This window comes from Psychroflexus montanilacus, from assembly GCF_020164535.1.
Classification (GTDB): domain Bacteria; phylum Bacteroidota; class Bacteroidia; order Flavobacteriales; family Flavobacteriaceae; genus Psychroflexus; species Psychroflexus montanilacus.
Genome location: NZ_JAIQZC010000005.1, coordinates 173,015 through 230,685 on the forward strand (window position 1 = coordinate 173,015; position 57,671 = coordinate 230,685).

Annotated in this window: 38 protein-coding genes (2 of these 38 running past the window's edge); 23 read left to right on the forward strand and 15 right to left on the reverse strand. The window is 37.7% G+C overall.

From position 1 onward, the window contains the following. On the forward strand, window positions 1-547 hold the 3' portion of the coding sequence (locus LB454_RS13500) for a PspC domain-containing protein (protein WP_224465207.1). Its footprint begins 1,016 nt before the window's first position; only the last 547 of its 1,563 coding nucleotides appear in the window; its start codon lies off the left edge, out of view; the stop codon is at window positions 545-547. Window positions 548-559: 12 nt separating this feature from the next. Then, window positions 560-1,414, forward strand: a complete 855-nt coding sequence (locus tag LB454_RS13505; protein ID WP_224465208.1) for a GIN domain-containing protein — start codon at window positions 560-562, stop codon at window positions 1,412-1,414. An 80-nt stretch (window positions 1,415-1,494) separates the two neighbouring features. Here the strand turns inward: LB454_RS13505 and LB454_RS13510 are convergent, their stop codons facing one another. From LB454_RS13510 to purL, 9 genes are all read right to left on the reverse strand, one after another. Beyond that, entirely contained in the window at window positions 1,495-2,685 is a 1,191-nt protein-coding gene (locus LB454_RS13510; protein WP_224465209.1) for an LETM1-related biofilm-associated protein, read from the reverse strand. Between the two features lie 83 nt (window positions 2,686-2,768). Next, complete coding sequence (locus LB454_RS13515; RefSeq protein ID WP_224465210.1) at window positions 2,769-4,544, reverse strand: AMP-dependent synthetase/ligase; 1,776 nt, start codon at window positions 4,542-4,544, stop codon at window positions 2,769-2,771. A gap of 144 nt (window positions 4,545-4,688) precedes the next feature. Beyond that, a complete protein-coding gene (gene ggt / locus LB454_RS13520) occupies window positions 4,689-6,398 on the reverse strand; it encodes a gamma-glutamyltransferase (protein WP_224465211.1) in 1,710 nt (569 codons plus the stop codon). A gap of 9 nt (window positions 6,399-6,407) precedes the next feature. Next, the gene (locus LB454_RS13525; RefSeq protein WP_224465212.1) at window positions 6,408-7,280 is read right to left on the reverse strand and encodes a universal stress protein; all 873 of its coding nucleotides are present in this window, start codon (window positions 7,278-7,280) and stop codon (window positions 6,408-6,410) included. A gap of 5 nt (window positions 7,281-7,285) precedes the next feature. After that, window positions 7,286-8,893 (reverse strand): BCCT family transporter, encoded by a 1,608-nt coding sequence (locus tag LB454_RS13530; protein ID WP_224465213.1) that lies wholly within the window; start codon window positions 8,891-8,893, stop codon window positions 7,286-7,288. A gap of 22 nt (window positions 8,894-8,915) precedes the next feature. Continuing rightward, window positions 8,916-10,049, reverse strand: a complete 1,134-nt coding sequence (locus LB454_RS13535) for a hypothetical protein (RefSeq protein WP_224465214.1) — start codon at window positions 10,047-10,049, stop codon at window positions 8,916-8,918. A gap of 132 nt (window positions 10,050-10,181) precedes the next feature. Beyond that, window positions 10,182-10,349, reverse strand: a complete 168-nt coding sequence (locus tag LB454_RS13540) for a hypothetical protein (protein ID WP_224465215.1) — start codon at window positions 10,347-10,349, stop codon at window positions 10,182-10,184. Between the two features lie 10 nt (window positions 10,350-10,359). Continuing rightward, window positions 10,360-10,860: a cupin domain-containing protein gene (locus LB454_RS13545; protein ID WP_224465216.1), complete on the reverse strand. Its 501-nt coding sequence runs from the start codon at window positions 10,858-10,860 to the stop codon at window positions 10,360-10,362. A 3-nt stretch (window positions 10,861-10,863) separates the two neighbouring features. Next, entirely contained in the window at window positions 10,864-14,520 is a 3,657-nt protein-coding gene (gene purL, locus LB454_RS13550; RefSeq protein WP_224465217.1) for a phosphoribosylformylglycinamidine synthase, read from the reverse strand. Between the two features lie 139 nt (window positions 14,521-14,659). Between purL and LB454_RS13555 the strand changes: the two genes are divergently transcribed. The 5 genes from LB454_RS13555 (at window position 14,660) to LB454_RS13575 (ending at window position 23,670) form a co-directional block, all read left to right on the forward strand. Next, on the forward strand, window positions 14,660-15,763 hold the full coding sequence (locus LB454_RS13555) for a DUF3810 domain-containing protein (RefSeq protein ID WP_224465218.1): 1,104 nt from the start codon (window positions 14,660-14,662) through the stop codon (window positions 15,761-15,763). A gap of 11 nt (window positions 15,764-15,774) precedes the next feature. After that, the gene (locus tag LB454_RS13560; protein WP_224465219.1) at window positions 15,775-18,765 is read left to right on the forward strand and encodes an amidohydrolase family protein; all 2,991 of its coding nucleotides are present in this window, start codon (window positions 15,775-15,777) and stop codon (window positions 18,763-18,765) included. A 1-nt stretch (window position 18,766) separates the two neighbouring features. Next, complete coding sequence (locus tag LB454_RS13565) at window positions 18,767-20,059, forward strand: amidohydrolase family protein (protein WP_224465220.1); 1,293 nt, start codon at window positions 18,767-18,769, stop codon at window positions 20,057-20,059. A gap of 414 nt (window positions 20,060-20,473) precedes the next feature. Further along, window positions 20,474-22,576: an ATP-dependent DNA helicase RecG gene (gene recG, locus LB454_RS13570; protein WP_224465221.1), complete on the forward strand. Its 2,103-nt coding sequence runs from the start codon at window positions 20,474-20,476 to the stop codon at window positions 22,574-22,576. 422 nt (window positions 22,577-22,998) lie between these two features. Continuing rightward, window positions 22,999-23,670, forward strand: coding sequence for an autotransporter outer membrane beta-barrel domain-containing protein (locus LB454_RS13575; RefSeq protein WP_224465222.1), 672 nt, complete (start codon window positions 22,999-23,001; stop codon window positions 23,668-23,670). 129 nt (window positions 23,671-23,799) lie between these two features. Here LB454_RS13575 and LB454_RS13580 read toward each other — a convergent pair whose 3' ends face one another. Beyond that, window positions 23,800-24,981, reverse strand: a complete 1,182-nt coding sequence (locus LB454_RS13580) for an MFS transporter (protein ID WP_224465223.1) — start codon at window positions 24,979-24,981, stop codon at window positions 23,800-23,802. 386 nt (window positions 24,982-25,367) lie between these two features. On the opposite strand from LB454_RS13580, the gene LB454_RS13585 reads away from it, so the two are divergent. Further along, window positions 25,368-27,200 carry a CocE/NonD family hydrolase gene (locus tag LB454_RS13585; RefSeq protein ID WP_224465224.1) on the forward strand — a complete coding sequence of 611 codons (1,833 nt, stop codon included), beginning with the start codon at window positions 25,368-25,370 and terminating at the stop codon, window positions 27,198-27,200. A 550-nt stretch (window positions 27,201-27,750) separates the two neighbouring features. Here LB454_RS13585 and LB454_RS13590 read toward each other — a convergent pair. The 4 genes from LB454_RS13590 to LB454_RS13605 are packed head-to-tail and all read right to left on the reverse strand — an operon-like array spanning window position 27,751 to window position 36,248. Continuing rightward, a complete protein-coding gene (locus LB454_RS13590; protein ID WP_224465225.1) occupies window positions 27,751-30,567 on the reverse strand; it encodes an alpha-amylase family glycosyl hydrolase in 2,817 nt (938 codons plus the stop codon). Between the two features lie 54 nt (window positions 30,568-30,621). Then, complete coding sequence (locus LB454_RS13595) at window positions 30,622-31,710, reverse strand: SusE domain-containing protein (protein WP_224465226.1); 1,089 nt, start codon at window positions 31,708-31,710, stop codon at window positions 30,622-30,624. 18 nt (window positions 31,711-31,728) lie between these two features. After that, window positions 31,729-33,324: a RagB/SusD family nutrient uptake outer membrane protein gene (locus LB454_RS13600; RefSeq protein WP_224465227.1), complete on the reverse strand. Its 1,596-nt coding sequence runs from the start codon at window positions 33,322-33,324 to the stop codon at window positions 31,729-31,731. Window positions 33,325-33,335: 11 nt separating this feature from the next. Next, on the reverse strand, window positions 33,336-36,248 hold the full coding sequence (locus tag LB454_RS13605) for a SusC/RagA family TonB-linked outer membrane protein (protein ID WP_224465228.1): 2,913 nt from the start codon (window positions 36,246-36,248) through the stop codon (window positions 33,336-33,338). A 195-nt stretch (window positions 36,249-36,443) separates the two neighbouring features. Here LB454_RS13605 and LB454_RS13610 point away from each other — a divergent pair, with 195 nt between their 5' ends. The 12 genes from LB454_RS13610 to LB454_RS13665 all read left to right on the forward strand — a co-directional run bounded on the left by LB454_RS13610 (window position 36,444) and on the right by LB454_RS13665 (window position 53,997). Continuing rightward, window positions 36,444-37,487 carry a LacI family DNA-binding transcriptional regulator gene (locus tag LB454_RS13610; protein WP_224465229.1) on the forward strand — a complete coding sequence of 348 codons (1,044 nt, stop codon included), beginning with the start codon at window positions 36,444-36,446 and terminating at the stop codon, window positions 37,485-37,487. Window positions 37,488-37,595: 108 nt separating this feature from the next. Then, on the forward strand, window positions 37,596-39,119 hold the full coding sequence (locus tag LB454_RS13615) for an MFS transporter (protein ID WP_224465230.1): 1,524 nt from the start codon (window positions 37,596-37,598) through the stop codon (window positions 39,117-39,119). Beyond that, on the forward strand, window positions 39,112-39,780 hold the full coding sequence (gene pgmB / locus LB454_RS13620) for a beta-phosphoglucomutase (protein WP_224465231.1): 669 nt from the start codon (window positions 39,112-39,114) through the stop codon (window positions 39,778-39,780). Before LB454_RS13615 ends, pgmB begins: the two co-directional genes overlap by 8 nt. Before the next feature lie 13 nt (window positions 39,781-39,793). Further along, window positions 39,794-42,079 (forward strand): glycoside hydrolase family 65 protein, encoded by a 2,286-nt coding sequence (locus tag LB454_RS13625; protein WP_224465232.1) that lies wholly within the window; start codon window positions 39,794-39,796, stop codon window positions 42,077-42,079. 10 nt (window positions 42,080-42,089) lie between these two features. Then, entirely contained in the window at window positions 42,090-44,198 is a 2,109-nt protein-coding gene (locus LB454_RS13630; RefSeq protein ID WP_224465233.1) for a glycoside hydrolase family 97 protein, read from the forward strand. Between the two features lie 9 nt (window positions 44,199-44,207). Then, on the forward strand, window positions 44,208-46,103 hold the full coding sequence (locus tag LB454_RS13635; RefSeq protein ID WP_224465234.1) for a glycoside hydrolase family 13 protein: 1,896 nt from the start codon (window positions 44,208-44,210) through the stop codon (window positions 46,101-46,103). Window positions 46,104-46,184: 81 nt separating this feature from the next. Then, complete coding sequence (locus tag LB454_RS13640; RefSeq protein ID WP_224465235.1) at window positions 46,185-47,624, forward strand: alpha-amylase family glycosyl hydrolase; 1,440 nt, start codon at window positions 46,185-46,187, stop codon at window positions 47,622-47,624. A gap of 106 nt (window positions 47,625-47,730) precedes the next feature. After that, window positions 47,731-48,717 carry a 6-phosphofructokinase gene (gene pfkA, locus LB454_RS13645; RefSeq protein ID WP_224465236.1) on the forward strand — a complete coding sequence of 329 codons (987 nt, stop codon included), beginning with the start codon at window positions 47,731-47,733 and terminating at the stop codon, window positions 48,715-48,717. Window positions 48,718-48,746: 29 nt separating this feature from the next. Next, window positions 48,747-49,742, forward strand: a complete 996-nt coding sequence (gene gap / locus LB454_RS13650) for a type I glyceraldehyde-3-phosphate dehydrogenase (protein ID WP_224465237.1) — start codon at window positions 48,747-48,749, stop codon at window positions 49,740-49,742. Window positions 49,743-49,816: 74 nt separating this feature from the next. Continuing rightward, window positions 49,817-50,677 carry a BadF/BadG/BcrA/BcrD ATPase family protein gene (locus LB454_RS13655; RefSeq protein WP_224465238.1) on the forward strand — a complete coding sequence of 287 codons (861 nt, stop codon included), beginning with the start codon at window positions 49,817-49,819 and terminating at the stop codon, window positions 50,675-50,677. Next, window positions 50,678-52,312: a glucose-6-phosphate isomerase gene (gene pgi / locus LB454_RS13660; protein ID WP_224465239.1), complete on the forward strand. Its 1,635-nt coding sequence runs from the start codon at window positions 50,678-50,680 to the stop codon at window positions 52,310-52,312. Window positions 52,313-52,458: 146 nt separating this feature from the next. Beyond that, window positions 52,459-53,997 carry a YifB family Mg chelatase-like AAA ATPase gene (locus tag LB454_RS13665; RefSeq protein ID WP_224465240.1) on the forward strand — a complete coding sequence of 513 codons (1,539 nt, stop codon included), beginning with the start codon at window positions 52,459-52,461 and terminating at the stop codon, window positions 53,995-53,997. A gap of 1 nt (window position 53,998) precedes the next feature. Here the strand turns inward: LB454_RS13665 and LB454_RS13670 are convergent, their stop codons facing one another. Continuing rightward, a complete protein-coding gene (locus tag LB454_RS13670; protein ID WP_224465241.1) occupies window positions 53,999-55,846 on the reverse strand; it encodes a mucoidy inhibitor MuiA family protein in 1,848 nt (615 codons plus the stop codon). A gap of 77 nt (window positions 55,847-55,923) precedes the next feature. Between LB454_RS13670 and pxpA the strand changes: the two genes are divergently transcribed. The 3 genes in view from pxpA to LB454_RS13685 are tightly spaced (at most 4 nt apart) and all read left to right on the forward strand, a layout consistent with a single transcriptional unit that may run on beyond the window. Continuing rightward, window positions 55,924-56,658 carry a 5-oxoprolinase subunit PxpA gene (gene pxpA, locus LB454_RS13675; RefSeq protein WP_224465242.1) on the forward strand — a complete coding sequence of 245 codons (735 nt, stop codon included), beginning with the start codon at window positions 55,924-55,926 and terminating at the stop codon, window positions 56,656-56,658. Next, window positions 56,659-57,357 carry a 5-oxoprolinase subunit PxpB gene (gene pxpB, locus LB454_RS13680; RefSeq protein ID WP_224465243.1) on the forward strand — a complete coding sequence of 233 codons (699 nt, stop codon included), beginning with the start codon at window positions 56,659-56,661 and terminating at the stop codon, window positions 57,355-57,357. 4 nt (window positions 57,358-57,361) lie between these two features. Next, on the forward strand, window positions 57,362-57,671 hold the beginning of the coding sequence (locus LB454_RS13685; protein WP_224465244.1) for a 5-oxoprolinase subunit C family protein. It continues 542 nt past the right edge of the window; only the first 310 of its 852 coding nucleotides appear in the window; the start codon lies at window positions 57,362-57,364; its stop codon lies off the right edge, out of view.

Sequence of the window (57,671 nt, forward strand, 5' to 3'; positions counted from 1 at the left end):
ACTGGAAGTTAGTTATGATGGCGAAGTTGTAGAGGTAAGTGCTCTGAATATAGCAACTACTGATACTTTGAGAGTCAAAATGAATCCTAATTTGATGTTTGATGAAAACATAAATCAAAGAAGGCAACAGAAAATTGTGAAAGACGATACAAACTCTTCAAAATTGTATAGTTCAAATGTTTACGTAAACTTTAGAACTTCCAATGATGATGAATTGAAAGTGAGAGTCACCAAAAAAGGCTTCGGTTCAAGCGAAAATCTAGCACGAGAAAGAGCTTCTTTAATAGAATACGATTACAAATTGGAAAATTCAGTTTTGAAACTGGACAACTATTTTCTTACTACTCCAGAGTTTGCAAAGCAAAAGGTAAAAGTTGAAATTACAGTTTATATTCCTGAGCAGCAGATTATTTATTTAGATAAGAATCTTATGGATTTTAGTAGAATAAGAAATTTTAAGAGATCAGACTATAACACTTATTTGGGTTATGAGGAGAATATTTGGAAACCATTAGACAGTATTTATAAAAACAAATCTATCAACTAAAAACTAAACCACATGAAAACAATTACTATTTCCGTAGCCTTAAGCTTATGCCTGCTTTTACTTGGATGTTCGTATTCTATCAGTTCTTTGACCAGCAATGATAAAATAAATGGAACCGGCGACGTGATTACAGAGCAAATTGTTCTGGATGACTTTACAGAACTTGTCCTTCAACGTGGCTGGGAGGTTTCTTTGGAGCCAGCTACATCCAATTATATGGTTGTGGAAGCAAATGAAAACTTACTAGAAGTTTTTGAATACGAAAATCAATCTGGTAGATTGATAATTGGTTCACAAAAGCAGATTTCTAGTGCAGATGCTAAACAAATTACATTATACTTTACTGAAAAACTTGAGCTTTTAAAAGTTTCAAGTGGTACGGAAGTTACTTCTCCAGAGCGTTTAAGTTTTAATAACCTCACATTAGATCTATCGAGCGGATCTGAAGTCACTTTAGACTTAGAATTAAAGTCGTTAGACCTGGAAACTTCAAGCGGATCTGATGTTGATTTAGTATTAAGTTTGGATGAATTGCTTGTTGATTCCTCTAGTGGTTCATCAGCCAATTTAGAAGTTAATGCTATTTCAACCAGGGTTGAGTCTTCCTCAGGATCTGATGTAATTTTGAAAGGAAGTACATCCAGTTTGGAAGTGAGAACCTCCAGTGGCTCTAGTGTCAATTCAAAAGGGTTTGAATCCGACAAAGTCACTGCAAAAGCATCATCTGGATCATCGATTTCGGTTTATCCTATTAAAGATTTAACGGCTACAGTGAGTAGTGGAGGAGATATCTATTATTTTAATAAGCCAAAAGGAAGATTAGATTTGAACAAATCGAAGTCTGGAGGATCAATCAAACTAAAATAATTACACTATTTAAATCTTTAGCTCATGATCACTTTAATCAAAATCTTAATCATTTTCACGATTCACTATTTAGAATGCTGTTAATCTTTCTCATTATTTTCATTGAAAGCTGAAGGCAATAGCTGTGGGATAAACTTGATGATGATAGGCAGCAATACACTACCACCAGGCAACACAAAAATAGCTAGAGAAGGAATGCTCTTGAAAATATCATAAAGTTGAGTTTTTGCTTTAGATTTTTCTTCAGCATTCAGCTCTCTCTGAGTGGATTGCGATAAAAGATAAACGAGTTCTTTACTCTCTACAATCTCCTTATATAGCCGGTTTTTATTTCTAGTCAACAAAAGTTTGACAGCTTTTTGATTTTTTTTGTAAAAGTGATTTAAGGGATTGCTGAAATGAAAATAAGCAATATTTTTTCTGTGTTGCGACACAAATTTAAAGAGAAACTCAACGCTAGTATTGATTTGTGATGATTTCAAGTTTAAATCTGAACCAAGCTCGTTCATGAATTTTAATTCGTTGATTTCAATTTCTTCATCGCTATAAACCGCCATGCAGGCCAGGTCAAAGACATATAGGTTTCCAAGGTTATCCAAAATACTTTTGAAGTCGATAGATTCAGTATTTATAACATCTCTGGAAACCGGGAAGTTATAACGAAGAGAACTTTTTAGCAACTTCAGGATAAGTGTATCATAGGCAGCCTTAGATGTTTTTTGATCCAGAGCTAGAAATACTGTTTGCATAATTAAGCCTTCCAAAGTTTTGGCGTATTCGCTTGGTTTGATAGAAGTTGATAATGTTTTACTGTACGTCAATGCATCAGTAAATAATAAAGCATTGGTAACCAAATGACTAAAATTCTTTTGTATTAAGCCTTCATTGGTTTGAATTCTTTTATGAATTAATTGTTCAAGCTTTTGTTCTGGTTTAGATTTAAATTTGAAGATCGGATTCAAATATTCTTTTTGACCATGAAGCGATTCATAAAACTTAACTAGTCTTTCAATAATTTCATTCGAAGGCTGGTCTTCACAAAACTTATGATCTATATAAACCAAAGCAACAAGTAGATTGATCTTGGCAAGTTCTTGCTGTGTGTATTTTAAATTTGGAGTCAATGGAACTAATGCAGTCTGACTTGATCCATAAATGAATCCAGTAGATCTCAAAGCAGAGTAGAATCCTTGATCGTCTAATGAGAGAATATCTGTTTCACCAATGCGATGTAAACATTTTAAAAGCCAACCTGAAGCTGATGGATTCATAGGTAAAGTAACTTTAATTTTAGGAGTGTGTAAAAATAAAAAAGGAGCCTAAAATTAGACTCCTTTTGCACAGTGTTTATTTTCTAGTTGGAATAAATCTTATTGTACAGATCTATGTATTTTTCCTTTATAACTCTTCTTTTTAGTTTCATAGTAGGAGTGAGGTGTTCTTCCTCAATGCTCCATACATCTGGAGTCAGCTCAAATTTTTTGATTTTTTCCCATTTACCAAATTTCTGATTGTGGAAATCAATCTCTTCCTGAATTCGATCAATTAGTTCCTGATTTTTTACCATTTCAGAAAGTGTTTCACCTAGATTGAGGCCTTTACGCTCTCCCCATTCTTTTACAAATTCTTCATTCAGCTGGATGAGTGCTGCTGGCATCTTTTGTCCTTCACCTACAACCATAATTTGTTCAATAAAACGGGATTGCTTCATCACGTTTTCAATGATTTGCGGAGCAACGTACTTTCCTCCGGAAGTTTTGAACATTTCTTTTTTACGGTCTGTGATTTTTAGGAAACCATCTTTGCATACTTCACCTATATCTCCCGTATGGAAGTAATTATTGATGAGAACTTCATCCGTTTTTTGCTTGTCTTTATAATAGCCCATCATCACCTGAGGACCTTTTACAAGGATTTCACCATCTTCGGCGATTTTCACTTCTGTTTCTGGAATAGGTTTACCTACAGTTCCAATCTTGAAGCCACCATCTCGCATATCATTCACCGAGACTACAGGAGAAGTTTCAGTCAGTCCATATCCTTCCATCACTCGTATGTCTGCGGCATTAAAGACTCTGGCGAGTCTTGGTTGTAAAGCAGCACTTCCAGAGGCAATTACCTTTAAGTTGCCACCAAGCGCTTCTTGCCATTTTACGAAAATCAATTTCCTAGCCAGTTTCAATTGTGTTTCGTACCACCATCCATTTTGTTCATATGGCTCATATTTCAAGCCCAATTCTACAGCCCAAAAAAATAATTTCTTCTTGACGCCAGTGAGGTCAGCACCCTTGGCAATTATTTTATCGTAAACCTTTTCAAGAAGTCTTGGTACAGCAGACATAACTTCAGGCTTAACCTCTTTTAGATTGTCACTTATAGTTTCTATAGATTCTGCAAAATAGACACTTACTCCACCAAACTGATACATGTATTGCAACATACGTTCGTAAACATGACAAACAGGAAGAAAACTTAATGCCTTGGCATTTCCTTTGTCCAGCGGCAACCTTGTTGAACTGTTGATAGCATTGCTAGCAATATTTTTGTGGGATAACATCACACCTTTGGGTCTTCCGGTTGTTCCAGACGTATAGATTAAGGTGGCTAAATCGTTTTCGGTTACACTATCCATCAACGCCTGGACTTCACTTTGATTGCTTTCATCTGAACCAAGGTCTAAGACTTCAGTCCAGTTTTTCGCATTCTCTATCTGGTCAAACGTATATACATCTCTCAAAGATGCTACTTCCCCTTTAATAGCCATCACTTTATCGTAGACTTCCTTATCCGATACAAAGCAAAGTACAGATTCACTATGGTTGAGAACATAGGCATAATCTTCTTCAGAGATAGTAGGATATATTGGCACATCCTGAGCGCCTAGCTGCATAATTCCAATGTCCATGATATTCCACTCAGTTCTGTTGTTGGTCGAAATCAATGCAACTTTGTCATTTGGTTTTACACCAAGCCTTAATAGACCTCGACTTATTTTATTGACTTGATTCACATATTCTTGAGAAGATGTGGATTTCCAAACCCCATCGTATTTTGTTACAAGTGCGTCTTTAAGATTATAGTTCTCCAATTGATAATATGGAAAATCAAACAAGCGTTTTAGTGATGACATGTGTATTTGAATTTTGATTATGGCAAAATAGAAAATATTTCGCTTAAATTCTATAAAAAATAATTTAAAAGCGACTAAATATTATCAAAATCTTAAAAAAAGGGCTTAGTTATTTAGAGTTCAATTAGTTGTGATATTTTTTTATTAAAACCCTGCAGCAGTATCATCTCCACGCCAATCTGCACCTGCTTCCAATTTACCATCGGGTAAGACTAAAATAGCATCGACCTTGCCCAAAATTTTGGATTCCTTTTGTATAACTCTATAATTTTTGCGTTTCAAAGAGTCTAATAATTGAGACTCGAAGCCGATGGTTTCAAACGTAATCTCATCTGGTAGCCATTGATGGTGAAATCTTGGAGCGTTAACTGCCTCCTGCATCGACATGTCAAACTCATATACGTTCAAAATAGTTTGAAGCACAGAAGTAATAATCGTGGAGCCGCCCGGAGTTCCCAGACTCATCCATAATTTATCATCCTTTTCTAGGATTGTCGGTGTCATAGAGCTCAACATACGTTTGCCTGGTGCAATAGAATTCGCTTCGGCACCAACCAGACCAAACATATTAGGATAGCCTGGCTTTGCACTAAAATCATCCATCTCGTTGTTCAGAAAAATTCCAAGTTCGCTGCAAAATAGCTTAGAACCATAAGCACCATTCAGGGTGGTAGTGGCAGCAATGGCATTACCAAATTGATCTACAATGGAGTAGTGGGTGGTCTCATCACTTTCAGCTACCGAAAATTTTCCGTGTTCAATTTCTTCTGAAGTTGTTGCTGCCTCAAAACTAAAATCTTGCATACGTAGTTTGGAATAATGTTCACTCAGTAAGCTGTCTACAGGAATATCTATAAAATCCGGATCTCCTAAATAGAAACTTCTATCGGCATAGGCTCTGCGCTCTGCCTCCGCCAGGGTTTGTACATATTTAGTGCTGTTGTGTCCCAAAGCTTTGAGGTCAAAATCCTCAATCATTTTTAGGATTTGACCCAAAACAATTCCTCCACTTGACGGTGGTGGCATGGAAATAACATTTAAATTTTTATACGAAATTTCAATGTGCTCTCTCCAAACGGCTTCGTAATTTTTCAAATCCTTCACGTTTAATATCCCTCCACGGCTTGAGATAAAATCAACTAAGGTTTGTCCAGTTTTTCCATCATAGAATTCTGATAGACCATTTAAGGCAATTTTCTCCAGAGTATTAGCCAAAGCTAAATTCTTAATGCTGTCCCCTTTTCTAAATTGTCCTGAGAATAGAATGGAATCCTTGTTCACTTCCATAAATAAGGATTGCATTTGGTCTAGCATTTTAGCCTGTTTAGAAGTCACTGCAAAACCAGATTTGGCCAATTCAATACTTGGTTGAAGTAAATCTGACATAGGAATGCTGCCAAACTTTTCATGAACTTTAAACATTCCAGCCACAGTACCTGGTACACCAATAGCCAGGCTTCCAATTCTGCTAAGCTGAGAATTGGGTTTTCCAGTATCATCGAGGTACATAGTTTTGGTAGCAGAAAGTGGTGCTTTCTCTCGATAGTCTAAAGCGCCTGTTTCTCCTTCACTAGTTCTATACACCATAAAACCACCCCCGCCCAAATTTCCTGCAAAAGGAAAACATACTGCTAGAGCCATTTCTGTTGCTATCATGGCATCAAAGGCATTTCCTCCCTTTTTTAAAATGGAAAGACCAATTTCGGAAGCTTCTTGACGTGCAGAAACCACCATCGCAGAATCTGCGATTATGGTTTTATTTATTTGTCGTGTTGATTGTGCATCTCCTTTTTGGCAGCTCCAGGCAAAGGAAAAAATGTAGAGTATAGAAAATAGTTTAAAGATCAACTTCATGTTTTGGGTTTAGTCACCAATATAATCTTTCGCCACGAGTAATGGAATTTTTAATTCTCGATTGAATAAATCTTCAGTGACACTTCCAAGGGTAAGATTTGAAAAAGTATTGGACCCCTTGTCTGCCACTATCAATAAATCAACATTATTTTTATAGGCCTCTTTTTTTAGCTTGCTAGCTACATTAGCTTCACGCCCTAAAATCTTAAATTTCTGAACTTTTCCTGTGTAGTCTACTTTTTTTAAAAAATTGTCAAGTTTTTTATCAATGTAGGAATTCATTTTAGGTTCTATCTTAGAATTATTCACATAAGGTGAAAAGTGGATAGGTAAACTATAGACATGAACAGCCTCTATCTGAATTGATTTTTTGGTTTCAAGATAAGACGAGAATGAAAAACATTTTTTTGAAGCACTTGAAAAATCAGTACCAATCCAAATTTTATCCATTTTGATGTTAGAGCGTGAAGGCACCCACAAGAACTGGCACCTTATGGTTCTTAGTAATTTAAAACCAAGAATTCCGGATCCACTTTCATTGTTTTTATTACCTAGCACTAGTAAATCGATACTATATTTATTCACAATGTAACTGATGAGTGATTCAGTGTAAGGATCATCAGAGATTAAAACTTGCCATTCTACATCTGCTGTAAAATTTTTGTCTATGGTTTCTTTAAGTTCTTCTGTAATCAATTCTTCCAGGTCAATGTCTTCAAGTTCTTTTTCAAGAATTTCAGAAATTTCATAACGCTTTATATTATGCACAAAATACACTTTCTCAACCTCAGCTAATTCCGAAAAGAAAGAACTATACTTGATGAGTTGTTCATCTATAGATGACAAATCAAGACCAACTAAAACATTTTTGATTGACTTCATAAGAGTTACTTTTTACTTCGTTTTTTAATAATATTACTCACTATATCCTCATAATCCTCTTTCTGCTCATTTTCTTTTCTCTTTTCATATTTTTTATTTTCGTCTTTGAGTCCCTTGTAAAGGGAATAGCACATGAAAAGTAAAATCAGCGCAAATGGCAGACCTGTGGTTATTGCTGCGGTTTGAAGGGCTCCGAGGCCGCCTCCAATCAATAGAACTGCAGCAACAGCTCCTTCAGTAACTGCCCAGAAAATACGTTGACCAACAGGGGCTTCAATTTTCCCTCCAGAGGTTAAGCTATCAATAACAAGAGATCCAGAATCTGAAGATGTGATGAAAAACCCCATAATAAGGAGAATGGCTACCACATTTAGAACTATTGTGAATGGGAAATCTTCAAAAAAGACAAATAGAGCAGTGGCTACATCATTATCTACCGCTGTGGCTATTGCATCGTTACCATTCATAATAGCGTCTAAAGCAGAGTTTCCGAAAACTGTAATCCAGAAAAAAGTAATCAAACTTGGAACAATCAATACACCTAGTATAAATTCTTTTATGGTTCTGCCTTTAGATACCCTAGCAATAAAGGTTCCCACAAATGGAGACCAGGATATCCACCATCCCCAGTAAAACAGAGTCCAGTCATTTTGCCAATCTCCACCAGTAAAACTTTCATTCCATAAAGATAGTTCAACTACACTGCTGAAATAATTACCCATGTTCTCCAGGTAACTCTCAAAAACAAAAAGAGTTGGCCCAAGGATCAAAACCAAAATCAATAAAAGGACAGCTATTCTAATGTTCCATTCGCTAAGAATTTTCACCCCTTTATCTACTCCAAGCACGACCGATATGGTGGCCACAGCTGTAATTCCAGCTATTAGTAAAACCTGGGTATTAGTTCCACTACTAATACCAAAAACTTGCTCCAGTCCTGCGGCGACTTGTTGCACACCAAACCCAAGTGAGGTGGCTAGTCCAAATAAAGTTGCTAATACTGCGAAAATATCTATAATGTCTCCAATTGGTCCATAAATTTTATCTCCCAAAAAAGGATAAAAAACACTTCTGAAGGTAAGAGGTAAACCTCTGGAATAGGTAAAAAAGGCCAGTGCCAACCCAACTAAAGCGTAGATTGCCCAGGGATGGAATCCCCAATGCAAGAAGCTTATATTCATTGCTTCTTTTGCAGCTTCTACGGTATTGGCATCAGCGTTGGGTGGAGCTCCATAATGAGTCACAGGCTCTGCTACACTCCAGAAAAGCAAACCGATTCCCATACCAGCACTGAAAAGCATAGAAAACCAGGATACGGTTTTAAATTCAGGTTCAGCGTCTTTACCACCAAGGCGTATTTTACCAAATTTGCTAAACGCTAGATAAAGTACAAACACCAGAAAAACATTGATAGCCAGTACGTATAGCCAGCCCCCATATTCTGCTACATTAGTTTGAACTTTTTCAAAAAACTCTTCAGCCGATTCATCAAAAATTAGAACTAAAGTAATTCCTATAATTATGAGTATTGTAGATGTAAAAAATACAGGGCCGTTAACTTCCAGACCAAAAATCGATTTTTTCTCATCACTTCTAGTAACTTTTTCAGACATAAAATTTAAGTTTTTTAAAGATTTATCTTGACTTATTATCTGTTAAGAAATAATAGCCAAAATTGACATTAAATCTTGATTCCCAACCTAAGTTAGGTTTCCCTTCTCCAAATTCGTTGGTAAAATCCCCTCCAAACCAGGAATGGTTGTATCCTGCAGCATAATCTACGTAAATATACATATCCCCAGCTGTAACAAGAATTCCAGTAACATTTTGCGCCGTATTTTTAAAACCAGATGCTCTTTTATCCATGTACCCAAAGTCATTATAAAATTCTAAATTACTTATGGGGCCAAGCTCCACAGGTAAGGAGTAAGATATGGCTGCTGTATACATTTCAAAATCTGAGGCTACATCATAAGGAAAACCATAGGCACCCATCCTCACGATATCTCTGCTTTCTCCTTCTGCATTCATGGGATTATGACGAGCTGTAAGAACGGTAGTTTTTAAATTCCAACGCTTAAAATCTACCTCATGATGAAGAGACAGTGCATGATGATCCCCCATTTCTTGTGTTTCAATATTATATAATCCTCCATATTGAGCAGATAACCCAAACCTGTGCTTGAAATCTTCACCAGTCTTGTAAATCAATTTCCCATTAAATTGATTGACCTCTTTGTTATTTCCTACAATATCATAGGCATAACGTTGGGGGTCAACTTCTCTGGCTCCTCCCAAGTCAAATAACTCTGAACCTTTAAAAAAAGCAAGTTGGTATTCAAATTTATCTCCTATGTTCATGTATTTAACTCCCAGGTCATGGTCATCTTCCAGACCAACATAATAGGTCAGGTTAAAAAACCAGTTATGTGAATTGTAAGTTTGAATACCAAACGGAACTTGGGTAAGTCCAATATGAATATCTTCCTGCTCGTTGAAAGAATAACCCATCCAGCCTTGCTTTAAAAAGCCTCCACCAAAATCAGGGGAATATTCGCGGTATTCTACGTTCAAATAAACATCTTTATATGAAGCTTCTGCATTTATTCGAAAAAAGTCGTAAACAAAATCTCCACCAATATCTTTTTGATCAGAATCCCAAGAACTGATAAGGTAATTATAGCGCAAAGCACCACCAATATTGACTATGGGTTTTTCTTGGCCATAATTTAAAAGCGGTATAAATAAAAAAAAGAAAAGTTTTTTCATTAACTGGTTTTTTAAAAATTTCAAATTAATCAATTATTAAAAGACTGAAAAAAAACTAATGAAGAACTTTTTATAAATTCAAAAGTTTATTGAAATGGACCAAAACGGGCTTTAAGACCAGCAAGAAAAAAACTAATGTCTTTTCCCTTTCCAGGTTCCGCCATATTTATAGTTAGCATCATTTTGATGCTTTTCGACACAAGATTTGCAAGCAAAAATCCAGGTCTTTCCCTTTTGAATTTGAATGCGGTACAGTACGTCAAATTCTTCTTCACAAATAGAACAGACTTTAGTTTTCAAAGTTGAAAAATTAGCGAGTGAGTTTTTTGATAAGCTCAGAATGTTTTGGGAATTTCTTTTGAAGTTGCTTGCGTTCAGCTAATTCAAAGTCTTTAAAATCGAAGCCTGGAGCAACTGTACAGCCTACAAGTGCAAAACTGTTTTCGTTGTTTACTTCAGCAGCAAACCAGTGCTGAGCAGGAACTACAAATTGAGGGGTTTCACCTGAAGAAAAATCACTTCCGATATTGACTTTAGAATACTCACCCTCTGGCGAAATCATGTGAAGTAAAATACGCTCACCCATATAAAAATGCCAGGCTTCATCCTGATTCACCTTGTGAAAGGCTGAAAATTCATCCGAGGTCAACATAAAGTAAATGCAGGTGCTTGCACTTCTAGCAGAGTCAAATTCTGAAGGCAAACTAGATCCGGAAAGTGAAATTTCACTTCTATAGGTTTCTTTAAAGTATCCGCCTTCAGGGTGTTTTTGTAAGTCTAATTTTTCAATTAGCTGTTCTTTGGAATACATAAGTTATGCGTTTTCAAGCCAGTTTTTAGCATTTTGAAAGGCTTCAATCCATGGCGAAACTTCGTCTGCTTTTCTATCTTTAGGGTAATGTGCCCAGTTCCAGGCAAAGGTTGAACGTTCCAAGTGTGGCATCATGACGAGATGCCTGCCTGTTTCATCGCACAACATTGCAGCGTTGTAATCTGAGCCATTTGGATTGACTGGAAATTCCTTTTTGAAATATTTTGCAGGTATTGAGTACTGGTTCTCTTCTAGTGGAAGATGAAACTTTCCTTCACCATGAGCTGCCCAGATGCCTAAAGTAGATCCTTCGAGGCTTTTTAGCATAATGCTGTTGCTTTCAGCAATCGTTACTGCGGTGAATCGACATTCAAATTTACCAGAATCGTTATGCAGCATTTTTGGTTTTTCGTCATGATGCGGTGTGATGAGACCTAACTCTACAAACAGCTGACATCCATTACACACCCCAATCGACAAGGTATCTTCTCTGTTGAAGAAATTGCGTAAAGCTAAATTTGCGTTTTCATTGTATTTGAAAGCTCCAGCCCAGCCTTTGGCGCTGCCCAAAACATCAGAATTGGAAAACCCTCCAACGGCAGCGATAAACTGTACGTCTTCCAGATTTTCTGCACCAGACATCAAGTCGGTCATGTGGATATCTTTCACATCAAATCCAGCCAAATGCATGGCTCTAGCCATTTCACGTTCAGAATTAGATCCTTTTTCTCTGATGATGGCACCTTTGACGCGTTTGCCCTCTACGGATTTTAATTTGCCATCAAAGTGAGCTGGAAACTTAAAGTTTAAGCCATTATGCTTGAAGTTATCGTGACGTTCTTTAGCTTTTTGTTCTCCGCTTTGATGCTTATCAAATTCGTAAGAGGTTTGTAACCAGAAATTTCTATAGGTATCGACATCAAAGTTCAACGATTTCTCGTTGTGAGCAATCGTTAATTGACCTGTAGAATTAACTTTCCCAAGATAAATGGGCTCGATGCCAAGTTCTTTAAAATCTGATGTCAAATCGCCATGGGCTTGGAAAACTAGTCCAGAATTTTCAGCAAATAAGAGTTTGACGATGTCTTTTTCTTTGAATGCCTTGAAGTCTAATTCTGCACCCAAATCATTTTCTGCAAAGCATAATTCTAACAAAGTCGTGATCAATCCACCAGAAGAAATATCGTGACCACTGGCGATTTTATGTCCTTTGATTAAGTGTTGAATGGCGTTGAACTTCGTTTTGAATTCTGCATCATTAGTTATAGAAGGTGCTTTATTCCCAACTTTATTCAATAATTGATAAAAAGCAGAGCCACCAAGTTCTAAATTATCTTTAGAAAAGTCTAAATAGTAAATGGAGCCTGCGTCTTTTTGAAACATCGGCTCGACCACATTTGTGATGTCATTGCAATGTCCTGCAGCCGAAATGATGACGGTACCAGGTGAAAGCACTTCTTGGTCTTTGTAGCGTTGCTTCATCGACAAGGAATCTTTCCCTGTGGGCACGTTAATTCCCAGATTAATAGCAAATTCTGAAACCGCTTTTACTGCATCATACAATCTGGCATCTTCACCTTCATTATTACATGGCCACATCCAGTTTGCTGAAAGAGATACTGACGTCAAATCATTTTCTAGCGGTGCCCAGATGATGTTGGTCAAGGCTTCAGCGATTGAATTTTTTGCCCCAGCTACAGGATCGATCAAGCCTGAAATAGGCGAGTGGCCAATGGAATTGGCAACGCCTTCTTTGCCGTTGTAATCTAAAGCAACTACACCGCAATTGTTAAGAGGCACTTGCAATGGTCCAAGAGTTTGTTGAACAGCCACTCGTCCAGATACACAGCGGTCGACTTTATTTACGAGCCAGTCTTTGCAGGCAATAGACTCCAGTTGAAGCAGCTGCTCGACATAAGCGTATATGTTTTTGGAATCCAATTCAGGATTGGAATAGGTTCGTTCAACTCTTTGGTCGGTCATGATGGTTTTTGGAGAACTTCCAAACATGTCTTCCATCTTTAGATCCAATGGTTTTTCCTGAGTTTTAGAATTTTTGAAGATGAACTGGTGATCATCGGTCACCGTCCCTACGCGATACATCGGTGAACGCTCACGTATAGCGACTTTTTCTAGAAACTCTGAGTCTTTTTTGCCAATCACAAGCCCCATACGTTCTTGAGATTCGTTGCCAATGATTTCTTTGGCAGAAAGTGTAGAATCTCCAACGGGTAGTTTGTCGATGTCAATATGACCGCCAGTGTCTTCAACGAGCTCACTCAAGCAATTGAGATGACCTCCGGCGCCATGATCATGGATGGAACGTATAGGATTTTCTTCGAGCTCTACCATAGCGCGGATGGCGTTGGCAGCGCGTTTTTGCATTTCGGGATTGGATCTTTGGACGGCGTTGAGTTCGATTCCGCTTTCAAATGCTCCAGTATCTGCAGAAGAAACCGCAGCACCTCCCATACCAATTCTGTAGTTATCACCACCAAGAATAACGATGTCATCGTCTTTTTTTGGAACGTCTTTCAGCGCCTGATTCGCTTTTCCGTAGCCAACGCCACCTGCTAGCATGATGACTTTGTCGTAAGCCATCAGTCGGTCATGCTCTTCGTGTTCAAACGTGAACAGAGAGCCATTGATAAGTGGCTGACCAAATTTATTTCCAAAATCGGAAGCGCCGTTGGAAGCTTTGATTAAAATATCCAAAGGGCTCTGGTACAGCCATTCCCGTTTAGGAATCGCTTTCTCCCAGGATTTATCGTCTCTAAGTCTAGGATAAGACGTCAAATAAACGGCAGATCCAGCTAAAGGCAAAGAACCTTTACCACCGGCCAGTCTGTCTCGTATTTCACCACCACTTCCTGTGGCTGCTCCATTGAAGGGTTCCACAGTGGTTGGAAAATTATGGGTTTCTGCTTTTAAGGAAATCACAGAATCGAAAGCTGAATTTTTATATTCTGAAGCGATGTCAGGACGGGTAGGGGCAAATTGCTCTACCTGCGGTCCTTTTACAAAGGCTACGTTGTCTTTGTAGGCCGAAACGATGGTGTTGGGATGCGTTTCAGATGTTTTTCTGATGAGTTTAAAAAGCGATTCTGGTTGCTCTTCGCCATTGATGACAAAGGTCCCATTAAAGATTTTGTGTCGGCAGTGCTCCGAGTTGACCTGTGAAAAGCCAAAGACCTCCGCATCGGTTAATTTTCGACCTAATTTTTTGGAGAGCGACTCCAGATAACTCACTTCTTCCTCGCTCAAAGCCAAACCTTCTTTTTGATTGTAGTCCGAAATACTTTCAATATCAAGAACGGGATCTGGCTGTATGTTGATGGTGAAAATATCCTGTTTTAACCCATCGTAACTTTGAGAAAGCATTTTATCATAATCCTTCTGTTCTGACGTGACTTCATAAAATTCTTCAATCCGTTGAACACCATCTATACCCATGTTTTGAGTAATCTCCACCGCATTGGTACTCCAGGGTGTAATCATAACTTGTCGTGGGCCAACAAACTGACCTTCAATATGAGTTTCATCGATGAATTGCGCATTGCCAAACACCCATTTGAATTTTTTGATGGTTTCGTAATCTGGACGTTTATCGATGGAAACTGCAAAATAGCGCGTCGATTCAGCTTTAAAGAAAATGATCATTTCTTGATGGATTTGAGTTGTATTTTAAAGCCTTCAAAATTACGATAAATATGTGAGTATTTTTAAAATTTAGTTAAGTTTGAGTTTTTAGGTATATCCTATAGTATCAATACTATTCAGCCACAAATATAATTTTCACTTGAAAAAAATCACTTTAAAATTTCTTGCTTTATTTTTCCCCATTCAGTTGCTTCTGATTTATGTTTTAAAGCAAAATCCCTTTTGGGTAGAGGAGATTTACAGTCGTAAGGTTTTCGTATTCGTTTCTCAAATTCAGCATTATTTGACCTCATGGATTCCATTTTCGATTGGAGACCTGTTTTATTCAGCTTTGGTGATCATCATTTTGTTTTGGGTCATTAACTTATTTAAAAGAAAACCCACCAGAAATTTCAGGACGGGCAGATTTAGAAAACTAAAGTCGCGACTTTTGGAAGCAGTGGCTTTTTTATCCTTGATTTATTTTCTTTTTCATCTGTTTTGGGGATTCAATTATTATCGATTGCCGCTGCATGAGTCGTTAGGGATTTCAACAGACTATACCAAAGAGGAATTACACGAATTTGCTTGTGATTTGATTCAAAAAACCAACACCTTACATTCAGAATTGACTGAAAATGATAGTTTAAAGGTTGAGTATGAATTTACTCAAAATCAACTTCAGCAATCGGTTTTTGAAGCTTACAAGCGTTCCAAAAATGAAGATTTACAAATTCCATATCGGGTGGAGAATGTTAAAAAATCGCTGTTTTCTTTACCATTATCTTATGCTGGTTTTAGTGGTTATGTCAATCCATTTACGAATGAAGCTCAGTACAATTATAAAATTCCAAAATACAAGCTGCCTACTACAATGGCTCATGAAATTGGGCATCAGCTGGGTTTTTCTAAAGAAAATGAAGCCAATTTTATCGCTGCAATTATCACGATGGAAGATGAAAATCAATTTTTGCGCTATTCGGGTTTAACTTTTTCTTTAAAGTATAGTCTCAATGACATGTACAAAAAAGATCCTCTTTTATCTGAAGCTCTTATTGAAGAACTCAATCCTGGAGTCATGAAAAATTATAAAGAAGTTCAAGAATTTTGGCAAGCCTACAGCGGTCCCGTGGAGTTGGTTATGGAAACTGTTTACGGCAATTACCTCAAAGTCAATAATCAGCCACAAGGCATCGAAAGTTACAATTATGTTGTGGCTTTGCTTGTTAATTACTATCAACAAAAACAAACTATTAATCACTAAATCAAATTTCAATGAAACAAAACGTCTTTCTTTTATTTTGCTTATTGAGTTTTGGCCTTTTTGCGCAGGACTATTTTCCTGATAATACAGGGGTTAAAACCAAATCCAGCAATTACATCGCAGTAGAATCTGCCATAATTCATATTTCTCCATCCAAAACCCTTGAAAATGCAACGTTGTTGTTTAAGGACGGGAAAATTGTGGATGTTGGTAAAAATGTGAAACTTCCAGAAAACACCTTAAAAGTTGATGCTAAAGGCAAACACGTGTATCCTTCTTTTGTTGAGGTTTACTCAGATTTTGGCATAAAAGATATTGAAAGTGCGCCAAGATCCTCACAACCCCAATACGATCCCAACAGAAAAGGCTACTATTGGAATGATCACGTGAGACCAGAGCAGTCGGCAACCTCGCATTTCAAATTTGATGAGAAAACTGCAGAAACTATGCGTAAAGCTGGTTTTGGTGCAGTGAACACGCACATCAACGATGGCTTTGTAAGAGGAAGTGGGGCTTTATTTGCCCTGGCTGAAAGTGAAAATTTCAATAGAAATCTATTGAGAGAAGAGTCTGGGATGTATTATGCTTTTAGTAAAAGCAAGCAATCTCGCCAGGCTTACCCAAGTTCGATCATGGGCTTTACGGCACTTTTGAGACAATTTTATCATGATGCCAAAGCTTATGAAAACGGCATTATAGAAGAAAAGGACCTGGCTATAGAAGCTTATTTGGCCAAAAAGAACTTGCCCCAATTATTTTCTGTAGACGATTACCTCAATGCCTTTAGAGCAGATAAAGTTGGTGATCAGTTTGGTGTTCAGTACACCATTATAGGTTCTGGAGACGAGTACAAAAGAATTGAAGATTTGAAAAAAATCAACGCTCATTTTGTATTGCCTTTGAAATTTCCTGATGCTTATGATGTCGAAGACCCATTTTTGAGAGAATACCTTTCCCTGGGAGACATGAAGCACTGGCAGTATGCGCCAGCGAATGCTAAAATACTTGCAGAAAACGGTGTTGATATTTCTTTTACATCCAAAGGACTAAAGTCCCCAGACGAATTGCTGAAGAATTTGAAAAAAGCAGTAGAACACGGTCTGGATAAAAGCACAGCGCTCGCGGGATTAACCACTCAGCCAGCCAAAGCTATTGGAGCTTCCGAGCTTTTGGGAACTTTAGAAAAAGGCAAGTTGGCTAACTTTATCATTACTTCCGATGAACTTTTTGAAGATGATTTTAAAATTTATGAAAACTGGGTTCAGGGCCAAAAACACAGTTTGGAGCCACTAAATGTTGTGGACATTTCAGGAGATTATGATTTAGTATTCAATGGAAAAACATACGACTTAAGCATCAAAAACAAGTCAGATAAATTTTCTGCTGAAGTCAAACTAGATACCTTAAAGCTAGGCAGTAAGTTAACCTACGAAGACGACTGGATGACTTTAATCTTAAGTGATGAGGATAAGTCTAAAGAAGAATACGCGATTTTATCTTCAAAGATTGAAGCTTTTCAAGAGAGTTTTAGCGGTAAAGCTATTTTAGCCAACGGCGACGCAACTACCTTTAAAGCCACCAAGAAAAAATCTGAGTCTTCAGAAAAAGACGAAGACGATACGGAAGAAGAGGAGGGCGATGATAAGGAAATGCTATCTATGTCTTATCCAAATCTTGCTTATGGCAGAGATGCTGCAAGTTCACAGCCAGAGCGACTTTTGATTAAAAATGCTACCGTTATCACAGGTGAGTCTGAAGGAACTTTGGAAAATACAGATGTTTTACTTAAAGACGGTAAAATTGAAAAAATTGGAAAAGACCTGAGTGATCGTAGAGCTGAAGTTATTGATGGGACTGGCAAGTTTTTGACTGCTGGAATTATAGATGAGCACTCACACATTGCTGGTTCTTCAATCAATGAAGGGGGGCACAATTCTTCTGCTGAAGTGACTATGGAAGATGCTGTAGATCCAGATGATATCAGTATTTACAGATCTTTGGCTGGCGGTGTAACGAGCATTCAGCTTTTGCACGGTTCTGCCAACCCGATAGGAGGAAGATCTGCCATTTTGAAGCTAAAGTGGGGAGAAAATGCTGAGGATTTAATTTACGACAACTCGCCAAAATCAATCAAGTTTGCATTGGGAGAAAACGTAAAGCAATCCAACTGGGGAGGAAACTCGAGATTCCCTCAATCCAGGATGGGTGTTGAGCAAGTCTTCAGAGATTATTTCTCCAGAGCCAAAGCTTATGGTGAGAAAAAAGCTTCTGGAAAGCCTTACCGTTACGACGATGAGATGGAAACTTTACTAGAAATCTTAAACGGAGAGCGACACATCAGTTGTCACTCCTACGTGCAAAGTGAAATCAATATGTTGATGAAAGTAGCAGAAGAGTTTGACTTTACTGTGAACACGTTTACCCACATTTTGGAAGGTTATAAAGTCGCAGATATTATGAAGGAACACGGAGCGGGTGCTTCAACCTTCAGTGACTGGTGGGCCTATAAATATGAAGTAAAAGATGCTATTCCTTTTAATGCGGCGATTATGCACAATCAAGGGGTTACTGTAGCTATCAACAGTGATGATGGCGAAATGATAAGACGACTTAACCAGGAAGCTGCAAAAACAATGAAGTACGGAGGCGTTTCTGCGGAAGAGGCCTGGAAATTTGTGACGCTCAACCCAGCGAAATTACTTCATATGGACGATCGCGTAGGAAGTATCAAAGTAGGAAAAGATGCAGATGTTGTCCTTTGGAATTCAGATCCGCTTTCCATTTATGCTAAACCAGAGAAAACTATTATTGACGGTGTGGTGTATTTTGATATCGAAAAAGATAAAGCGATGCGCGATCAAATTCAGAAAGAAAGACAATTCTTGATCAATAAAATGATGAAAGCCAAAAATAAAGGCCTAAAAACACAACCGATCAAGAAAAAAGAAAAAGAATTTCTACACTGCGACAGTCTAGATGACATTAACCATATACACGAATAAGATGAATTACAAACATATATTGACGAGCTGTATTGTTGCACTGGCCTTGGTTTTTTCTGCTCAGGCGCAACAAACCCCAGCTCCAAAACAAACGGAAGCCATTTCAATAGTAGGAGCGACTGCCCACATTGGAAATACAGAAGTTATTGAGAACTCTGTGGTCGTTTTTGAAGATGGCAAAATCACTTACGTTGGAACGGATGTGTCCAAAGCGAAGGGTAACCAAATCAAGGCTGAAGGTAAGCACGTTTATCCAGGCTTTATAGCGCCTAATGCTACTTTAGGTCTGGTTGAAATCGATGCTGTAGCTGCGACAGATGATGAAGATGAATTGGGTAAAATGTTACCTCACGTCAGAAGCTTGATCGCTTACAATGCAGAGAGTCAGGTGGTGGAAAGCATGCGTCCCAATGGCGTTTTGATGGGTCAAATCACTCCTCAGGGCGGTCGTATTTCTGGAACATCTTCGGTGGTACAATTTGATGCCTGGAACTGGGAAGATGCTGTGATCAAGAAGGACGATGCCATCCATTTGAACTGGCCAAGCGGATTTAGCCTAAGTGGAAGCTGGTCGGATTCCAATCGAGTTTGGGAAAAAAATAAAGAGTACACCAAAGAGATTGATGAAGTGGTTGCTTATTTCCAAAATGCTAAAACTTATGTTCCAGGTTCAAAGGAAAGAGACCTAGAATTTGAAGCCATGGCAGGCTTATTTGATGGATCCAAAGCCTTGTTCGTTCATGCTGATGGTGAAAAAGAAATCAAAGATGCCATTAGCTTTAAGCGAAAAATGAATTTAGAAAGAGTGACGATTGTTGGAGGATATCACGCCTACAAAGTGGCAGAGGATCTGGCGGCTAATGATGTTTCGGTGTTGGTACAACGTACTCATTTAAATCCAAGTTTTGAAGATGATGATTACGACTTGCCTTATAAATTGCCAAAGTTATTGAGCGATGCTGGCGTACTGGTAGCGCTGGAAGGCAGTGGACGTATGGAACGGATGAATTCCAGAAACTTGCCTTTCTATGCTGGAACCGCTGCCGCTTTTGGAGTTGAAAAAGAATTGGCTGTACAAATGATTACTTTGAATACTGCAAAAATTCTTGGAATGGAAGATCAAATTGGATCTCTGGAAGCAGGTAAGGATGCAACCTTGTTTATAAGTGAAGGCGATGCGCTGGATATGCAGGGAAACATCATGGACAAAGTTTACATCCAGGGTAGAGACGTGAGTCTGGAGACACATCAAACTGAATTGAGCGACCGGTATTCTAAAAAGTATCAAGAGTAGTTGTAATGCTCTCGAGTGAATATTTCGATTAATAAAAAAGCTGCTCAAAATGAGCAGCTTTTTTTATGTTAATCCAAGCCTAAGGCAGGCATTATGATAATGCAGAGTGTCATTCCGAGGGAAGTGAAACGACGAGGAATCTTTTTATGTTGAATTTCTTAATGCTTTTCGACAGTTGAGATTCATCAGTCGACTGAAGTCTCCTTCAGAATGACAGTGATGTTTGTCATTCCGACAGAGAAGTTTTTTCTGCTTCGAGGAAACTGCCTGCGTTTCCTTGACAAAGGCAGGGAATCTTTTTATCATGGAATTCGTTAGCGTTTTCGTCTATTGAGATTCATCAGTCGACTTTGGTCTCCTTCTGAATGACATCAAAAAAAACTGAGTTTACACGAAATATAGTATTTTCGTTTTATGGATGTGAAAACCTTACAAACTCCTATAGAATACCTTAAGGGCGTCGGTCCGGGCCGGGCTGATTTGCTTAAAACGGAGTTGAATATCCATAGGTTTCAGGACCTGCTTCAATTTTTCCCTTTTCGGTATATCGACAAGTCCAGATTCTATAAAATAGCTGAACTTCAGGACACTTCAGCTGAGGTTCAAATCCTTGGTAAAATTACTAATGTGCGAACGGTTCCTATGAAAAGGGGAAAGCGGTTGGTGGCCGAATTTGAAGATGAGACAGGCGCTATGGAATTGGTCTGGTTTCGAGGTCATAAATGGATTCTGGAAAACTTGAAAATTAATACGCCTTATGTGATTTTTGGAAAACTGAATTATTTCAACGGGAGTTTTTCCATGCCACACCCTGAGATTGAGGAGTTGGAAAAGGCCAAAACCAAAGCTCAAATTAAACTTCAGCCTGTATATCCTTCTACTGAAAAGTTAAGCAAGCGAGGCATATCCAATCGGGTGATCAGCACTTTAGTGTTTGGGTTGCTGGAACAATCCAAAACCTTTCAGGAAACGCTGCCTAATAACGTGATGTCCGATTTGAAACTGCTTTCCAAAACGGAAGCCATGCGCAATGTACATTTTCCACAGTCGGCGGAATTGTTGTCCAAAGCTCAGTTTAGATTAAAATTTGAGGAGTTTTATTATATTCAATTGCAACTCCTTAGGAAAAATGCGATTCACAAAGTCAAAATTAAAGGTTTTACTTTTGAGCAAGTTGGAGACTATTTCAATTCGTTCTACAAAAATGTTTTGCCTTTTCAACTGACCAATGCCCAAAAGCGAGTGCTAAAAGAAATCCGAAAAGATTTAGGTAGCAATGCTCAAATGAACCGATTGTTGCAAGGGGATGTAGGCTCTGGGAAAACCATTGTAGCGCTAATGACGATGTTGATGGCGATCGATAACGGGTTTCAGGCCTGTTTGATGGCACCAACTGAAATTCTAGCGACTCAGCACTATGAAGGCCTATCTGAACTTTGTGAACCTATAGGTGTAGAAGTTGAATTGCTCACAGGTTCTACTAAAAAGAAAGACCGTAAGGTTCTTCATGAGCGACTTCAGAGTGGCGAATTGCATATTTTGATAGGAACGCATGCGTTGATAGAAGACACAGTTCAGTTTAAAAATTTGGGTCTGGCAGTGATTGATGAGCAGCATCGTTTTGGAGTAGCACAACGGGCCAAGTTATGGAAGAAAAATTCGCTTCCGCCACATGTTCTGGTGATGACGGCTACGCCTATCCCCAGAACGTTGGCCATGAGTCTCTACGGCGATTTGGATGTGTCGGTGATCGACGAATTGCCACCTGGAAGAAAGTCAATTAAAACGGTTCATCGCTATGATAACAACCGATTAAAGGTTTTTAAATTCATCAAAGATGAAATTGATAAAGGGCGTCAGGTGTATATTGTCTATCCGTTGATAGAAGAGTCGGCCAATTTTGATTATAAAGATCTGATGGACGGTTATGCCAGTATTGAGCGAGAGTTTCCTAAACCCAAATATCAGGTATCTATAGTTCACGGTAAGATGAAACCTCAAGACAAAGCCTATGAGATGGAGCGTTTTGTAAAAGGTAAAACTCAAATCATGGTGGCGACAACGGTTATAGAAGTTGGCGTGAATGTGCCTAATGCAAGTTTGATGATCATCGAAAGTGCCGAGCGATTTGGCTTATCTCAGCTTCACCAGTTAAGAGGTCGAGTCGGGCGAGGGGCGGAGCAAAGCTATTGCGTGCTGATCACGGGCAAGAAATTAAGCTCCGATGGTAAAACGCGCATGGAAACCATGACGGCTACCAATGATGGCTTTCAGATTGCTGAGGTGGATTTGAAATTACGTGGTCCCGGCAACCTGATGGGGACACAGCAAAGTGGTATTTTAGATTTAAAAATCGCTGATTTGGTGAAAGACAACCAGATTTTAAAAACCGCCAGGAGCTATGCACACCATGTCATCAAGACCGATCCCAACTTTCAGATGGAAGAGCACAAAATGATTAATGTGACTTACAGAGCAATGTTTAAGGACCAAACGATTTGGAATTATATTAGTTAGGTTATGAGATTCAAAAGACCCCACAGTCCCCAATGCATTTGGTACTGTGGGGTCTAAGTGAGGTCTGAGCATTTAAGAGCATATTAATCTGTATTTTCATTTTTTGGATTCTGATGGGGTATGTAATTAGTAGTGAATTTTATGCTAAATTTGACTCTGTTTTAATAACAGCTTTTCCACAATTCGTCTATTGATTTCAGTAGATTTTTCAGTCGCCGAAAGTACTCCTTCATAATGACCAAAAAAAGAGGTAGCTCTGATCTTAATTATTGACATACTATCTACCGACGCATAATCTTTTTAGTTTTTTAGTAATGAAATTTGTTTATTTCGTAGACTACTTTTAATTCATTTCTTTCTACAAATCGTACATTTAAATCAACTTAGTACTATAAATAGAGACTTAACTTAACACCTAAAATTTGGAACTAAATCAATCTTCTAAGCAATTTTTAACCCCACGCTTATTTATTTGGGCTTTCCTTGTTTTGTTGATGAGTATCACCACATCACAAGCACAACGACAAGGGGTAGTGGAGTCTAATCAATGGTTGCTAGAAGCCCAAACCGGTTTGTCCTATTCTTGGGCAGATTTGGCGATAGTAGATAATTCATTGACTTTGGAGCAAGAAGCTACGTTTGAAAATGCCATAAAAGCACAGTTACTTTTGGGGGTTAACTACAGTCTTACCCCCAACCTTTTTGCCGGGGTTTCAGCAGGGTTTGGATATTTAAGTTTTGATAACCAGGCTACTGGAACAACCAATAGATTCACTCATTTTGAAATTGGGCCTTATTTGAGGCATTATTTACACATAACATCCATTTTTTCTGTGTTTAGTGAGATAGGAATAAATCAAAATTTTATCGATTCCAATCAAAATGCCTCCAATTCTTACGTTCATGCTTATACAGATTTGGGTTTAAATCTAAAAGTAAAACCAAATATGTGGTTGTATTTACGTTTACCTAACCTTATGTATTACTATTCAGACGATTTCAACTTTGAAAATAGAAATGGATTTGGAGTGAGCAATCCGTTAAGGAACTTTATAGATTTTCCTGTATTTGGCATCATGTATCAACTAGATTAATGAATTTTAGGATTGAATTTTTACAGCCAAGTTCTAGCCAACTAGGTTACCCTAGCCTAGTTGAGCCATAGACTTATAAATATACTTCACATAATCGATTTTGCTACAACAACCTTTGCTAGTTCTTGATTATGCCAATTTATTTTTTTTAGTGGATCTACTTGATTCTACATCACCAACTCTGTAAATAATAAAGGCTAATAGAAAGCCAACCAATGCCAACACCGACCCCATGAGTGCTGGATATCTGTAGCCAAAACCGAAAAACAACACCAGTCCACCTAAATAAGCCCCTAATGAATTCCCAGTATTGAAAGAGGCTTGGGTAACTCCAGAGCCTATCATTTCTGATTTGCCTGCTGTTCTCATCATGAGTAATTGCACTGGAGATGCCAATGCAAGGAAACTTGCACCATTCAAAAAGCATAGCAATAAGGCAACCGAGGGGATGTGCGCTAAAAATGAAAATAATACCAGATTAATAGCTATGAGCAAGAATAACAATATACACGACTTTACTGGTGATATCTTATCTGCCAAAATTCCACCTAGCAAATTACCTACTACCATTCCTACACCCACCAAAATCATGATATAGGTGACACTGCTTTCTTGAAAGCCAGCAACTTCCGTCATTGTGGGAGCGATATAACTAAGCCAAGCGAAACAACCACCTGTTCCAAGAGCGGTCATAAGCGTGATTAACCAGGCTTCTTTGGTCTTGAAAAAAGAGATTTCTTCTCTGATGTTTATTTTGTTTTTGATAGGTAAGTCTGGTAACCAGTAGTAAATAGAAATCAAGGTTAGAAAGCCTATAGAAGTGACTAATCCCATAGTCAATTGCCAAGAAAAAGCCTGTCCAAAATAGGTGCCCAGAGGAACCATAACCACATTGGCGATGGTGAGTCCGAGAAACATAAGAGAGATATTTTTAGCTTCCTTTCCTTCTTCTGCAAGACGCCTTGCTACAATAGAACCCACTCCAAAAAAAGCACCATGAGGAAGACCGGAGAGAAATCTAGATACACTTAAAAGTTCTACACTAGGACTCAGGATACTCAATCCATTGAATACTGTAAACATAAGCATTAACAGCAATAAGATTTTCTTTGGTGCCAATCTTCCCGACACAAATATAATGAGTGGTGCACCAACGACTACACCCAGTGCATAAAGCGATATGAACTGCCCAGCAGATGAAATGGAGATATCGAAATACTCTGCGATGTTTGGCAAAATACCCATGATAACAAATTCTGTTGTGCCAATGGATAAACCGCCAAGCGTTAAAGGAAGTATCTCCTTTTTCATAATTAAGTTTTGGGCAAATGTAAAAGGTTTATTTTTCTGAAAGCATGAATTAATTGATAAGAATAGGTGTTATTTTAACCTAGAGAAGTTACTTAAGATTCTGATGAGGTTAATTTGAACGATATAAAGAATTGGTACTTGGATCTTATTTCGTTGGTATTTTGGTTGTAGTTTAAATTGATTTTTTATAGCAATGCCTTAAACCCTTCAGTGTATCATCTTATAAAACTGGATGTCTAAGCTATTATAGTGCATCAATCAATGTATTGTAAAGCTTTTAAACCAACGAAAACAGATTCAGCATAAAAAAGTCAGTTCCAGAATGTCCTTGGGGTTTTAAACTTTAGCTGTATTTTTAGGTCTAAAACTAAAATTAAAATAACTATATGAGACATTTAAAGTTTGGTTTGCTCTTATTTATGCTGTGCGCAGTTTCTTCTGTGATGGCTCAGTATGACGTTAAAGCCAATTATGACAAAAAGGAAGTAAATATCAAAATGAGGGATGGAGTGAAGTTACACACCACAATCTATTCGCCTAAAGATACATCAAAAACTTACCCCATCATTATGCAACGGACGCCTTATAGTTCCAGACCTTACGGCGAAGACAAATTTCGCGGGCAGATTGGTCCCAACAAATTTTTGATGGAGCAGGGGAACATTATCGTGTACCAAGATGTACGCGGGCGCTGGATGAGTGAAGGGACTTATGATAATATGCGTGGATTTATTCCAAAAAAGAAACGCAAACAAACCGATGAGGCGACTGATACATACGATACAGTGGACTGGTTGGTCAAGAATGTGAAAAACAACAACGGCAATGTAGGGACCTGGGGAATTTCTTATCCTGGTCACTATGCGGCTATGTCTGTTTTATCGGGGCACCCTGCTTTGAAAGCGGCTTCGCCACAGGCTCCAATTGGTGATTTTTACTTTGATGACTTTCATCACAATGGCGCATACTTGTTGAGCTACTGGATTGCAACCGCAGTCTTTGGTTACGATAAAGAAGGCCCTACTACCGAGGCTTGGTATCAAGTGCCAGATATTGGTACGCAAGACGCGTATCAGTTCTTTCTGGATATTGGTCCGTTGAAAAATTTGGATAAGTATTACGGTGAAGACAATGTGTTTTGGCAACAGCTAAAAGAACATCCAGATTACGACGAATTCTGGCAGGAACGCGGACTGGTACAACACATGAAAGACGTGAAGCCTGCTGTGTTAACTGTTGGTGGATTGTTTGATGCAGAAGACCTTTATGGGCCGTTTGAAATTTATAAAAGTCTCGAAAATAATAGCGATAACTTTAACGCTATGGTGTTTGGTCCTTGGAGTCACGGTGACTGGGCGAGGCTGAAAGAAAGACAGGCAGTAGGCAATGTGTATTTTGGAGATGATTTGTCTGAAAACTTTCAGGTGAATTATGAAACTAAATTCTTTAATCACTTTTTAAAAGGTGAAGGTGAATTTGATGCTGCTGAAGCTACTGTTTACGATACTGGTGCTATGGAATGGGATGAGTATGAGATGTGGCCGCCAGAAAATGCAACAGCAACTGACTTTTTCCTAGGTGACAACCAAAGTTTAAGCATGGAAGCGGATGCGAGTTTCGAAAACAAATTTGTAAGCGACATCACCAAGCCCGTTCCTTTTACCGAGGACATCAAAGTGACCTTTACGCCAAGAAAATTCATGACCGACGATCAGCGTTTTGCAGCTCGACGACCTGATGTCATGGTGTATGAAACCGAAGTTTTGGAAGATGACCTAAAGTTATCTGGAGAAGTTTTGGCGGCTTTGAAAGTGGCGACTACAGGTACCGCTGCCGACTGGATTGTCAAAATCATTGATGTGTATCCTGCAGATGCTGAAGATTCTGAAGAAATGCAGGATCATTTGAAAATGAGCAACTACCATATGATGGTGAGGAGTGAAGTCTTCAGAGGACGTTACCGAGAAAGTTTTTCTGATCCAAAGCCTTTTGTTCCCAATGAAAAGACCAGCGTTGAATTTGCATTACAAGATGTAAATCACACCTTTAAGAAAGGTCACAAGTTGCAGATCCAGGTGCAAAGCACCATGTTTCCTTATATCGACAGGAATCCACAGAAGTACGTAGACAACATCTTTGAAGCAACAGAAGAGGATTTTGAAACCCATACCCACACGATTTATGGCGACTCCAAACTAGTGCTTCCTGTAGTGAAGTAAATTTTGACTTCGATACAATTTTCGGTCAAGGAAAGTTTACCGATGATTGAGTGATTCTTCAAAGAAGAATCGTATCGAAATCAGGTGAACGGTTTGAAACTACCGAAAATCACTCAGTCACCAATATTAGTGCTTCCTGTGGTGAAGTAAGCGTAAAATGATGACTATAATAGAAAACCCCGGGCTTTGGCTTGGGGTTTTTTGGTTGATTTAAAAAGGACGATTAGAATTAAAACCCAAGACTATTTGACTATAAAAAACACCCCTATTATCCCCTCAAGGGGATGGGTTTGGGAAGTATTTAATACTTTCGATTATTGTGTAATTTAAGGACAGTTTGAGACAAAACTATTTGACTCACGACTATTGGACTATAAAAAAACACCTATCATCCCCTCAAGGAGATAGTGGCTATAGTTTCCTCCCTAGAGGTAGCCTGCCTGCATTTCTTGGCAAAGGCAGGATTAAGAAGGGTGTTCTTATTATGTAATTAAAATAAAAGACCTCGAGTTTTTGCTCGAGGTCTTTTGCTTAACTAATTCAAATAAATCTACTTGATCATCAACTTTTGGGTTTGAGATTGGTTTTGATTGGTATATCTTACAAAATATAAACCTGAGTTGAGGTTATCTGTCTCAAAACGATGATTAGCGTCAAATCCTCCATGATATTCTTTGAGTAACCTTCCATTCACGTCAAATAACTGAACGGCATCCACTTCATTGGAAATAGAGAAGTAAGATTGTGCAGGATTTGGATAGATGCTATAATTTAATGTGGAAACTTCTTCTGTGTTTAAAGAGGGTTGATTATCAAAATACATTTTGAATTCTCCTGGAGCTAAAGTCACGTTCATGTTGGTATCTGTAACTTCTAGTGTTGTCTCTGTGACCACATCATACCAGGTTCCTGTTTCCTGAAAAAATGGCTGAGTAGTTGTTGGCATTCCTCCAAAGTTTCCGACGATGATAAGGTATTGAGGATCACTTCCTGTAGCATTATCATCTACCAGGTAAATTTTCTTTACAGCACCTTCAAAATCTTCATAATTTGCTGTGTTATCATCCAGTTCTAAGGTGTAGTTATCCGTTTTAAAAATGGGTTCGTTTAACTTTAATGCAATCAATTTGGACCAGAAGTCATATACATCTGTTCGGTTGGTATCGTTAAGGTAATCCCAGCGAATTGGCTTAGGTCCTGTTCTACAATCATCATCAATGGAGCCATCTTCACAGTAATTGATACTGAACTCATAGCCCAATTCTCCAAACTGCCAGATCATTTTTGGACCTGGAATCGTAAAGTAAAACGCACCGGCTAATTCTAATCGATCTAAGCCAGTCTCGAGTTCCCTTACATCGTAAGAACTATTACGGTTACCAAACTCATTATTTTTATACATCAAGCGTTCTTCATCGTGGCTCTCCATATAGCCGACAACAGACTCTGTACTCCAGCCTCTGGATTGAGCAGAAACCCTATTGAAATTTGATTCTTCGTAACCCATTGTTGCTTCATTGTAGTTGTAATTCACGTTTCCCCAGACTAACATGCCAGGTTCATTTGCATTTCCTGTAGCTCTGTGGTTGATCAGTACTTCCTCCTCAGAATCAGGGGCAAAGTGCTCAAGAATAACGTAAGCATCTTCATCATAACTTCTGATCTCATCGTACATTCGGTTTAAAATATCAATCCTAGATTGGTCATAACCACTACCATCTCCTACTGTATTGGTGAACCCTTTGGTAAAGTCAAATCTATACCCATCAATTTTATATTCTTCAATCCAAAACCTATTGATTTGATCCATATACTCTTTTGTAGCCTGGGATTCGTGATTGATGTCATTGAAAAACTGAAACTCTGTGTTTGCATCATTGACATTAAACAAAGGATTATTTGCAGTGGCTTGTCCTTCATAGCATCCTCCACAATCATTGTACATTCTGTAATAAGGGTGCTGACCTGTAGCATGATTGAACACCACATCTAAAATTACAGCAATCCCTCTTTGGTGACAGGCATCTACAAAAGCTTTAAAATCATCTGGTGAACCGTAGTATTTATCTAAAGCCATATGTAGGGCTGGGTTGTACCCCCAGCTGATGTTACCGTCAAATTCATTGACGGGCATCAATTCTATAGCATTGATGCCTAAGTCTTCCAGATAATCCAGCCTATCAATTACCGCCTGGAAGCTATGATTTTCATCAAAATCTCTGATAAGAAGCTCATAAATCACTAAATCATCCTGGGCCGGTCTGTTAAAGTTTTCGACCTGCCAGTCATATTCAGCTTCATTGGTTTTTACCCAGGAGACCAATTCAGTAGTTTGCCCTTGTGGGTAATTTGGAATGTTGGCAAAGGTATTTTCGTCGATAAATTGATCATTTGAAGGATCTAAAACCACTTCTGAATAGGGGTCAGCTACGACAATATCAGCTTCAATACTGTATTGAAATAGAAAATTATTATCTAGTACACTGAAATTATTCAGAGTGATCCAATGCTGATTGGTAGTATCGTCAAAATTCATCAAATAGGTATTGTCTATGGTCCAGTTATTAGCATTGAAGTTACCAATAAGATGAACGAATTCTTTTTCAGGTGCAAATAGAACTAGGGTGATTTCATTTGGATTACTACTATCGTAATTGATGCCATTTTTAGCACCAGCAGGAACTGGAGCGATAGTCACATCTGGAGTTAACACTGCATTAAATTGAAATTCGAAGATTTCACCAGAATTTGGTTCTGTAGCTGTAAGTACAAAATTAGAATCTTCTGTAATTGTTAGATCATTTGAGTACGAAGTGATACCATTCTGCGTATCGACTACACTGCCATTTTGAGATAACTCGAAGTCGGCATTAAGGCTTGCTGTAGCTTGTATAGGCAATACATCGCCAGAATCGAGTAGGGTTGTTATATTCGCTGGACTGTCTAATGTAACTTGAAAACTTCCTACAGGAATTCGATTATCCTGTGTTTTTTTATCGCCTGTACCGTCTTTGGCCTTTGCCAACATACCTAATTCAACAATATCGGTTGAATTGTAAAGTTCGGTAGGAGTAAAGGTGAAGGAAAAAGTACCATCGCCGTTGTCTGTCATTTTTTGTGTTTCATTGGAGTTAGTCCATTCACCGTTGGTAGGTGAATCAAACTCTTGACCAGATGTGTTTTGATACCAGGCCCAGAAATAGACATCATCAACTCCCCATAAATCTGTATCTATGCCAGAGACGGTGATGGTTATTTCCTCATCCTGATCAAATGTTGGCGGAGAAACTGTAAAAACTCCGTTTTGTTGTTGTGCAACTGATGCTATGGACACCAAAAAAATTGCAATAAGTAAAATTTTTTTCATGATAATAAGGTATAAAAAAGGCTATCCCTTAGAGATAGCCTTATGTTTTATAAATTAAATTTCTGTCAGTGTGTAAGAATACATTCGAGGATTACTCAAATCTAATTCAACAAGATAAGTTCCTCCATTTTCATTAATAAGGTCATCTCCGCCAAAGTTTAAGTTATTAGGATCACCTCCTAAATTTATGTCCCAGGAATCATTTGCTCTAAATTTGAAGGCATCAGCTGTAAGTGTGATTTCGATTTCAAATTTTTTGGTTTCAGCATTATATGTCATAGGAGTACTTTCATCCCAGCCATTAGGTGTAGCAGCGCCAATAATTCCCCAGTTTGTTTCAGTAAGATTATAAGTCAAAGCGTCAGTATTAGCTCGAACTAAATAATAACCAGCTTCAGCAACAATATCAGGACCACTTACTTCAAGTGTGCCTTCTTCTTCACCCATACCGTAGTCTGTGTTATCGTAACTAAACACTCCATCCGCATCAGGTTCTACAAATTTGAAATTACCTTCTAAATACATGAACCCTTCATAATCTACGTTTCCAACATCTGAAGCCGCAACTAACGGAGCAGAAGGGGGGTCATATTGATTGTCTTGATGTTCACCAGGAACAGACATTAATGGTATAACAGGCTCTTCTCCACCAGCAGCAATAAGTGTAACTGTCAATGTTGTTATTTCTGAAATGGTCTCAGGTGAATTTTCAGCATTTTCAGAACCAATAAGAGCTCTTACTCTAAAGAATAAATCTCCTGAGTCTGGATTTTCAGTTTCTTCATCATTGTCCAAACCGGCTGCTTCTGCTAGGTTTAATAGTTGACCAACAGATACAGAAGCCTGCTGATTTGAGGTTTCAGCTAAACCTACAGGTTCAGTGAATTCAAAATCAATAGATCCTTCAAGTTGATAAGTGATAGGGGTTGGAACTCCAAAATCTGGAGATTCCCATGTAAATCGCTCTGCATTGTTTTGTGCTATCTGACTACTCAATAAATATTCGCTCAAAAAATCGTTGGTAAACGAAATTTGATCCGGGGGTGTTTGTGCAGTGAATTCTATTTCATCATCATCACTACAAGCATTGAATGCAAAAATTGCAAAAAACACCATCATTAGTTTTAAAATGTTCTTGTTCATAATTTATAGTATTTAATATTAATAACCTGAGTTTTGAGTTAAATTTTGATTTGTTGCTAAACTAGCAGCAGGAATGGGATATAGAGCTCTAAAGCCATCAATAGAAGTACCTGCTCTCGGTCCACCTTTGAAAGACCATATATACTGGTTTCCGGTATATAAACCAAACCTGATTAAGTCTTGTCTTCTATGATTTTCCCAGTACAATTCTCGTGCTCGTTCGTCTATAATAAAATTGAGGTCTAGTTGTCCTGATGAAATATTACCAGAATTATCTCCAAATGCTCTCTCTCTTAATGCGTTAACATACCCTAAAGCTGTTCCAGCATCTCCACCGCCACCTCTAAGATGGGCTTCCGCATACATTAGGTAAGCATCTGCCAATCTAAACATTGGGAAGTCTGTATCCGTAAAGGTTCTGTCTGATCCAAATCCACCAGTAGAAGTTCTATTGGAATATTTGGTAATGACATATCCTGTATTTGGATCTGTAATATCCAATTCTGAAGGTCTATTTTCGGTAATCAAAGTATTTCGAGAGTCATCCTCAAATAATGAATTTGATAAAAACTTATCCGAAAATTCAGGTCTTAACCTAAATAAACCTCCGAATCCACCTGGATTTACACCTAGACTTTCTCCGTTTTCCTCTTGAGCTCCAACTTGTCCTTGAATTAAAATAGTAGTGCCTCCAAAATTTTGAGTGGTTTGCCCATCATTTGAAATTGGAAAGATGATTTCATTTTGAGCACCATTGGTATCATTATCCGCAAGAAAATTGAATTGATATTCATCAACCAAACTATAGCCGGCATTGATCACATCTTCACATTTTGAAAGAGCTTCTGCATATCTGGGAGTTCCAGTATAGACTTCTGCATTTAGATAAATTTTGGCCAGGATCATATCTACAACACCCTGATTAACTCTTGCATATTCTCCAGTATTTCCTGCAGGCAGGTCTTCTCTTGCTTCTATGAGTAAGCTTTCAACTAAATCAAATAACTCCTCTCTGGATAGTTCTTCACCCTGGGTAAAACCAGGCTCCATTGTTTCGTCGTAAAAAGGGGCTTTACCAAACATATCCATTAAGTGATAATATGATAAGGCTTTTAAAGCTTTGGCCTCAGCTCTAAAAGTTGTTATCTCATTACTGGTTATACCTCTGGTCTGAAGAATTTCTTCGGTAGATTGTCTTAAAAACTCATTAGACAAAGCCACAGAAAACATAGCTCTAGAGTAAACACCTCTTAACAATACGTTTTCAGGAGAGGCTGAGTTTCGTTGAACACCTCTTATGCCTGGATCGTTTTCAAAAGTGAAAATCGCTTCATCTGTAGAGAGGGTCTGTAAATTGAACATTCCTCTTATATATTGACCAGTCCCTGCATCAAGTCCGCCAATATTAGTACCACCTGGATCTGTAAGAGAAGAAAGTGATAAATTGGCGTAGATTCCTGCTAAAGCTTGCTTATAAGCATCTTCAGAAACAAAAATTTCATCTGCTAATGTGATATTTTGATCACGTAACTCAATATCTAAGTCGGATTCACATGATGTGAATATAAACATCGCTCCGATGAATGTGAATAGTATATAATGTTTTAGTTTCATAAGTTGTCTAATTAAAAGTTATAATTAACGCCAAGCAAATAAGTTCTACCTCTTGGATAAATAGTGTTATCTACACCAAAACTATCCAGTTCTGGATCTACACCTGAATAATCAGTGATTACAAAAGCATTTTGTAATCCCATCCAAAAGCGGAGACTGGTAGTTTCTCTTTCGAATCCTCTTAAAGTATAACCTAAGGTGATGTTATCCATCCTTAAGAAAGAGGCATCTTCTACGTAGAAATCTGATAAAATTACATCTGGAGTTCTTGCAAAACCTGTTTCTAAGACTTGAGTTGGTAAATTGTTAGGTGCAACTAAGTCTAGATTTCCTGTTTGAGCTCTGGAGGAGTTAACATTATTATACACATCATTTCCAAAACTAGCTCTTAGATTGAAATTGAAATCAAAATCCTTATAAGTTAAGTTAGACTGAAAGCCCATTAACATGTCGGCTTGACCATTTCCAGAAACATATCTGTCTCTGTCATCTATAGTTCCATCTCCGTTTAAATCTGCATATGCTCCTTCTATAGGTTGGCCTGCACTATCATATAATTGTGCATACGTAAAAAAGGAATTAGGCCATGCACCTTCTCTTTGTACTTGAATGGTGTTTCCAGTACCTCCAGATATTCCAGTAACGAAGATGTCTTGACCAAAGGCAAGTCTTGTTATCTCCCTGTCGATGGCAGTGAAGTTGTAGTTTACATTCCAATTTAACTCATCATTTCTTATTACATTATAATCCAGGTTAACCTCAACACCTCTTGATTCAAATTGACCGATGTTTTGAAAACCTTGATTAGAAAAATTAGCGCCATCCGGTACAGGGACATCAGATAATAGATCATCTGCAGTTCTTTCAAATACATCTACAGAGCCTGATAATCTATCGTTGAAAAAGGCAAAATCAACACCTAAATTGATTTCGGTGAGAATCTCCCAACTTAAACCAGGATTGGTGTAAAGGGGTTGAAAAGGAACTATAGGATTACCGAATCTATAGCGTTGATTGGATAAACCAGCTCGATAACGTCTTAAATAATCTGATCCAGCTGAAATATCTTGTTGTCCTAGTTTTCCCCATCCTGCTCTTACTTTCAAGCTGTTGATGACTGAATTGTCTTTTAAGAAATCTTCTTCACTAATTTGCCATGCACCAGAAACCGATGGAAAGTATTCGAATCTATTATCTGGATTAAATCTAGAGACGCCATCACGTCTTAAAGATCCATTGATAAAGTATTTTTCTTTAAAGCTAAAATTAGCTCTACCAAAGTATCCTATCAAAACTAAATCATCATCTACAACAGTGACAGGATCAGCAGCGTTTGGATCCAATAATTCATTTGTAGTAAAGCTTTGAGATTCAATTTTTTGATAAGAATATCCAGCTGTAGCTTTAAGACCAAAATCTCCAAAATTATTTTCGTAAACAAAATAAGAGTCTGCAGATGTATTGGTTCGTGCGTTAGTAAATCTTGATTCGTTTCCTATAAACTCGCCCTCCTCAGCATTTACACCAAGTGCACTTTCTCTTGGCCTTGTAAAAGATCCTTCACTATCTGTTCTATCATATCCAAGATTGGTAACTAATTTAAGTTCTGGTAAGAAATGAAATTTATAGTCTAAATTAATGTTTCCAAAAAACCTATCGGCATTACTCACATTGGTAGTTTGTAAAAGCTGGGCAACTGGGTTTCTGGGTACATTAGAAGATGCTGAACCATCATTGTCTTGAAATTCAAAAAAACCACCGTATGGGGATCCAGGAGTTCTCACAGGTTGAGTAGGGTCAAAAGTGATTGCATTTCCTTCTACACCATCTGCAAATCTGTTATCTTCATTACTATAATTTGCGTTTACCCCAATTTTGAGATGATCGTCAAATAGCCTAGGATTTAAAGATACAGAAGCTGTTGTCCTATCAAATTTAGATGTCCTTCTCAACCCCTGTTGATCTGAACGGTTAAGCGATAAACGTGCAGGGATTTCTCCAAACAAAGCACCACGAGCGCTTAAGTTGATATCAGTCGATTTAGCATCTCTATAAATTTCATCTTGCCAATTGGTATCTGCATTGCCAAGATCATCAAGACGATCTGGAAAATTATCTCTAACCAGATTTCTAAATTGTGATGCGTTCAATACATCTATAGTATTGTCTATAGTTGTTACGTTTTGTTGCACGTCAAGTGTAACATTCAGCTTACCTCTTCCTTTTTTGGTATTGATAATGATGACTCCATTAGATCCACGAATACCATAAATAGCAGCTGCAGAAGCATCTTTTAAGACTGAAAAGGATTCAATGTCATTCGGGTTTATACTGGAGAGTATAGAGCGGGTGCCATCTGCTGTATCATTATCCAATGGCAAACCATCCAAGACAATCAAAGGAGAGTTATTGGCATTGAAAGAAGAGCCTCCACGAATTCTAATCTCAGAACCAGACCCAGGACCACCACCTTTGGTAACAGACAGACCTGGAACTCGACCTTGAATCAGACTTTCCGAAGTGACAATATTTCCTTTGTTGAAATCTTTTTCAGTAACGGAAGCGACCGACCCAGAAATGGATTTTACGGTTTGGTCGCCATAACCAACCACAACCACTTCGCTTAGTGCTTCTGCGTCTTCTACCATTGATACGTCTATGGAAGTTTCGCTACCATCAAACACAATTTCTTGAGTTCTGTATCCCACGTAGGAAAAAGACAAAGCCTCACCGTTTTCTAAAACGATTGAGTAATTCCCGTCAAAATCAGTCGTTGTTCCTTTTGTCGTATTTTTTACTGCTATGTTGACTCCAGGTATAGGCATACCGTTGTTATCAACTACAGTTCCACTTACTGTGGATTGGGCAAAAATACTTATAGGCAAAAGCATTAGCAACAGACCTAAAAGTTTAATTGTTCGCATAGATTCTTGTTTTGTGTTATTAATGAGTTATATTTTTACTTCCGATGTTAAAGTTATATAAACATATTTCAACAACCTTAACTACAGCTTAGCTACATCGTTTTCGTGTTGATAACTTTTTAAATTTTAAGAAAAAGTGCCGTTTTTTAGTGATTTTATACTTATTTTTCTACTTGAATTGAAAATAACTCATTAATGAAACAAAAACCTACACTTAAAGTCATTGCCAAAGAGTTGGATGTTTCTGTTTCTACAGTATCTAAAGCCTTAAGAGACAGTAAAGAAATTGGTGAAGAAACCAAAAATAAAGTAAAAGCTTTTGCTAAATTATACAATTACAGGCCCAATAATATTGCCTTGAGCTTAAAAAACAAAAAGACCAAAACACTTGGAGTGATTATTCCGGAAATTGTCCACCATTTTTTTACCACAGTAATTTCAGGAATAGAACATTACGCGAATGATAAGGGTTACAATGTTATCGTAGGGCTTTCCAACGAGTCCTTTAAGAAAGAAGTCATTAACTTGGAGATGTTGGCTAATGGAAGCATTGATGGATTTATCATTTCAGTGGCTAAAGAAACACTTTCTGCCAAAGATTATCATCATTTGTCTGAAACAATAGATCAAGGTATACCAATTGTGATGTTCGACAGAGTTATTGATGAAATAGAATGCGATAAAGTGATTGTAGATGATGTGAAGACTTCAGAGAAAGCAGTTCAGAAATTGATTAATAGTAATTGTAAGTGCATTGGCATCATAAGTACCAAGGATTATGTAAGCGTTGGTCGACTAAGAACAGAGGGCTATATTAATGCTTTAAAATCCAATGGAATAAAAGTAAATCACAATCTGATTCTTAAAATTGATGACAAATTCAATTCTGATGATAATCTGGAATTTTTGGAAGAACAAATTCATAACTATTTTGAAACAAATGAAGTTGATGGTTTATTTGCCGTGAATGAACTCTACGCTATTACTGCAATGAAAGTTGCCAGACTGAAGGGTTTAAGTATTCCAAATGATCTTCAAGTCATTGGCTTTACAGATGGTGTATTGTCTAAACACGCTTATCCACCTCTCACTACAATTAGTCAACATGGCTTCGAAATGGGCGAAGAAGCAGCTAAATTACTTATTGACCGATTGGAAAATACTAATGAAGAGGAAGAGCCGTTTAAAACTACAGTTGTGAAAACGGAAATCATAGATAGAGAAACAACAAAATTGTAAAACATAAAAATTTAAATATATTTGCAATAAACAAGGCTATATTTTTACTTCCATTAGATAGGCTTTGTTATATATAAAGTTTATCGTTTTAATTTAAAATTAAACGATATGCAAAAGCGAAAGCTTAGTTTTTGGGAAATCTGGAACATGAGTTTTGGATTTCTTGGCATCCAATTTGGATTCGCCCTTCAGAACGCAAACACTTCTAGAATTTTTGAAACCCTTGGTGCTGATGTAGAGAGTATTCCTATACTTTGGATAGCTGCACCAGTTACTGGTTTAGTTGTTCAACCTATCGTTGGTTATTTCAGTGATAGAACCTGGACAAGGCTTGGAAGAAGAAAGCCTTACTTTTTGGTAGGTGCAATTTTAGCTTCCATAGCTTTATTCCTCATGCCAAATTCGCCAGAACTTTGGATAGCAGCAGGAATGCTATGGATTATGGATGCTTCCATCAATATTTCTATGGAACCCTTTAGAGCTTTTGTGGGAGACAATTTACCAGAAGAGCAACGTACACTTGGCTTTGCTATGCAAAGCTTTTTTATTGGAATTGGTGCCGTAGTCGGTTCTGCTTTACCCTATGTACTAACCAATTGGATTGGAATTGCCAATACTGCACCAGCGGGTGAAATACCCGACTCCGTCAAATGGTCCTTTTATGTGGGAGGTGTCATTTTCTTTTTGGCTGTAATGTGGACAGTACTATTTTCAAAAGAATATTCACCGGAGGAGTTGGAAGCTTTTGAAGAAAGTAGAGATACACCTCGAATTGAACCAAAAACCGATCAAGAAATCCAAAGTAACATATCCACTCAAAAAAAGTCTGGCTGGATTATGATACTAGTTGGTGGCTTAATTTCTTATTTGATTTTTGCAAACGGGCTCACCAAAGAGCTCTACATATTATTTATAGGTCTCATTGTTGTTGGTGTTTTGTTTTTAATTGTTTCGGAATTAAGAAAAAAGAAAATCAAAAACGGATTTACGATTATCGTTTCAGACTTATTGAACATGCCCACTACAATGAAACAACTGGCTTGGGTACAGTTTTTTTCATGGTTTGCTCTATTCTCCATGTGGATTTATACGACTCAAGCAGTCACAGGCCATGTGTTTGATACTCGAGACACCACCTCCAAGCTTTATAATGATTCTGCAGACTGGGTAACAGTTATGTTCACAGTTTACAATGGAGTTGCAGCTATAGTAGCCTTCGCTTTGCCTGTTCTGGCAAAACGTACCAGCAACAAATTCACACATATGCTGGCATTAACTCTTGGAGGATTAGGCTTAATTTCCATTTATTTTGTTACCAGTAAAACCGGTCTTATTCTTAGTATGGTTGGCGTTGGAATTGCCTGGGCGTCTATTCTTTCTATACCTTATGCTATGCTTTCTGGCTCTTTACCTTCCTCCAAAATGGGGTATTATATGGGAGTTTTTAATTTTTTCATAGTAATTCCCCAAATTGTAGCTTCTACAATTCTTGGGTTCATCGTTTCCAATTTATTCGACAATCAACCTGTTTACGCTTTAATCATTGGTGGTTTTGCCATGATTGCAGCTGGACTCTTTACTCTAAAAGTAAAAACAAACACAAGACTAGACATAAAACAAAACAATGACTAAAGCATTTATATTTGACCTTGATGGTGTCATCGTCGACACAGCAAAATTTCACTTTTTGGCCTGGAAAAACCTGGCAGAATCTCTGGAGATTCCTTTTTCTGAAGAAGAAAACGAACAACTCAAAGGCGTCTCAAGAATTCGGTCCCTTCAGAAAATACTGGAGTGGGGGAATAAAACCATTTCTGAAGAGGAATTCAAAAGACTTATGGCTGAAAAGAATGAAGAGTACTTAGCTTATGTTGATCAAATGACAGAAAAAGATATTTTACCAGGAGTCATGGAAATCCTTAACTACGTTAAATCAAATAATTATCCTATTGCCCTGGGCTCTGCTAGTAAAAATGCAAGGACTATTTTATCCAAAGTAGGTTTGGAAGATTATTTTGAAGAAATAGTCGATGGTAATGAAGTGTCTAAGGCTAAACCCAATCCAGAAGTATTTCTAAAAGGATGCAGACTTTTAAAAGTAGAACCAGAACAAGCTATTGTTTTTGAAGATTCCAAAGCTGGAATTGAAGCGGCAAACTCAGCACAAATGACGAGTGTAGGCATCGGTGATAAATCGGTTTTGAATGCAGCTGACTTCAACTTTCTAGATTTCACAGAAATAAGCAAAATTACTATTGAAACTTTGATTAATTTCAAAAAACAAACCAACTAAAAAGTAAGACATTATGAATCAAGACTATATCACATTAAATCCTTGGTCAATTATAGAAGATGGCTTTGAAGTCGATCGCGTTCAATCTTCAGAAAGTTTATTCAGCATTGGAAACGGTTCTATGGGCCAGCGGGCTAATTTTGAAGAAACCTATTCTGGGCCTAGCTTTCAGGGAAGTTACATCGGAGGAGTTTATTATCCAGACAAAACGCGTGTAGGCTGGTGGAAAAATGGCTATCCAGAATATTTTGCTAAAGTACTAAATGCTCCCAACTGGATTGGGATTAACGTCATCATCAATGATGAATTACTGGATTTGTTCAGTTGTAAAGCGGTCAAAAACTTCAGGCGTGAACTCAATATGAAAGAAGGCTGGCTCGGTAGAAGTTTTGAAGCCACTCTTCAAAATGACATTGTCGTAAAAGTAGAGGTGAAGCGATTTTTAAGTCTTGAGTATGAAGAGCTAGGTGTGATCGATTACCAAGTGACTCCTGTCAATTCTGATGCTAAAATTACTTTTATTCCCTATTTAGACTCTGGAATTACTAACCAAGATACCAACTGGGATGATCAGTTTTGGAACACGACTAATAAAAAGGTAGATGCAAAGCAAGGCTTTATAGAATGCCATACTCTTAAAACCTTCTACCACGTCTGTACTTATATGGAATCTCACTTATTTCTGAATGGAAAAAAGTCTGAAACCAATGGACAACCAGAGGAAAAGGAGATGGAGGTGTCAATTTCTTTTGAAGAACATGTAGCGCAAGGGAATACCCTCAGCCTTCAGAAATACGCTGGTTATACCACTTCTTTAAATCACGATAAATCTGAATTGATTTCTGCGGCAAAATCAGTCATAGAAAAAGCAACCTCAGCAGGATTTGAAAAGCTTTTGAATACTCAAAAAGAAGCCTGGAGTAACATATGGAGCATGAGTGATATCTCGATTGAAGGGGACGTGAAAGCTCAGCAAGGCATTCGATTCAATATTTTTCAACTGAATCAAACCTATACTGGAACTGACCACCGCTTGAACATAGGACCTAAAGGCTTTACAGGCGAAAAATACGGAGGGAGTACCTATTGGGATACCGAGGCCTATTGTATTCCTTTTTATATGGCGACCAAAGATCAAACGGTAGCTAGGAATCTGTTAAAATACCGTTACAACCACCTGGATAAAGCCATTGAAAATGCTGAGAAGCTTGGTTTTACAGGCGGTGCTGCCTTGTACCCAATGGTCACCATGAATGGTGAAGAATCGCATAACGAGTGGGAAATCACCTTTGAAGAGATCCATAGAAATGGGGCTATTGCTTATGCTATTTTTAATTACCATCGCTATACTGGCGACTATTCTTACATTCCTGAAATGGGACTGGAAGTCTTGATTGCTATTGCAAGGTTTTGGCAGCAAAGGGCAACCTTTTCAACTCAAAAAGACAAGTACGTCATTCTTGGCGTGACTGGTCCCAACGAATATGAAAACAACGTCAACAATAATTTTTACACCAATTATATCGCCAAATGGTGTATTGAGTTCGCTGTTGAAAATCTTAAAAAGGTTGAAAAAGAATTTGCTGATGATTACGCCAGAATTATCCAAAAAACAAAACTTACGAATACTGAAATAGATTCAATGGTGAAGGTGGCCGATCACCTGTACTTCCCGTATTCTGAAGAACACGGCGTTTATCTGCAGCAAGATGGTTTCCTGGATAAAGAAATGGTGAAAGTTGATGATTTGGATCAAAGCCTCCGTCCTATCAATCAGCACTGGTCCTGGGATAGAATCCTGCGTTCGCCTTACATCAAACAAGCCGATACTTTGCAAGGCTTTTACTTTTTTGAACATCATTTCAATAAAGAAGAAATTGAAAAGCACTTTGACTTCTACGAGCCCTTTACAGTGCATGAGTCTTCACTTTCGCCTTGCGTGCATAGCATTCAGGCGGCTTTGCTAGACCGAATGGAACAGGCTTATGAATTTTACTTAAGAACCTCTCGACTAGATCTTGATGATTATAATAAGGAAGTAAAAGAAGGTTGTCATATTACCAGTATGGCAGGGACGTGGATGAGTATTGTGGAAGGCTTTGGGGGGATGCGCGTCAAAAATGATCAGTTGCATTTTGCTCCAAAAATTCCAAAAGAATGGGATGCTTATTCATTTAAGGTCAACTTTAGAAATCAGATTTTAAAAGTTGAAATCGATCATAAAGACACGAAGTTTTCTCTAGAAACTGGAGGGAAACTACAAATTGTTGTCGACGGAAAATCCGTTGATGTCAACTAAAACAAAGACTATGAAAACTATACTTGCCTTTTTTGGGCTAATCGTATTGACTGTAAATTCCTATGGTCAAAATTTATCATCACCCAATTCTGAACTCGAACTGAATTTTGAGCTCAATAGTGATGGAACACCGGTTTATGCTTTGCAATATAAAGGAGAAGAAGTTATCGCTGAAAGCAAGCTTGGGCTGGAATTAGTAGATGACGATAAATCGTTGATGGACGGCTTTGAAGTTAAGGACAGCTCAACTTCAACTTTCGATGAGACTTGGAAACCCGTTTGGGGAGAGCAGTCTGAAATAAGAAGTCATTACAATGAGTTGGCTGTTACTCTTGAGCAACCAGAACAAGACAGATACATTATCATACGCTTTCGGCTCTTTGATGAAGGTCTAGGCTTCAGATACGAGTTTCCACAACAGGACAATCTTGTATATTTTGTTATCAAAGAAGAGCACACTGAGTTTGCGATGACAGGCGATCACACTGCTTTTTGGATACCTGGGGATTACGATTCCCAAGAATATGATTATACGACTTCAAAGCTTTCAGAAATCAGTGGACTTTTTGACGATGCCTTGACCGGCAACGCTTCTCAAGAGCAATTTGCTAAAACAGGGGTTCAAACGTCTTTAATGATGAAATCTGATAATGGATTGTACATCAATTTGCATGAAGCAGCCTTGAAAGACTATTCCTTGATGAATTTAAATTTAGACGAGTCTAGCTTAACTTTCAAATCCTGGCTAACTCCCGATGCTATAGGTAATAAAGGCTATCTCCAAGCGCCAGCCGTTTCTCCCTGGAGAACCGTAATGGTGAGCGATGATGCTACAAATATATTGGCTTCCAATATGAATCTGAACTTAAATGAACCCAATAAACTCGAGGATACGTCCTGGATTAAACCTATAAAATACATGGGTGTTTGGTGGGAAATGATTACCGGTAAAAGTACCTGGAATTATACCGATGATTTGCCTTCAGTAAAACTTGGTGAAACCGATTATTCCAAAACCACACCCAACGGAAAACATGCAGCTAATACTGAACATGTAAAAAAATACATTGATTTTGCCTCAAAACATGGCTTTGATGCCTTATTGGTAGAAGGCTGGAACGAAGGCTGGGAAGACTGGTTTGGAAAATCGAAGGATTATGTATTTGATTTTGTAACCCCATATCCAGATTTTGATGTTGAGGAGATTCATGATTATGCAGCTTCAAAAAATATAGAGATGATGATGCATCATGAAACTTCTGGAGCGATTAGAAATTATGAACGTCATATGGACACTGCTTATCAGTTTATGAACAAATATGGCTATACTTCTGTAAAAAGTGGCTACGTCGGTGATATCATTCCTCGTGGCGAGCGTCATTACGGACAGTGGGCTATCAATCATTTTCTTTATGCTGTTCAAAAAGCAGCAGATTATAAAATTATGGTGAATGCACATGAGGCTGTAAGACCAACTGGATTGCGAAGAACTTACCCTAATTTGATAGGAAATGAATCGGCTAGAGGTACAGAATTTCAGGCGTTTGGTGGATCTAAACCAAACCACGTCACAATTCTACCATTTACACGTTTAATTGGCGGACCGATGGACTATACTCCTGGTATTTTTGAAATGGACATCAGTAAACTCAATCCAGACAACAATTCTCACGTCAATTCTACGATTGCGAATCAATTGGCCTTGTACGTCACGATGTACAGTCCGCTACAAATGGCAGCAGATTTACCAGAACACTATGAGCAATTTATGGATGCGTTTCAATTCATCAAAGATGTCGCGATAGACTGGGATGAAAGTCACTACATAGAAGCAGAGCCAGGAGAATACATTACAGTAGCCAGAAAGGCTAAAGGTTCTTCAAGCTGGTTTATAGGCAATGTTAATGGGACAACTCCAAGAAAGACCAAGTTGAAATTAGACTTTCTGGAAAAAGGAAAAACTTATGAGGCCACGATTTATGCTGATGCCAAAGATGCGCATTACAAAACCAATCCACAGGCTTATAAAATCTCAACCAAAAAAATAACCAACAAATCTACTTTGAGACTCAATTCAGCAGCTGGAGGCGGGTTTGCGATTAGTATTGTTGAAAAATAAAATTTGAAGATGAAATCTAAATCGAGTTTATCTTTTCTGAAATTAGCACTTGGCTGTATTTTTATTCTGAATTTGTCTTCAGTTGACCTAAAAGCACAAGACCTAAGAGTTGAGCCACCCAACTGGTGGATAGGCATGGAAATGAATGAAATACAACTTTTGGTTCATGCGGATAATATCTCAAGTTACGAACCACAATTGAATTACAAAGGCGTTGAGGTTACTAAAATCCATAAAGCCGATAGTCCTAATTATTTATTCTTAGATGTAAACATTTCAGAACAAGCTAAAGCAGGCAGCTTTGAGATAAAATTCAAAAAGAAAGGGTCTAAGAATTTAGGCTTTGATTACGAACTGAAGTCGAGGCAAAAACCAGCTGAAGACTATGTAGGTTTTAATCATACAGATGTGGTATATTTAATTACACCCGATCGTTTTGCTAACGGCAATCCTAAGAATGACGTTGTTAAAAACCTTAAAGAGACTAAAGTTAATCGTGAGGATAATTACGCCAGACATGGAGGTGATATTCAGGGCATCATGGATCATCTGGATTATATCTCCGATATGGGTTTTACGAGTATTTGGTCAAGTCCGTTACTAACCAATGATATGGAAAACTCGTCTTATCACGGTTATGCTATTACCGATTTTTACGAAGTTGATCCAAGGTTTGGAGATTTGGAGCAGTATAAAGAGTTATCTAAAAAGGCTTCAGAACAAGGAGTGGGGTTAATCATGGATATGGTTGCTAATCATTGTGGAAGCGGTCACTGGTGGATGGAGGATTTGCCGTTTGGAGATTGGTTGAATTTTCAAGAGGAATATGAATCTGGAGAGGAGATTCCTACGTCGAATCACAAGCGCTCTACCAATCAGGACCCCTATGCTTCAGAAAGGGATACAAAACTCAATAACCAAGGCTGGTTTGTGTCTACCATGCCAGATTTGAATCAAAACAATGAGTTTTTGGCTAATTATATTATTCAAAACAGCATTTGGTGGGTGGAAACACTTCAGCTTCATGGCATAAGACAGGATACCTATCCTTATCCAGATAAAGCGTTTATGTCGGATTGGGCTGGAGCGATTATGACTGAATATCCTAATTTTAATATTGTAGGTGAGGAGTGGACGACAGATCAGGTGCTGGTGAGTTACTGGCAGGATGGAGTTCAAAACAAAGATGGATATGAGTCCAACTTGAGATCGGTTATGGATTTTCCTATGCAAATGAAGATTGTCCAAGCCTTGAATGAAGGCAACGAGGGCTGGGGCAATGGTTTGGTAAAAATTTACGAAGGTTTGGCTAATGATTTTAATTACGCAGAGCCTAAGGACATTATGATTTTTCCCGATAATCATGATATGGACAGAATTTTTACTCAACTGAATGAAGATGTTGATAAAACAAAAATGGCTCTGGGCTTGATTTTAACTTTACCGAGAACGCCTCAAATTTATTACGGCACTGAAATCCTGATGCAAAATTCAGATAAGCGTGGAGATCATGGACTCATCAGAACTGATTTTCCAGGAGGCTGGGATGGTGATCAAATCAATGCCTTTACAGGTGAAAATTTACCTGAAGACAAAAAGGAGTTTCAGACGTTTTTGAAGACTTTATTGAATTTTAGAAAAACTTCAGACGCTATTATGGAGGGAAAAATGGTTCACTTTGCCCCTTTTGAGGGTGTTTATGCTGTGTTTAGAATTCATGATAATCAAACAGTTGTTTCCTTTCTCAATACGAATGATGAATCTATAAAAGTTAATTTGTCAAGATTTGAGGAGTTAAATTTAGATGGAAAACAATTCAAAAATGTGATACAAGCTTCTGGTTTTAATTGGGGAAAAGAACTTCAGTTGCAACAAGGATTTAGCATGTATAAATCTAATAATTAGTTTAATCGTATTCAAAATTGCTTGCGTTTCTTGGAGGTGCAGGTCTAAAAAAGACATATTAAAACATAAATCAAGAATATCATGAGACACTTTAAATTTTTAAGCCTTCTAGTTTGCTTATCTATACTTTTAGTAGGCTGTAAGCAAAAGTCAGATCAAGAAGAAAAGGAGGAGGCACAAGCATTTGAACCTATTACGAATAAGGTCTTGGAATCCTCTGTGATTTACGAGGCGAACATTAGACAGTATTCTCCTGAAGGAACATTTTCAGAATTTACAAAGGATATCCCAGAGTTAAAAAAACTGGGAGTGAAAGTCATCTGGTTAATGCCTGTATATCCCATTTCCATGAAAAATAGAAAAGCAACACCAGACTTATCTATTGAAGATATTGAAGATCCTGAAGAAAAGGAAAAATACCTGGGAAGCTATTATGCTATTTCAGATTATACAGCCATCAATCCAGAATTTGGAAGCATGGAAGATTTTGATGAGTTAATAAATACGGCTCACGACAACGGGATGTATGTCATTCTGGACTGGGTCGCTAACCATACTGGCTGGGATCATAAATGGATTGAGAAACATCCAGAATACTATCATAAGGACAAAGATGGTAACGTTACAGATCCCATTAACCCTGATACGGGAGAGTCTTGGGGCTGGACCGATGTTGCTCACCTTAATTATGAAAATGATTCGTTGTGGAAGGCGATGAGAGACGAAATGGTGTACTGGGTAAAAGAAAAGAACATCGACGGATTCCGTTGCGATGTTGCGGGTAATGTAACCACCGATTTTTGGAATTATGTGGTTCCTGAACTGAAAAAGGAGAAGGAAATATTTATGCTCGCAGAAAGCGAAGATAAAGATTTGTTTTACGAGGCTTTCGATATGGGTTACAATTGGGAAGGTCATCATATTATGAATGAAATTGCTCAAGGTGAAATGAGCGTGAAAGACTGGGATGATTACATGACAAAAATTGATTCGACTTACCAGGAAGATGATTATTTAATGAATTTTATCACCAATCATGACGAAAATTCTTGGAATGGAACTGTCAAAGAACGGATGGGAGAAGCTTCTGAAACCATGCTGGCTTTCACCTATGCTTTGCCAGGGATGCCGTTAATTTACAGTGGACAGGAATATGGCATGGGTAAACGCTTAAAGTTTTTTGAGAAGGATAGTATTCCTAAGACTAAAGGTAAATTATGGGATATTCATGTGAAATTGGGAGAGCTAAAGAATACAAATGAAGCTTTACATGGTGCAAAACAAGCAGCTTCTTACAAGCGACTTTCTACTTCTAATGATGAAAATATCATTGCTTTTGAAAGGTCTAAAAATGATGAGACATTAATTTACTTAGCAAATTTCTCGGATGAATCTCAAGAATTTAAATTTGAGATCCAAGGACAATTTAACGATTTCATGACTTCAGAAAATATTGAAATAAAAACTAACCAAATTCATAATTTCAAGCCTTGGGAATACAAAATTTTGATAAACAAGTAATTTTTAATTATCTTTTATAAAATTTTGGTAATGTTTAGCTGTCGAAATCGTTTTAGTCGATAACTATATTAGTAAGAATCTTATATTTAAAATATATTTGAATTTAATGAACAAGAAAATTAACAAAATAGCAGTTTTAACTTCAGGTGGTGATTCCCCAGGAATGAATGCTGCCATAAGAGCAGTTGTAAGAAATGCTGCCTACTCAGGCTTAAAGTGTGATGGTATTTATAGAGGTTACCAGGGTTTGATAGAAAACGAATTTATTGAACTTGGCCCTAGAGATGTGAAAAACACAATCAACAGAGGTGGTACGTTTTTAAAATCTGCACGATCCAAAGATTTCATGACCCAAAAAGGCAGAGAACAAGCTTTCAAAAATTTACAATCTAGAAACATTGACGCACTTGTTGTGATTGGTGGAGATGGAACTTTTAAAGGTGCTTCTGTATTTAGTAGCGAATTTGATATTCCTATTATAGGCATACCAGGTACGATTGATAATGACATCAATGGAACCGATTATACTATTGGGTATGACACAGCTCTCAATACGGTTGTAGAAGCTATTGATAAAATCCGTGACACTGCGAGTTCACATGACAGACTTTTCTTGATTGAAGTTATGGGAAGGGATGCAGGTGATATAGCTTTAAATAGTGGTATTGGTGCAGGTGCAGAAGAAATTCTTATCCCAGAAGAAAATTTGGGTATAGAAAGACTTTTAGAATCACTGGAAAAAAGTCGGACGACTGGAAAAACCTCAAGTATTGTTGTCGTTTCAGAAGGTGATCAAATAGGCAAAAACATAACTGCAGTAGCAGATTCTATTCAGACTAGCTTACCAGACTACGAAGTAAAGGTGACCGTTTTAGGCCATATTCAACGTGGAGGCTCACCTAGTTGTTTTGATAGGGTATTGGCAAGCAGACTGGGAGTTGGAGCAGTAGACGCTTTACTGGAAGGTGAGTCTAATATAATGGTAGGTATTAACCATAAGAAAATAGTTTACGTACCTTTCGAGACAGCCATCAATATTAAAAAAGTATTAGATACAGATCTGATAAGAGTTGCAGATATTGTATCAACGTAATTCAACGTATAATTTTAAATTCAATAATTATGACAAAAATAGGTATTAACGGTTTTGGCCGTATTGGTAGAATTGCCTTTAGAATAGCAATGGACCATAAAGATGTAGAAATTGTAGGGATTAATGATTTACTAGATGTAAATCATTTGGCATACATGCTTAAATATGATTCTGTACACGGTAGATTCAGTAAATCTGTTGAAGTCAAAGACGGACATTTAGTCGTTGACGGGAAAACAATTAGAATTACTGCAGAAAAAGATCCAAGACAATTGAAGTGGGATGAAGTTGGTGCTGATATCATTTTAGAATGTACTGGTATTTTCAAAGAAAAAGACAATGCCTCTGCTCACTTAGATGCTGGTGCTAAAAAGGTAGTGATTTCTGCTCCATCTAAAACTGCACCTATGTTTGTTATGGGAGTAAACGAAAAGGATGCAAGAGCAGAAGACACCATTGTATCCAATGCGTCTTGTACAACTAACTGTCTTGCTCCAATGACAAAAGTTATCAACGATAACTTTGGAATTGTTGAAGGCTTGATGACAACTATTCACGCAGCAACTTCAACACAATTTACAGTGGATTCTCCTTCAGCTAAAGCCTACAGATTGGGTAGAAGTGCGATCAACAACATTATTCCTGCAAGTACAGGAGCTGCAGTTGCTGTTGGTAAAGTAATTAAAGAAGTAGAAGGTAAGTTAACAGGTATGGCTTTCCGTGTTCCAACTGCTGATGTTTCGGTAGTTGACCTTACTGTAAGAACAGAAAAGTCTGCTACTTATGAAGAAGTAAAAGCTGCTATGAAAGCTGCTGCAGATGGACCAATGAAAGGAGTTTTAGGATACTACGAAGACGAAGTGGTTTCTCAGGATTTTGTTTCTGAAGCTGCTACTTCAAACTTTGACGCTAATGCTGGAATCGCATTGAATGATAATTTCTTCAAATTAATAGCTTGGTACGATAATGAGTATGGTTACTCAGCTAAACTTATAGATCTAGCGCTTCACGTCGCTAAATTATAAGTTCACCTTAAGTAAAAAAGCTTATTTCTAAGAGAGGAATAAGCTTTTTTTATTTTTAATATAATTTTATATCTATGATACTTATAGCAGACGGTGGCTCAACAAAGTGTGATTGGATTTTACTTGATGATCAAGGTGAAGTCGTCCTCAAGACTAGAACTAAAGGATTAAATCCAGCTGTTTTTAAACCTAAAACTTTAAAAGCTCGATTAGAAGAAAATGAAGACCTCAAAGAAATTGTATCTCAGGTCACTCGTGTAGATTTTTATGGCGCAGGTTGCGGAACTCCAACTCCTGTCAAAAATTTAAAAGAGATTCTTGAGGATTATTTTAAAGGGGCACAGATCAACGTAGATGAGGATATGGTTGCTGCAGCCCTTGCAGCTACTACCAAACCTGGAATTGTCTGCATCCTGGGGACCGGTTCCAACTCCTGTTACTTTGATGGACAAAACGTCCACATGGAAGTAGAATCTTTAGGTTATGTTCTGATGGATGAAGCCAGCGGGAACTACTTTGGAAAACGACTTATTCGGGATTACTTCTATAAATTCATGGGCGAAGACATGAGTAGAGAATTTGCCAAGCGTTATGATCTGAATGCAGACACGATCAAACGAAATGTTTACAAAGAAGATAATCCTAATACATACCTGGCATCCTTCGCTGAATTTATATTTACAGCACAGGAAAGGAATGGGTATTTCTATAAATTGATTTATGAAGGTATGGAAAAATTCATTGAGCGCCGCGTGATGTGCTTTAAACAAGCCCAGAACGTACCTATTCATTTTATCGGCTCCATAGCTTTCTTTTCCGAAGATATTATAAGAGATGTGGCTAAGCGTTATCATCTGGATATCGGTAACGTGATTAGGCGACCAATAGATGGTTTGATAGCTCATTATAAAAAAAATGTACTAAAAGTAAATTAGATGTCTTTAAAAACTCAATCTCCAGTTAATTTCAATTCTTGGAAAGAACTTAAGGTACTTTCAAAGAAAGAATTTAATCTAAAATCTTTATTTGAATCCAACCTAAGTCGATTTAAAGACTTTTCAATTCATCTAGATGATTTTTTAATCGATTACTCTAAAAATTTAGTTGATAAAAAAGTTGTTGACCAACTTTTAAAATTAGCTCATGAAGCCGATTTGAAACATGCCATCCAAAGCTATTTTAATGGCGAAAAGATTAATGAGACAGAAGGCCGAGCAGTCCTTCATACCGCTTTGAGAAGTGCTAAAAATAATTCAGCCAAGGTGGATGGTATCGATATCTATGGTGATGTGCAGTCTGTTTTAGCTAAAATTAAAACGTTTGCAGATCAGGTGAACTCCGGAGAGCGGAAATCTTATTCTGGTCAAAAATTTACGGATGTTGTCAATATTGGGATTGGTGGCTCAGACCTGGGGCCACAAATGATTGTGGAGGCCTTATCTTATTACCAAACAGGCATTCAGCCTCATTTTATATCCAATGTAGATGGGGATCATGTTTTAGAAACCATCAACAATTTAAACCCTGAAACGACATTATTCCTTATTGTTTCAAAGTCGTTCACGACTCAAGAGACTTTAACCAATGCAAATACCGTGAGAAATTGGTTTTTGAAATCAGCTAGCAAAGAAGATGTGAAGCATAACTTTGTAGCGGTTTCTACCAACATATCTGCTGTAGAAGACTTCGGAATTGCCAAAGAAAATATTTTTCCTATGTACGATTGGGTAGGAGGTCGCTTTTCTTTGTGGAGTGCAGCCGGGCTCTCCATTGCAGTAAGCATTGGGTCAGAAAACTTTCAAGGCCTACTTGATGGAGCTGAAGAGATGGATACGCATTTCAAAACTGCTGACTTTGAAAGCAATATGCCTGTTATTCTTGCTTTGTTAGGTATTTGGTACAACAACTTTTTGGAGGCTGAAAGTGAAGCTATCATTCCTTATACACAATATCTACAAAAACTAGCGCCTTACCTTCAGCAAGCTTCTATGGAGAGTAACGGCAAAAGTGTAGATAGAGCAGGAGTTAAGGTTAACTATCAGACTGGAACTATCGTTTGGGGTGAACCAGGTACTAATTCACAGCATGCCTTTTTTCAATTGATTCATCAGGGTACTAAATTGATTCCTTCAGATTTTATTGGCTTTAAAAAGCCATTACATGGCAATTCAAAACATCATGATATCTTGATGGCTAATTATTTTGCTCAGACTGAGGCCTTGATGAAAGGTAAATCACAAGATGAAGTTCATCAGGAATTAGAAGCTCAAAGTTTAAGTGTAGAAGACATTCAGAAATTAGTTCCATTCAAAGTTTTTGAAGGAAACAAACCCACCACTTCTATTTTGATTGATAAGCTTACGCCAAAATCATTAGGAAAACTGGTAGCGATGTATGAGCATAAAATTTTTGTTCAAGGTGTGATTTGGAATATTTTTAGTTACGATCAATGGGGGGTTGAACTTGGAAAACAACTCGCAAAAAACACATTGAAGGACATTCAATCTGCTAAAATTGAAAACCCACACGACTCTTCTACGAACGAATTGTTGAAGCATTACAAATCATAAAGCTAAAATTTATGAGATGGCTTAAAAATCCGAAATGAAAATTTCGGATTTTTTGGTTTTATAACTCAATTCAATAGTATCATGTTTATTTCAGAATTTATAAAAAAAGTATATTTTTAAACTAACTAATCTCTAATCAGTTTATTATGCTTGTTAAAGTCTTTGGAAGTTCGGTTTTTGGTGTAGATGCTGAAATCATTACTGTTGAAATTAACATGGAAAAAGGAATCGGATATCATCTGGTTGGTTTACCAGATAATGCGATTCGAGAAAGCAGTTTCAGGATTCAGGCTGCTTTAAAGAATAATGGTTTCAAATTTCCAGGCAAAAAGATCATTGTTAACATGGCGCCAGCCGATATGCGAAAGGAAGGTTCTGCTTATGATCTAACCTTGGCTTTAGGCATTCTTTCAGCTTCCAATCAAATTAAATCTGAAGAAATTGACAATTACATCATTATGGGGGAATTGTCTCTCGACGGGAGTTTGCAGCCTATAAAAGGGGCTTTACCCATTGCCATTAAGGCCAGACAAGAAGGCTTTAAAGGATTTATCTTACCCAAGCAAAATGCCAAGGAAGCTGCCATAGTGGACAATTTGGATGTGTTTGGAGTAGAAACCATCAGTGAAGTTATTAACTTCTTCGATAAAGATGAACCTCTGGAACCTACAAAAATTAACACCAGGGAAATTTTTTACAACAACCTGGCACACCCAGAATATGATTTTGCCGATGTCAAAGGTCAGGAATCCATCAAACGCTGTATGGAAATTGCTGCTGCAGGTGGCCACAACATTATTATGGTAGGTCCTCCGGGTTCAGGAAAAACCATGTTAGCTAAGCGTCTACCAAGCATTTTGCCACCCATGAGTTTGCATGAAGCCTTGGAGACGACCAAGATTCATTCGGTTGTAGGTAGAGTAAAAGAAAACGTAGGATTGATGGCAGAACGTCCCTTTAGAAGTCCCCATCATACAATTTCGGACGTCGCCTTGGTCGGGGGAGGTGCGTATCCTCAACCAGGAGAAATCTCATTAGCCCATAACGGCATTTTATTTTTGGATGAATTGCCAGAATTTAAGAGAACAGTCCTTGAAGTTATGCGACAACCCCTGGAAGATAGAGAAGTGACTATCTCCAGAGCAAAATTTACAGTGACGTATCCGTCTAGTTTTATGTTGGTGGCTAGCATGAACCCAAGTCCAGGAGGTTACTTCAATGATCCAGATGCGCCTGTGACCTCTTCTCCTGCAGAAATGCAGCGTTATCTTGGAAAAATCAGTGGTCCTTTATTAGACCGAATTGATATTCATATTGAAGTTACTCCAGTTCCTTTCGATAAATTAAGCGATGAACGCAAAGGGGAGAGCAGTGTTGAGATAAGAGAGCGTGTTACCAGAGCTAGAGAATTTCAAACCGAGCGCTTTAAAGATTTTGAAAACGTGCATTACAATGCTCAGATGAACGTTAAACACATCAAGCAGTTTTGTAAGCTGGAAGATTCCTCCAAAACTTTACTGAAAACGGCTATGGAACGCCTTAACTTGAGCGCTAGAGCTTATGATCGCATTTTGAAAGTAGCACGAACTATCGCCGACCTGGAAGCGTCTCCAGAAATTCAAGGGGCTCATATTTCAGAAGCTATACAATATAGAAGTCTAGACCGTGATGGCTGGTTGGGGTGATTTAAGGCCTTAAGAAAAGTCTCTGGTTTTTTGGATACTTTACCGTATAGCTGTATTCTAAGGTTTTGGTTTCTCCAGGCTGGATATCAAATTCCCAATCCAAAAAACCTTTATTTTTATCGTAACTGGCATCTGTATAAGATTTGTTTTCAATTTTGATGGATTCGTTTCTAGAAATGGGCAGACGTTCCTGAACTAAGATGGAAATAGGTAAACGCTTGCTGTTTTTAACTTCAATTTCGTAAGCCTTATCGACTATGGTTGTACTACCAAAAAAACTTTTGGAGGTTTTTTTCTTAGGTAGTGTTCTTTCCAAAACTATTTTATTATCAACACCTAAAGAAAAGAATAGATTATCCTCAAGCTGGGTAGTATTCAAGTAAGTATCTCCTAAAAAGCTATTTTCAAAGTATAAATTGGCTTCACCAGAAATAAGCTCCAAGTCTTGCCAGTCTTCCAGTTCAGCCATCAAAAACACTGATTCTGAAAGCTCCGGTGCAGCAAAGTATTGGTATGAGGTCTTAAGTTGGTGTTCATCTATCTGAAATTGTTTAGGATCCCGAGAAGAGGTTAAGCTTATGGACTTGGGCAATACAAATTCAACAGAGTTTTGCTGTTCTACTATTTCAGTAACCTCTTCTTCAACCATTTCGCTATTGGGTTTGGAACGTTTAGAAGAGCTATAACCAATGACAACGACTTCATCTAAACTAGCATTATCCTGTTCTAATGTAATATTAATATTACTACTGTAAACAGGTAAAGTTTGACTTTTGAAACCTACAGAGCTAAATCTTACATTTTTTCCGCCATTGACATTTAAAATGTAATTGCCATCAAAATCAGTTTGAGTACCACTGTTACCAATCATCACATTTACGCCAGGTAACGGTAAACCTTGGTTGTCTAATATTTTACCTCTTACTTGTTTAACATTTGGATTATATTTAAAATTAGATGTTCTAAGCTTGGATATTGGAGTTAAAGGTCGATTAAAATCCAAATAATAAGGTTCTAGCTCAGGTTTGGTTTTGTTGGATATCGGGTTGGCTGTAGAAAGTTTTAAAGTAATGTCCTCCCAGTTTTGACCACTGGTTTGATAGACTTTCGCATTATAACTTAACACCATGTCCTGATCTATGCCTTTGGACTTGAGGTCGTAAGCAGCGAACCAGCCGGCGTCGTAAATGAAATAACTCAAAGCTAAGTTGGTTGAAACTGACTTGAAAACCTCAAGCTCTACGCTTATTTTCCCCCTGTTGACGCGGTTTTCACTCTCCATCTTGTTGATCTCTAAAGCTAATTTTTGACGAGTTGTATTCAAATCTTCAATAGAGATTGTGAGATCGTAAATGGAATTTTTTAGCGTTTCAATTTCACTAGCAAAATAGTCTTTATAGGCTTTTATTTTTGAAACATTGAGTTCACTTTCTTTACTTTTCAATTCCTGATTTTTCTCCAATAAGACAATAGATTTCTCCAGAGAAGCCACTTTATTTTCGGTATAAACCTTTTCTTTCTCAATTTCTTTTAAGCGCAATTGAAGTTCTTCCAAAGCTTTTGAGCTCTTCATGTCATTCAAATAATCGGTTTCGTAAGAAATCGAATTGAGGTTGATGTGTTCCAGTCCATTTAATATGATACTGGATTCATCAATATTTGGCGATAAATCTTCAAAAACAAGGGTATGTGTTCCTTTGGCTAAGTTGATCTTCTTTTCTGATGTCACTTGTGCACCAGAGCTGTATACGACTGCAGAGATCACCTTCGAATCTATAGATTGAGATTCAGATTGAGGTTGAGCTTGAATGAAGAACAAAAGTGCAAGACTTAAGGTAAGGATTTTCATTAGTAAAATTTTATGCTGAAAAATACTTAAAATTGTTTTGATGCTGGGCTTACTTTTATACATTTCAAAGAAAAAAGTTGAAAACCATAGACCTTAATTGCGACCTTGGAGAAGGAGGGAAGTTTGATACTGAGTTAATGCCTCTCATTTCATCCTGTAATATTGCTTGTGGAGGGCACTACGGCGACAACGAATCCGTAGATAAAGCTATAAAACTCGCGAAAACATACCAGGTAAATATCGGTGCGCATCCGTCATATCCTGATCTTGATAATTTTGGTCGAAAATCGATACACATTTTAAATGATGAGCTGAAAAAAGAATTGCATACTCAAATCGATTTGATAGAGAAAGCATGCAAAGTGAATAAAGTTCAGCTTCATCACATCAAACCTCATGGAGCGCTTTATAATGATATGCGTAAAAGTCCGAGTCTTGCCGATTTAATTTTGGAGGTGGTTAAGGAAAGAAAAATGGACTTGATTTTGTTTGTTCCGCCTATGGTGAAATTTAGCTCTGAAATTCCTAAATCGATTCAAATTTGGAAAGAAGGATTTGCAGACCGAGCCTACCAAAAAGATTATAGTCTGGTGCCAAGAAGTGAAACCGGGGCTGTTATTCACAATCCAGAATTGATTTCAAAACGCGTTGTATCGATGATAAATCAAAAACAGGTTTCAGCTATTTCGGGGGAAAAACTCAAGGTTGAATTTGATACCATTTGTGTGCATAGTGACACTCCAGATGCGCTTACAATTTTGAAAAAAATCAGAGCAGATTTAGAGAATAATGAAATAAAATTAGAAGTCTAAATGACACATCAACCTCACATATTTCAATACAATGAAACTTCAATTTTAATCAGATTTGATGAAGAAATCAATGAAAATCTTTTGAGATTCTTACTTCAGATTAAAAACAATATAGCTCAGAAATATAATAAACAAACACTTCAAGTAATCAACACATATGACTCATTATTAATTATTTATAGATCAACTATAAGTAATTTCTATGAGGCAGAAAATGAATTATTGGACCAAATAAAAGGTGTGAATGTAAGCAATAAATTAGATTCAGCCGTTAAAAAAATTCCTGTGTGTTATGAGGAAGATTTTGGTTGGGATTTGAACTTTTTGTCCAGTCAATTGAAGCTTTCAAAATCAGAAATTATAGAAAAACATTCAGACAGAATTTACACTGTTTATTTAATTGGCTTTCTTCCAGGATTTCCATATTTGGGAGGTTTGGATTCTTCTCTTTTTCAAAGAAGAAAATCCGAACCCAGATCAAAAATTCCAGCAGGTTCTGTTGGAATTGCAGATCAGCAAACTGGAATTTATCCAACAGATTCTCCAGGTGGATGGCAAATTATTGGCCGAACACCAATTCAGCTTTTTGATACGAATCGACCAAAAAATTATTGTCAATTGCAGCCTGGAGATAAGATTCAGTTTGAATCAATTTCAAAAGATGAATTTGAGTACATTCAATCTAAAACTAAAAGTTGAAAGCATGGGTTTGAAGATAATATATCCTGGATTATATTCTACGATTCAGGACCAAGGAAGAACAGAAGGAATGCCTCAGGGAATTCCAATTTCTGGGGCTATGGATTTGAATCTATACAAATTTGCCAATTCAGTTTTAAATAATTCAGAGCAATCTGCTTGCATCGAATTTTATCAACAGGGGCTTAAAATTCACTTTGAAGCACCAACCTTTATTTGTGTAGCTGCACTCGGAGCTGAAATCATATTGAATGAAACTCAAGTTGAACCCAATTGCATATTGAAAGTGACAGCTGGTGACCAGCTTTCTATCA

Excerpts from the sequence above, each read along its gene's own strand:
- LB454_RS13505 (WP_224465208.1), top strand. The coding sequence starts at position 560 with ATGAAAACAATTACTATTTCCGTAGCCTTAAGCTTATGCCTGCTTTTA.
- LB454_RS13510 (WP_224465209.1), bottom strand. The coding sequence starts at position 2,685 with ATGAATCCATCAGCTTCAGGTTGGCTTTTAAAATGTTTACATCGCATT.
- LB454_RS13515 (WP_224465210.1), bottom strand. The coding sequence starts at position 4,544 with ATGTCATCACTAAAACGCTTGTTTGATTTTCCATATTATCAATTGGAG.
- ggt (WP_224465211.1), bottom strand. The coding sequence starts at position 6,398 with ATGAAGTTGATCTTTAAACTATTTTCTATACTCTACATTTTTTCCTTT.
- LB454_RS13525 (WP_224465212.1), bottom strand. The coding sequence starts at position 7,280 with ATGAAGTCAATCAAAAATGTTTTAGTTGGTCTTGATTTGTCATCTATA.
- LB454_RS13530 (WP_224465213.1), bottom strand. The coding sequence starts at position 8,893 with ATGTCTGAAAAAGTTACTAGAAGTGATGAGAAAAAATCGATTTTTGGT.
- LB454_RS13535 (WP_224465214.1), bottom strand. The coding sequence starts at position 10,049 with ATGAAAAAACTTTTCTTTTTTTTATTTATACCGCTTTTAAATTATGGC.
- LB454_RS13545 (WP_224465216.1), bottom strand. The coding sequence starts at position 10,860 with ATGTATTCCAAAGAACAGCTAATTGAAAAATTAGACTTACAAAAACAC.
- purL (WP_224465217.1), bottom strand. The coding sequence starts at position 14,520 with ATGATCATTTTCTTTAAAGCTGAATCGACGCGCTATTTTGCAGTTTCC.
- LB454_RS13560 (WP_224465219.1), top strand. The coding sequence starts at position 15,775 with ATGAAACAAAACGTCTTTCTTTTATTTTGCTTATTGAGTTTTGGCCTT.
- LB454_RS13565 (WP_224465220.1), top strand. The coding sequence starts at position 18,767 with ATGAATTACAAACATATATTGACGAGCTGTATTGTTGCACTGGCCTTG.
- recG (WP_224465221.1), top strand. The coding sequence starts at position 20,474 with ATGGATGTGAAAACCTTACAAACTCCTATAGAATACCTTAAGGGCGTC.
- LB454_RS13580 (WP_224465223.1), bottom strand. The coding sequence starts at position 24,981 with ATGAAAAAGGAGATACTTCCTTTAACGCTTGGCGGTTTATCCATTGGC.
- LB454_RS13585 (WP_224465224.1), top strand. The coding sequence starts at position 25,368 with ATGAGACATTTAAAGTTTGGTTTGCTCTTATTTATGCTGTGCGCAGTT.
- LB454_RS13590 (WP_224465225.1), bottom strand. The coding sequence starts at position 30,567 with ATGAAAAAAATTTTACTTATTGCAATTTTTTTGGTGTCCATAGCATCA.
- LB454_RS13595 (WP_224465226.1), bottom strand. The coding sequence starts at position 31,710 with ATGAACAAGAACATTTTAAAACTAATGATGGTGTTTTTTGCAATTTTT.
- LB454_RS13600 (WP_224465227.1), bottom strand. The coding sequence starts at position 33,324 with ATGAAACTAAAACATTATATACTATTCACATTCATCGGAGCGATGTTT.
- LB454_RS13605 (WP_224465228.1), bottom strand. The coding sequence starts at position 36,248 with ATGCGAACAATTAAACTTTTAGGTCTGTTGCTAATGCTTTTGCCTATA.
- LB454_RS13610 (WP_224465229.1), top strand. The coding sequence starts at position 36,444 with ATGAAACAAAAACCTACACTTAAAGTCATTGCCAAAGAGTTGGATGTT.
- LB454_RS13615 (WP_224465230.1), top strand. The coding sequence starts at position 37,596 with ATGCAAAAGCGAAAGCTTAGTTTTTGGGAAATCTGGAACATGAGTTTT.
- pgmB (WP_224465231.1), top strand. The coding sequence starts at position 39,112 with ATGACTAAAGCATTTATATTTGACCTTGATGGTGTCATCGTCGACACA.
- LB454_RS13625 (WP_224465232.1), top strand. The coding sequence starts at position 39,794 with ATGAATCAAGACTATATCACATTAAATCCTTGGTCAATTATAGAAGAT.
- LB454_RS13630 (WP_224465233.1), top strand. The coding sequence starts at position 42,090 with ATGAAAACTATACTTGCCTTTTTTGGGCTAATCGTATTGACTGTAAAT.
- LB454_RS13635 (WP_224465234.1), top strand. The coding sequence starts at position 44,208 with ATGAAATCTAAATCGAGTTTATCTTTTCTGAAATTAGCACTTGGCTGT.
- LB454_RS13640 (WP_224465235.1), top strand. The coding sequence starts at position 46,185 with ATGAGACACTTTAAATTTTTAAGCCTTCTAGTTTGCTTATCTATACTT.
- pfkA (WP_224465236.1), top strand. The coding sequence starts at position 47,731 with ATGAACAAGAAAATTAACAAAATAGCAGTTTTAACTTCAGGTGGTGAT.
- gap (WP_224465237.1), top strand. The coding sequence starts at position 48,747 with ATGACAAAAATAGGTATTAACGGTTTTGGCCGTATTGGTAGAATTGCC.
- LB454_RS13655 (WP_224465238.1), top strand. The coding sequence starts at position 49,817 with ATGATACTTATAGCAGACGGTGGCTCAACAAAGTGTGATTGGATTTTA.
- pgi (WP_224465239.1), top strand. The coding sequence starts at position 50,678 with ATGTCTTTAAAAACTCAATCTCCAGTTAATTTCAATTCTTGGAAAGAA.
- LB454_RS13665 (WP_224465240.1), top strand. The coding sequence starts at position 52,459 with ATGCTTGTTAAAGTCTTTGGAAGTTCGGTTTTTGGTGTAGATGCTGAA.
- LB454_RS13670 (WP_224465241.1), bottom strand. The coding sequence starts at position 55,846 with ATGAAAATCCTTACCTTAAGTCTTGCACTTTTGTTCTTCATTCAAGCT.
- pxpB (WP_224465243.1), top strand. The coding sequence starts at position 56,659 with ATGACACATCAACCTCACATATTTCAATACAATGAAACTTCAATTTTA.